Raw genomic sequence first — 57671 nt, 5'->3', positions numbered from 1 at the left:
CGGGCGGTTCACTTCTCTGCGATGGTCTGCTTCGGGGGCGGCGTGGGCCGCCCCCGAAGTAGACCACGGCCCCGCGCCGCCGGGCGCGCTCACCGCATCCCGTGACCCGTCAGAACGGGAACTGCGAGCGGCCGTGCTGGACCGAGATCCACTTCTGGCTGGTGAAGGCCTCGACCATCGACTCGCCGTTCAGCCGGCCCAGGCCGGAGCTCTTCTCGCCGCCGAACGGGACGATGGGCTCGTCGTGGACCGTGCCGTCGTTGATGTGGATCATGCCGGTGTGGATCCGCCTGCCGATCCGCACACCGCGCTCGATGTCGCCCGTGTGCACCGCCCCGCTCAGACCGTACGGGGTGTCGTTGGCGATCCGGACCGCCTCGTCCTCCCCGTCGAACGGCACGAGGAGCGCGACCGGCCCGAAGATCTCCTGGGACAGGACGGGGGAATCGGCGGCCAGACCGGTGAGCACGGACGGGCTGACCAGATTGCCGTCCGCCCTGCCGTGCAGCAGGGCCGTCGCCCCGGCCTCCACCGTCTGGTCGACGAGCGAGGAAATGGCCTCGGCCTGCGAGGAGTTGATCAGCGGGCCGATCACGGTCCGCGGGTCGGCCGGGTCGCCGACCGGCAGCGACGCGACCTTGGCGACGAACTTCTCGGTGAACTCCTTCTCCACCGCCCGGTCGACCAGGATGCGGTTCGCGGCCATGCAGACCTGGCCCTGGTGCACGTAACGGCTGAAGACGGCCGCGTCCACGGCGTAGTCCAGATCGGCGTCGTCGAGGACGATGAGCGCGCTGTTGCCGCCGAGTTCGAGCACGGCACGCTTGAGGTGCGCGGCGCACACCGTGGCGACGTGCCGTCCCACCCTGTCCGAGCCGGTGAAGGAGATGACCTGCGGAACGGGGTGTTCCAGCAGTGCGTCACCGATCTCGGCGATGTCGGTGACCACGACGTTCAGGAGCCCGGCCGGCAGCCCCGCCTCCTCGAACACCTTGGCCACCAGCGTGCCGCCGCAGACCGGGGTGTTCTGGTGCGGCTTGAGCACCACCGCGTTGCCCAGCGCCAGCGCGGGGGCGACGGACTTCAGCGAGAGCAGGAACGGGAAGTTGAAGGGGCTGATGACACCCACGACGCCGACGGGCACCCGGTAGACGCGGTTCTCCTTGCCCTCGGTCGGCGAGGGCAGGATCTGCCCGACGGGCCGCAACGCGAGCTGGATCGACTCCCGGAGGAACTCCTTGACGAGATGCAGCTCGAAGGCGGCCTTCAGCCGGGTGCCGCCGAGTTCCGCGACGATCGCGTCGCCGATCTCGGACTCGCGCTCCTCGACGACGCGCAGCGCCCGCTCCAGCACCAGCCGGCGGGCGTACGGGTTGGTGTCGCCCCAGGCCCGCTGGGCGGCCTCGGCGGACCGGTACGCCTGGTCCACCTCCTCGGCCGTGGCGACCGTGATCGAGGCGAGCTTCTCCCCGTTGTACGGATTGAAGTCGATGATGTCCCAGGATCCCTTGCCCGGCCTCCACTCTCCGTCGATGTACTGGTGAGCCAGTTCAGTGAAGAAGGACATGAGATCCCTTACCGCAGAGAGGCGGACAGCTGATTGCGCTTCATGTTACTTACATTTCAATGGGGTTGAAGCGGATCACCACGGGATCCGCAGGCTGTAATCGGACATCCCCGATGCCCGCGACAGCGCCCGGGAACGACGTCGCCCCTCACGGCGCGAACGGCCGTGAGGGGCGACGGTGGTGCGGGACCGCGGGATCAGCTCCAGCTGGCGTGCAGCGGCTTGCCCTCGGCGTAGCCGGCGGCGCTCTGCACCCCGACGACGGCCTTCTCGGCGAACTCCTCCAGGGAGGCCGCCCCGGCGTAGGTGCAGGAGGAGCGGACGCCCGCGATGATCGAGTCGATCAGGTCCTCGACGCCGGGCCGGGCCGGGTCGAGGAACATCCGCGAGGTGGAGATGCCCTCCTCGAAGAGCGCCTTGCGGGCGCGGTCGTACGCCGACTCGTCCGACGTGCGGTTCTTCACCGCACGCGCGGAGGCCATGCCGAAGGACTCCTTGTAGAAGCGGCCGTCGGCGGACTGCTGGAGGTCGCCCGGCGACTCGTACGTACCGGCGAACCAGGAGCCGATCATCACGTTGGACGCGCCCGCGGCGAGCGCCATCGCGACATCGCGCGGGTGACGGACGCCGCCGTCGGCCCAGACGTGCTTGCCGTACTTCCTCGCCTCGGCGGCGCACTCCAGGACGGCGGAGAACTGGGGACGCCCCACGCCGGTCATCATCCGGGTGGTGCACATGGCACCGGGGCCGACGCCCACCTTGATGATGTCCGCGCCGGCCTCGACGAGGTCGCGCACCCCCTCGGCGGCGACGATGTTCCCCGCGACGATCGGCACCTGCGGGTCGAGCCCCCGGACGGCCCTGACCGCGTTGATCATGGACTCCTGGTGGCCGTGGGCGGTGTCCACGACGAGTGTGTCGACACCCGCGTCGAGCAGTTGCTTGGCCTTGCCCGCGACATCGCCGTTGATCCCCACGGCCGCGGCGATCCGCAGCGCGCCGTCGGCGTCGGTGGCGGGGGTGTACAGAGTGGCGCGCAGTGCGGCCTTACGGGTGAGGATGCCGACGAGCCGGCCGTCCGCGTCGACCGCGGGGGCGAGCTTGCGGTGGGCGCCGTCGAGTTTGTTGAACGCTTCGCGCGGGTCGATGTCCGCCTCGAGGAGCACCAGGTCCCTGGACATGACCTCGGAGAGCTGGGTGAAGCGGTCGACGCCGGTCAGGTCGTGGTCGGTGACGACACCGACGGGGCGCCGGTCCTCGTCGACGACGACGCCCGCGCCGTGTGCGCGCTTGGGCAGCAGGGACAACGCGTCGGCGACCGTCTGGCCCGGGGTCAGCACGATCGGCGTGTCCAGTACCAGGTGGCGCGCCTTCACCCAGGAGACGACGTCGGTGACGACCTCGATCGGGATGTCCTGGGGGATGACGACCAGTCCGCCGCGGCGGGCGACCGTTTCGGCCATCCGGCGGCCCGCGATGGCGGTCATGTTCGCGACGACGAGCGGAATGGTGGTGCCGGTGCCGTCGGGCGAGGAGAGATCGACACCCTGGCGAGAACCGACCGCCGAACGGCCCGGAACCATGAAGACATCGTCGTACGTGAGGTCGTACGGGACCGAGGGGGACTCTGTGTAGCGACCGGTACCGGGCTCAAGAAAACGCATAAGTTCATTTTTTCATACGAAACGGAGCAGGTCGCTTCCACGAAGACACAGCAAACGACCCCCGCGCTCGTATGTTCCTCCAAGGGAACCGCGGGAGTCCCGGGCAAGCGGAACCTGCCTTGCTCACGGACCCTACCCGAACGGCGTGCGAATCATTCGCGATCACCTTCCCTGGACCTGGCGACAAAGGGTCGGGTAGCTTCAAACCCGCAGGTCCCGTGGGTCACCACTGCGCCCCGGAGGAACAGGCGGAGGGGTCACAACTTCCGTCACCCGTACGACCGGAGAGGATCACGACCCACCCGTGGAGAGCGAACTGCCGGACATCTACTGCCCGTTCCCCCAGCGGACGAATCCGCACGTCGGGGACACCCGAGTCCATCTCGACAGCTGGATCCGCAACACCGGTCTGGTGCACCGGGATTCAGCCAGGAAGCGCTTCGAGCAGGCGGACTTCGGCGCGTTCGTCGGCATGGTGTACCCGACCGCCGACGGCAAGAACCTCGACCTCGTCGCCGACTGGTTCGTGTGGCTGTTTCTCGTCGACGACCAGCTCGACGACGGACATCTCGGCCGCAGCCCCGAGCGGGTACGTGATGTGGTCGCGGTGATGTGTTCCGTGATCGAGGGCAAGGGCACGGGCTCCCTGCCGGACGAGGACCTTCCCGCCGCCGTGGTGGCCCTGGTCGATCTGTGGGAACGGACGACCCCGGCCGCGGCCGCGCACTGGCGCACCCGGTTCGGCTGGCACCTGACCACGTACCTCTCCACGACCACCACCTGGGAGGCCGGGAACCGGGCGGCGGGCGTGGTGCCGTCCGAGGAGACCTACATCGCCAAGCGCCGCCACACCGGCGCGATACATGTCTGCATGGACCTGATAGAGATCGTGGCCGGGATCGAGGCTCCCGAGTCGATCCACAACGACTCCCGGTTCATCACCGCGCTCGAAGCGTCGTGCAATGTCGTGTGCTGGGCCAACGACGTGTACTCGTACGAGAAGGAACAGGTGCTCGGCGAGATCCACAATCTCGTCCATCTGGTCCGTCACCACCGTGGACACGGCAAGCAGCAGGCGCTCGAACACGTCTGTGCGGAGATCGCCACGGAGACGGAGCGGTTCCTCACCGCCGAGGCCGAACTGCTGGCCGCGTACCCGCAGCTCTCCTGGATGCTCACGCCGTACCTGGACGGGATGCGGAGCTGGATGCGCGGCAATCTGGACTGGTCGCGGCAGACGCCCCGCTACAACCCGGCCGATGTGAGCCAGTACACGGCACCGGAACAGTATCTGGAGTCGACGGTCCTGGGCTCGGCCCGGGACTGATCCCGGACCGGATGCCCGCCCGGACAGCTCACCGACTGTCCGGGTCGGTCCCGTGGCGTCGACGGGCGGCCCCGGTGCGGTTCGCCGCCCGCCGCCGGCGCCCGCTCAGTCCCCGTCCGGGTCCGCGCGCTCCAGGGCGGGTCGCCGCGGTGCCGCCGACTCGGTCAGCAGGTACTCGGCCGCCGCCGTGTCCGTCACCAGGCTGGTGACCAGACCGGACCGCAGAACCGCCCCGATCGCCGCGGCCTTGCGCTGGCCGCCCGCGATCGCCACCACCTCCGGGATCCGGCGAAGCCGGTCGGCCTCGACCGTGATGCACCGCTCCCCCAGGTCCCGGCCGACCCGCCGCCCGTCCTTGTCGAAGAGGTGCGCGGACATCTCCGCGGCGGCGCCGAGCGAGGCGTAGTGCGCCCGCTCCTCGTCCGTGAGCATGTCGTGGACGGTGGAGATGCCCGGCTCCCAGGAACCGATGGAGACCGCAGCGACCGTCACCTTGTCGAAGTACTCGAAGGCGCGGGCGATGCCGGTCTGATGACGCAGCGCGGCGGCCGTGGCCGGGTCGGGCAGCAGCATCGGCGCATAGATCGGGTGGGCCTCGCCGCCCGCGACCTGGGCGGCCCGCCGGACCGCCTCGACCGAGCCGCGCTCCGCCGTCCCCGCGTCGTACACCCCGGTGAGCTGCACGACCGTGCACGGCGGCAGCCGGTCGAGCGCCGCCGCCATGTGGATGGTGGACCGGCCCCAGGCCAGGCCGAGCACATCGCCCTCGTTCACCAGTTCGCCAAGAAGATCGGCCGCGACCTCCCCCAGATTCTCCGGGTCGGGTGCGTCGTCCTGCTCCTCCGCGGGAGACTCGACGACGACCGCGTGACGCAGCCCGTAGCGGGCTCGCAGAGCGTCGGACCGCTCGGCGTCCAGCTCGGCGGGAACGCGGATCTCGATCCGTACGAGGTCGCGCTCCAGAGCCGTCTCCAGGACCCGGGCCACCTTGAAGCGGCTGACGCCGAACTCCTCGGCGATCTGGATCTTCGACTTTCCTTCGAGGTAGAAGCGGCGGGCCATGGCCGCCGCCTGCACCAGCTCCGCGGGCCCCATCCGCAGGGCGGACCGTCCCGCCGACATTGCAGACACCGCGATCTCCTCACTGCTGTTCACACTCTCGATACGCCGTTCATCCTGTCAGATCCGGCGATCCCTGATCGGTCCCGTCGGACCACGTTCATCTGCCCTTGGCCCGGCCGACCCGCAATCGGGGCCGGGACCGGTCGGGGCGTCAGTGACGGCACGCCCAGGCCGCCGAGGCGGTGGCCCCGTCGGCCTTGGCCCGCAGAGCGCGCACCGCTTCGGCGGGGTCCCCGGCTCCGTATACCGCAGAGCCGGCGACGAACACGTCCGCACCGGCCTCGGCACAACGCTCGACGGTGGACGCGGAGACGCCGCCGTCCACCTGGAGCCACAGTTCGAGGCCGTGCTTGGAGATCAGCTCACGGGTGCGGCGGATCTTCGGCAGCATGATGTCCAGGAACGCCTGACCGCCGAAGCCCGGCTCCACCGTCATGATCAGCAGCATGTCGAGCTCCGGGAGCAGGTCCTCGTACGGCTCGATGGGCGTGGCGGGCTTGAGCGCCATGGAGGCGCGGGCACCCTTGGCCCGGATCTCCCGTGCCAGCCGTACCGGGGCGGCGGCGGCCTCCACATGGAACGTGACGGAACCGGCGCCCGCCTCGACGTACTGAGGCGCCCAGCGGTCCGGGTCCTCGATCATCAGGTGGCAGTCCAGCGGGGTGTCCGTGGCCCGGCTGAGCGATTCCACGATCGGTACGCCGAGGGTCAGATTGGGCACGAAGTGGTTGTCCATCACGTCGACATGGAGCCAGTCGGCACCTTCGACCGCCTTCGCCTCCTCGGCGAGGCGGGCGAAGTCGGCGGACAAGATGCTGGGATTGATCTGGGCCATGTGCCAAGCCTGCCATGTTCCGCGGCACTTCCCCGCCCTGGTGAGGGCCAAAGCCTCACGGGATCATTACAGTTCGCGAAATCCGGGGCGTCCGGCCGGGCGATCCGGGCTTTTCAGCCCGTGAAACGCCCTTCGGCGGCGGTGGGACCCCCTGCGGACCGGCCCCCGCCCCGTCCCCTGTCCGATCAGGCGGTGCGCCGCAGCAGGGCCAGGTACATCGCGTCCGTTCCGTGCAGGTGCGGCCAGAGCTGGACATCGGGACCGTCGCCGAGCGCGGGGACTCCCGGCATCAGCGGGCGGGCGTCGATCCACTCCGCCTCGACCGGCTGCCCGCCGCGCCCCTTGAGCACGTCCTCGACGACGACCCGGGTCTCCGCGAGATGCGGCGAACAGGTCGCATAACCGACGACGCCGCCGACCCGTACCGCCTTCATCGCCTCGCGCAGCAGGCCGCGCTGCAACGGGGCGAAGCCCTCCAGATCCTCCGGGCGCCGGCGCCACCGCGCCTCGGGCCGACGGCGCAGCGCGCCGAGGCCCGAACACGGCACGTCCATCAGGACGCGGTCGAAGGTGCCCGGCTGCCACGGCGGGCGGGTGCCGTCGGCGGTGATCACCTGGTACGGGCCGGGGTTGCCGGCCAGCGCGCGCTCGACGAGACGGGCCCGGTGCGGCTGCTTCTCGGCGGCGAGCAGGGCGGCGCCGCGTTCGGCGGCGAGCGCGGCGAGGAGGGCTGCCTTCCCCCCGGGCCCCGCACACCCGTCGAGCCATCGGGTGTCGCTGCCCTCCACCGGCGCGGCGGCGAGGGCGGTGGCCACCAGCTGGCTGCCTTCGTCCTGGACCCCGGCGCGGCCCTCCCGCACGGCCGTCAGGGCACCGGGCTCGCCGCCCTCCGCCATCCGTACCGCGTAGGGGGACCAGCGGCCCGGCAGGCCGTTCCCGTCGCCGAGAGCGCCGAGCAGCTCGTCGGTGCCGGCACGGCCGGGGCGGGCCACCAGGGTGACCTCCGGCCTTTCGTTGTCCGCTTCGAGAAGGTCCTCGATCCCGGCACGGCCGCCGCCCAGCGCGTCCCAGAGCGCGGACACGACCCACCGCGGATGCGAGTGCACGACGGCGAGGTGGTCCTCGGCGTCCTCGTCGTACGCCGGGGCGACGCGCGCGACCCAGCCGTCGAAGTCGTCCGCGGAGACCTTGCGCAGGACGGCGTTGACGAACTTGGCCCGGCCTTCGCCGAGCACCACGCGGGCCAGTTCCACACTGGCGGAGACCGCGGCATGGGTGGGGATACGGGTACCCAGCAGCTGGTGCACCCCCATGTTGAGCACATCGAGGACCGGCGGGTCGACCTCGCGCAGCGGCCGGTCGATGCAGGCCGCGACGATCGCGTCGTACGTCCCCTGCCGACGCAGCGTCCCGTAGACCAGCTCGGTCGCCAGCGCCGCGTCCCGGTTGTCGAAGTCGCCCTTGGCGCGGGCCTTCTTCAGGAGCGGGGGCAGCACGAGGTTGGCGTACGCGTCACGTTCGTCGACGGCCCTGAGCGCTTCGAAGGCGAGGAACCGGACGGGGTCCTTCTTGGGGCGGCGATGCGGCTTGGCGGGACGGCGACGCTGCTGGTCGTTCACGTGAAAAGTGCTCCGCTGACGATGAGAGGGCGAACCCTCCCAGCCTACGTCGCCGCCCCGTCCCCCGACTCCCCCGGCCACGGCACTAGCTGCCCAGCAGCTCGCCGTGGACGATCCGCACCCCCCGGGCCCAGTCGGCGGCCCGCATCGGCTTCTTGCCCTGCGGCTGGACCCAGAGCAGCTCGACGGCGTGCGACCCGGTGCCCACGTACACGTTGTTCTTGGCGGCGGACAGCTCTCCGGGCGCCAGATCCGCGCGGTCCAGCACGGGCACCGCCTGGATCAGCTTGAGCCGTTCCCCCCGGAACAACGTCCACGCGCCGGGAGCGGGCGTGCAGCCGCGCACCACCCGGTCGACCCGGAGGGCGGGGGTGGCCCACTGCACCTGAGCGTCCTCGACGGTGATCTTCGGCGCGAGGGTGACTCCCTCGGCGGGCTGCGGCACGGCGTGCAGCGTGCCGTCCTCGATGCCGTCCATGGTCGCGACGAGCAGCCCGGCACCGGCGAACGCCAGCCGGGTGAGCAGATCACCGCTGGTGTCGGTGGGCCGTACCTCTTCGGTGAGGACGCCGTACACCGGGCCGGAGTCGAGCCCCTCCTCGATCAGGAAGGTCGACGCACCGGTCACCTCGTCCCCGGCCATGATCGAGTGCTGCACGGGGGCCGCGCCGCGCCAGGCGGGGAGCAGGGAGAAGTGGAGGTTGACCCAGCCGTGGGCGGGCACGTCGAGCGTGGACTTGGGCAGCAGTGCCCCGTAGGCGACGACGGGACAGCAGTCCGGGGCGATCTCCCTGAGCCGCGCCAGGAAGTCCTCGTCGCGCGGCCGGGCGGGCTTGAGCACCTCGATCCCGGCCTCCTCCGCGCGCTCGGCCACGGGGCTGGCGACCAGTCGGCGGCCTCGCCCGGCGGGGGCGTCGGGCCGGGTGACGACGGCGGCCACCTCGTGCCGGTCGGAGGCGATCAGTGCGTCCAGGGCGGGTACGGCTACCTCGGGGGTGCCTGCGAAGACGAGCTTCATGGGTGGCTGACTGCCTCTCAGGCCGAAACGTACGGTGACGAGCAACGCACAAGTCTATGGGCCGGACGACCGGGGGGCGTACGCATCACTGCGCGCCCCTTGGACATCCGCACGCGCCCCTCCAGCGTGACCAGATCCGAGGCTGCCGCGTTGGTCAAGAGAAATTGACCGAAGCGAGCCGCCACGGAGCGGCCCGATCCCTTTCAACGCCGGTTCGAGAGGCTTCTTCATGGCCGACCACGCAACCCACGACGCTCAAGCGCGGGCCAGCCTGCACCTGTTGGTGCGGGACATCGAGCGGGTCCGGCGGCAGGTGGACGCGCTGCGCACGCTCACCGCCCAACTGGGCAACGTCTACCGTCCGCGCCGCTCCGGCCCGTCCACGGGCTTCGTCGTCTACGGCAGGGCCCCGGCCCCCACTGTCAGGCTGGCGCAGGAGCTGCGCGACAGCGTAGAGACCCTGGTCACCGCGGCGGTGGATTTCGACCGCTCGCTGGGCTTCTCCTGGGACGCGGTGGGCTCCGCGCTCGGAGTCACCAAGCAGGCGGTGCACCGCCGCTACGGCGCACGCCGCAACGCCCGTCAGCCGGGGGCGGCCGAGGCCGTCGCGGAGACCGCGGTGCCGCGTCCCCTGCCCGCAGCGCCCGGCCCCACCCACGCATCAGGGCTGCCCGTCGTGCCCGCCGCTCGCACCATGCCCCCGCAGCCGTCGGCGGATCGTCCGTCACTGCGCGAGGACCTGCGCCCCGGGGTCTTCCCCGGCCCACGCAACGGCTGACCGTCCCACTCCTGCCCCGCCGCGCCCGACGCACGGCGGGGCAGCCGCGTCTCCACGCCCGGCCCCGGCGGCCGATCCCGGCCCGGCAGCACCTCGGCGTCACCCGATCTCCGGCGGATCCACCCTGATCCGGACCTGTTCGCCACCGCCCCGGGACAGCCGTGCCGCCTGCGCCGCCTTCAACGCGGCCGCGAGCGCCGCGCCGTTCCCCGGAGGCACTCTGAGCAGCGCCCGCTCCCAGGACTCCCCCGGCGGCGCGTCGCCGGACCGGCGGGGTCTGCCGGGTTCGGCTCCGGGCACCGGTACCGGGCCGAGCACCTCGGTCTCCGGCGGCAGCTCGGCGGTCGTGAGAAACGCGGCGAGCGTGTCCGGCGAGCCCGTCACCGCGGCCATCCGGGACACCGGCGGGAAGCCGAGTTCGGCGCGCTCCGCCAGCTCGCGGCGGGCGTGCCCGACCGGGTCCCAGCGCACCAGGGCCTGCACGGGCCGCAACGTCGGCTCGGCGACGATCACCACCGTGCCGCCCTCCGGCCGGCCCCGTACCAGCGAGGCCGCTGCCGTCCAGCGGCGCAGCGCCTCCTCGCCCGCCCTCAGGTCGGGAAGCCCGACCATCGCCCAGCCGTCCAGCAGCAGCGCCGCCGCGTAGCCGCCCTCGGCGACCGGTTCGGCGCCCGGCGTGCTCACCACCAGCGCCGGCGCCTCCGGCACCGAGTCCAGGATGTGGTCCCGGCCCGACGTCCGGACCGGCACGGCGGGGAACGCGCGGCCCAGCTCCTCGGCGGTCCGGCGGGCGCCGACGATCCGGGCCCGCAGCCGACCGGACCCACAGGCGGCACAGTGCCAGGCGGTCTCGGGCCGCCCGCACCAGGCGCAGTCGAGATCCCGCTGGTCGGGTGCCTCCAGCGGTCCGGCGCAGTGCCGGCACCGAGCGGGTTCCCGGCAGCGCTCACAGGCCAGCCGCGGCGCGTATCCGCGACGCGGCACCTGGATCAGGACGGGACCGCTGCGCAGCCCGTCCCGTACCGTCTGCCAGGCCAGGCTGGGCAGCCGGGCCGCCCGCGCCGCCCCGTCCCGTGCCAGCTCCCCGTCGCCGACCGTCCTCACCAGCGGCGCCGCGATCCGCAGTTGCTCCCGGTCCGCGCGCAGCGGCAGCGCCCAGCCGCTCTCCACCAGCTGGGCCGCCTCCACGGTGCAGCTCGTACCGCCGAGCAGGAATGCGCACCGGCCGTGCGCCGCCCGTAGTTCGAGCACTTCGCGGACGTGCGGGAAGGGGGCGCGGTCGTCGCTGTGGCTGGAGTCCCCGTCGTCCCAGACGGCTACCAGGCCGAGATCGGTGACGGGCGCGAACATCGCGGCCCTCGTCCCGACGACGGCCCGCACGGAGCCTCGCCGCACGGCGAGCCACTCCCGGTACCGCTTCTCCGGTCCGGAGTCGGCGGTCAGCAGTGCGTGATGTCCCTTGCCGAGCAGTCCGGTGAGCGCGGCATCCACCCGCCCGGCCGTCCGGCCGTCCGGCACGACGACCAGCGCGCCGCGCCCGGAGGCGAGCGTCGCGGCCATGGCCCTGGCGATCTCCTCGGGCCAGTGCGGTCCGGGCAGCGCGGTCCATACGGCCCGGGGCGCACCGCCGCCGGCCAGCGCGCGCAGGAACGCCGGCCCCTGCGCGTACCGCTCCCAGCTCCCCGCCGACGGCGCGGGCGGCGGTGGCAGGGGGGCGGGCGAGGGCTTGGACTCGGCTCGTCCGTTCCTCGGCGGCACAGCCAGCTGCAGCACGTCGGCGAGGCTGCCCGCGTAGCGGTCGGCAACGGCCCGTGCGAGGGTGAGCAGCTCCGGTCCCAGCACCGGTTCCGGAGAAACAACGTACGCGAGCGCGGCGAGGGCTCCCGTGTAGTCCGATTCGGCGAGCCGCTCGACGAGGAACCCGTCGATCAGTCCGCCCCCCTCGCGCCGGCCGCCGCGGACATGGCGCGCCCCGGCCCCGAATCGCACCCTCACCCGCACTCCCGGCTGTGCGTCGGCGTCCAGCTCCTCGGGCACGGCGTAGTCGAAGTACTGGTCGAGATGGAGCGCGCCCTTGTTGACCAGCACCCGGGCGACGGGCAGCTCCTTGGCGAGCGCGGCGCCGCGCCAGGTCCGCGGCTTGGCCCGCGGCACCTTCGCCCGCCGTACCGTCTCCCGAATCAGCTCAAGCTGCTCCGGGGCCCCGCGCCCGGGGTCCTCGGATCGCTCGTTCTCGCTGCTCACAGCCAAATTCCTACCAGACACCACTGACATCGGCCGCGGTGTCAGTACCCGTGGGCGGCCGCACGCACCGGGGCCCGGACACCCTGTGCGGCGTCCGGGCCCCGGTGTGGGACGGGGTGCGGCGGACTTACAGCCCGGCCGCCGTGCGCAGCGCGTCCACGCGGTCCGTGCGCTCCCACGTGAAGTCGGGCAGCTCGCGCCCGAAGTGGCCGTACGCCGCGGTCTGGGCGTAGATCGGACGGAGCAGGTCGAGGTCGCGGATGATCGCGGCCGGACGGAGGTCGAAGACCTCGCCGATGGCGTGCTCGATCTTCTCGGTCTCGATCGCGGCGGTGCCGAACGTCTCGACGAACAGACCGACGGGCTCGGCCTTGCCGATCGCGTACGCGACCTGCACCTCGCAACGGGCGGCCAGACCCGCGGCGACGACGTTCTTGGCGACCCAGCGCATGGCGTACGCGGCGGAGCGGTCGACCTTGGACGGGTCCTTGCCCGAGAAGGCGCCACCGCCGTGACGGGCCATGCCGCCGTACGTGTCGATGATGATCTTGCGGCCGGTCAGGCCGGCGTCGCCCATCGGGCCGCCGATCTCGAAACGGCCGGTCGGGTTGACCAGCAGCCGGTAGCCCTCGGTGTCGAGCTTGATGCCGTCCTCGAGGAGCTGCGCGAGCACGTGCTCGACGACGAACTCTCGGATGTCGGGCGCGAGCAGCGAGTCGAGATCGATGTCGCTCGCGTGCTGCGAGGAGACGACGACCGTGTCGAGACGGACGGCCTTGTCGCCGTCGTACTCGATGGTGACCTGCGTCTTGCCGTCCGGGCGCAGGTACGGGATGGTCCCGTTCTTGCGGACCTCGGAGAGCCGGCGCGAGAGCCGGTGCGCGAGGTAGATCGGAAGCGGCATGAGCTCGGGCGTCTCGTCGCAGGCGTACCCGAACATCAGGCCCTGGTCACCGGCGCCCTGCTTGTCGAGCTCGTCGTCTTCCTCGCCCGCGGCGGAACCCTCGACCCGCTTCTCGTACGCGGTGTCGACGCCCTGCGCGATGTCGGGCGACTGCGCGCCGATGGACACCGAGACACCGCAGGAGGCGCCGTCGAAGCCCTTCTTGGAGGAGTCGTAGCCGATTTCGAGAACCTTGTTGCGCACGAGGGTCGGAATGTCGGCGTAGGCCTTGGTCGTGACCTCACCCGCAACGTGCACCAGACCGGTGGTGATCAAGGTCTCGACCGCGACGCGGGACCGGGGGTCCTCACGCAGGAGCGCGTCGAGAATGGTGTCGCTGATCTGGTCAGCGATCTTGTCGGGGTGACCCTCGGTGACGGACTCCGAGGTGAAGAGACGGCGGGACACATCGCTCCCTGGGGTTGCAGCGGCTGCTGGCTGATCATTTGGCGGACCGCCGGGAGCTGCGCCCGACACGGTCCGGGACCAGTTTATCTGTCGCTTTCGTTCAGCGGACAGCATGTCTCGCCCTTTGGGAGTTCTGTGACCTGTGGCACGGTCGGCGACTGTACGGAAATCGCCTGCCGAGAAAGCCATTTACCCCCATATTTCAAGGGTTTCGGCCCGTTCGAAGGCGCGAAACGAGAAATTCACTCCCACCGCGACGACACGAGATCCCAGACCGTGTCGGCCAGCGCCTCCTTGGGGCCGTACGGCACCGGGGTCTCACCTCCGTCGGCCGCGAGCACCACCGCTTCGTTCTCCTCGGAGCCGAAGGTCCTGCGCTCACCGACCTCGTTGACGACGAGGAGGTCGCAGCCCTTGCGGCGGAGCTTCTCACGGCCGTTGGCGAGGACGTTGTCGGTCTCGGCGGCGAAACCGACGACGATCTGGTCCGGCCGGGCGCGTTCACCCGCGACCTCGGCGAGGATGTCGGGGTTCCGGACGAGCGTGATGGGCGCGGGCTCCTGGCCGTCCTTCTTCTTGATCTTCCCGGTCGCGTACTCGGCGGGACGGAAGTCGGCGACCGCCGCCGCCATCACGACCACGTCGGCGTCCGCGGCGGCCTTCAGCACGGCCTCGCGCAGCTGCACGGCGGTCCCGGCGTGCCGGACGTCGGCACCGGCCGGATCGGGCAGGCCGGTGTTGGCCTCGATCAGTGTGACCCGGGCACCGCGGGCGACCGCCGTGCGGGCCAGTGCGTAGCCCTGCTTGCCGGAGGAACGGTTGCCGAGGTAGCGCACCGGGTCGAGGGGCTCCCGCGTACCGCCCGCGCTGATCACGACGTGTCGGCCCGCCAGATCGGGTTCGGCGGGTCCGCGCGTCAGCACCCGGCGGCAGATCTCGAAGATCTCCCCGGGGTCGGGGAGCCTGCCCTTGCCGGTGTCGACACCCGTGAGCCGGCCGACGGCGGGTTCGATGACGACGGCGCCGCGGCGGCGCAGCGTGGCCACGTTCTCCCGGGTGGCCGGGTGGTCCCACATCTCGGTGTGCATGGCGGGTGCGAAGACGACCGGACAGCGAGCGGTGAGGAGCGTGTTGGTGAGCAGGTCGTCGGCGAGACCGTGGGCGGCCTTGGCGAGCATGTCGGCGGTGGCGGGGGCGACGACGACCAGGTCGGCGCCCTGACCGGTCCTGACGTGCGGCACCTCGTGGACGTCGTTCCAGACCTCTGTGGCGACCGGGTGGCCGGAGAGCGCCGACCAGGTGGCCTCCCCCACGAAGTGCAGTGCCGATTCGGTCGGGACGACCCTCACGTCGTGACCGGACTCGGTCAGTCGGCGCAGCAGTTCGCACGCCTTGTACGCGGCGATGCCCCCGCTGACCCCAAGAACGACCTTCGGCTTGTCCACTGCGTCTCCCCGCACTCGGATACGAACACCCCCATGCTGCCTCACCGCCCACGGGCCGGTGCCGTCGCCCCGGACACACCACGGGCCCGGCGGTCGTGGCCGCCGGGCCCGTGGTGAAGGTGGTGCTCCTGCTTACTGCGCGGGGCCCTCGATGGCCTCGGAGGTGAGCAGGCCCGCGTTGATCTCGCGGAGCGCGATCGAGAGCGGCTTCTCGTGCACGTGGGTGTCGACGAGCGGACCGACGTACTCCAGGAGACCTTCGCCGAGCTGCGAGTAGTACGCGTTGATCTGGCGCGCGCGCTTGGCGGCGTAGATCACGAGGCTGTACTTCGAGTCGGTGGCCTCGAGGAGCTCATCAATCGGCGGGTTGATGATGCCCTCGGGCGTGGTGATGGAAGAGGACACTCTCTGCCTTCCGAAGGGGGTAAAGATCAAAGAAACCTTTGACAGTGCGGAACTCCGTGATACCGCCCGTGCCGGCTGCGTCAGTCGCTGCCCGCACGGTGGCCGGACGAATCCAGCATCAAGGCTAGCAGCTCACGCGCCACGTCCTCGACGGAGGTGTTGACCAGTGTCGTATCGAACTCGGACTCGGCGGCCAGTTCGATCCGGGCGGCGGCGAGCCGCCGCTCGATCACCTCGGCGGACTCGGTGCCCCGGCCGGTGAGCCGACGCACCAGTTCCTCCCAGCTCGGCGGGGCCAGGAAGACGAGCCGGGCGTCCGACATCGACTGCCGGACCAGCCGCGCGCCCTGGAGATCGATCTCCAGCAGCACCGGCTCGCCCGCCTCCAGGCGGTCGAGCACCGCGCGGCGCGGCGTGCCGTACCGGTTGCCGGCGAACTCGGCCCACTCCAGCAGTTCGCCGTTGGCGATCAGCTTGTCGAACTCGTCGTTGTCCACGAAGAAGTAGTGGACACCGTTGCGCTCGCCGGGGCGCGGCTTGCGGGTCGTCGCCGACACCGAGAGCCATACCTCGGGGTGGGCCTTGCGCATATGGGCGACGACCGTGCTCTTGCCGACCCCCGAGGGGCCGGAGAGCACGGTCAGCCGCGGACGTACGTCCGGGGGTACGGGGGACGTCCCCCGGGATGTTGCAGCCATGGGGCGATTATCCAGGTTCTCGGGCGTGCCCGGGAACGTCAGGCCGCCTTGCTGCCGAACTCACGCTCCAGGGATGCGATCTGGTTGGAGCCCAGACCCCGCACCCGGCGGCTCTCGGAGATGCCGAGCCGCTCCATGATCTGCTTGGCGCGGACCTTGCCCACGCCGGGCAGGGACTCCAGGAGGGCGGAGACCTTCATCTTTCCGATGACGTCGTTCTCCTGGCCCTGCTTGATGACCTCGTGGAGGGAGGCGCCGGAGTGCTTGAGTCGATTCTTGACCTCGGCCCGCTCCCGGCGAGCCGCGGCGGCCTTTTCGAGCGCGGCTGCGCGCTGTTCAGGGGTAAGGGGCGGAAGAGCCACGCCTACGTCACCTCGGATGTCGATCTGTCGGATACGGACCGGTGAGGAAGCTGGACGCTCCACACCAGGTGAGCGACGGACAACTCGTGTACGTCGGCTCTCGACGGAGACTAGCGGCCAAGGCCGCCCGAGTCAGCGAGAACCAACGAAAAGTCCTGGTCAGCCTTGGCCGACCAGGACATTTCAGGCATAACAACCGAGTTTTTTGGTCAGGATTCGGTCAACACGCTGTGGACGTGGCCCGGTCATCCGCCCGCGACGGCCGTCCGGACCTCGTCCGTGAGGCGATCGGCGGCCGCGCGCAACCCCGCCGCCTCCGGCCCCCGGCTCAGTACGCCGCGGCTCACACTGGGCAGCACGTTGCCCACCGCGTCGCCGAAGACGCCGGGCAGATCCGCGGGCGTCGCGCCCTGCGCACCGATCCCGGGGGCGAGCAGCGGACCGTTGATGGCGAGATTCACACCCGCGTCCCCGAGCGTGGCCCCGACCACCGCGCCTACGGAGCCGAGCGGAGTCGCCCCCTCGTTCTCGGCGGCCATGTGGTCGAGCATCAGCTGGGCCAGCGGCCGGCCGTCGGCGGCGGTGGCACGCTGCACCTCCGCGCCCTCCGGGTTGGAGGTGAGGGCCAGCACGAAGACCCCCGCGCCGGACAGCACCGCCGCGTCGAGCGCCGGGCGCAGGGAGCCGAAGCCCAGGTACGGCGAGACGGTGACCGCGTCCGAGAACAGCGGCGAGTCCTGGTCGAGATAGGTCGCCGCATAGGCCCCCATGGTGGAGCCGATGTCACCGCGCTTGGCGTCCATCAGAACGAGTGCCCCGGCCGCCCGCGCCTCCTCGACGGCCTTCTCCAGAACCGCGATGCCGCGCGAGCCGAACCGCTCGAAGAACGCGGACTGCGGCTTGAGCACGGCGACCCGGTCCGCCAGTGCCTCGACGACCGTGCGCGTGAAGCGCTCCAGCCCCGTCACGTCGTCGTTCAGGCCCCAGGCGGTGAGCAGCGAGGCGTGCGGGTCGATGCCGACGCAGAGCGGCCCGCGGGTGTCCATGGCGCGGCGCAGGCGTGCGCCGAACGGTTCCGGGATCATGCGGTGGCCTTCCTGGTTTCTGCGCCGACGGCTTCGGCGAGGGTGGCGTACGGGGAGGCGGCCAGGCGCGCGGCCAGGCCCTTGTGGATCGCCCTGGCGTAGAACGGTCCCTCGTAGATGAAGGCGCTGTAGCCCTGGACGAGGGTGGCCCCGGCGAGGATGCGCTGCCAGGCGTCCTCGGCGTTCTCGATGCCTCCGACCCCCACCAGGGTGATCCGGTCGCCCACCCGCGCGTACAGACGGCTCAGGACCTCCAGGGACCGGGCCTTGAGCGGCGCACCGGACAGCCCGCCGGCCTCCGCGAGCAGCGAAGGGGAGGACTTCAGGCCGAGTCCGTCCCTGGCGATGGTGGTGTTGGTGGCGATGATGCCGTCCAGGCCCAGTTCGACCGCGAGATCGGCGACCGCGTCGACGTCCTCGTCCGCCAGGTCCGGAGCGATCTTGACGAGCAGGGGGACCCGTCGGCCGGTGACGGTCCGGTCGGCCGCCTCGCGCACCGCGCCGAGCAGTGGCCGGAGCGCCTCGGTGGCCTGGAGATTGCGCAGACCGGGCGTGTTGGGCGAGGAGACGTTCACGACGAGGTAGTCGGCGTGGGCGGCGAGGCGCTCGGTGGACTTCACGTAGTCGTCGGCCGCTTCGGCCTCCGGCACGACCTTGGTCTTGCCGATGTTGACGCCGACCGTGGTCCTGAAGACCGGCCTGCGGGCGCCCAGGCGCTCGGCCACCGCGGCCGAACCCTCGTTGTTGAAGCCCATGCGGTTGATCAGCGCGCGGTCCGCGAGAAGGCGGAAGAGGCGCTTCTTGGGGTTGCCGGGCTGCGGCTCGCCGGTGACCGTGCCGATCTCGACGTGGTCGAAGCCGAGCATCGCCATGCCGTCGATCGCCACGGCGTTCTTGTCGAAGCCGGCGGCGAGGCCGAAGGGGCCGTGCATCCGCAGGCCGAAGGCCTCGGTGCGCAGTTCCTCGTGACGGGGGGCGAGCGCCGCGGCGACGAAGGTGCGCAGTACGGGGATGCGGGCGGCGAGACGGATCCAGCGGAAGGCCAGGTGGTGCGCCCGCTCCGCGTCCATCCGCTTGAAGACCAGCTGGAAGAAGAATGTGTACATCGGGGTGTCCTCGGTGTCCTCACGAAGAGGGGGACACCGTTTCCGGTGTCCCCCTCTCCGGGCTGCTAGTCGCGGGCCGCGATCAGATGCTCGGCGTGTTCCTGGAGGGAGCGGACGCCGACGCCTCCGTGGGTGAGCGCGTCGATGCCCTGGACGGCGGCGGCGAGCGCCTGGACCGTCGTCAGGCACGGCACGGACCGGGCCACGGCCGCGGTACGGATCTCGTAGCCGTCGAGACGGCCACCGGTCCCGTACGGCGTGTTCACGATCAGGTCGACCTCACCGTCGTGGATGAGCTGGACGATGGTCCTCTCGCCCTGCGGGCCCACGCCCTCCGACTGCTTGCGCACGACCGTGGCGTTGATGCCGTTGCGCTTGAGGACCTCGGCGGTGCCGGAGGTGGCGAGCAGCTCGAAACCGTGGGCGACGAGTTCACGCGCCGGGAAGATCATCGAGCGCTTGTCGCGGTTGGCGACCGAGATGAAGGCGCGGCCCTTGGTGGGCAGCGGGCCGTAGGCACCGGCCTGCGACTTGGCGTACGCGGTGCCGAAGACCGAGTCGATGCCCATGACCTCGCCGGTGGAACGCATCTCCGGGCCGAGGACGGTGTCGACGCCGCGGCCGTGGATGTCGCGGAAGCGCGACCACGGCATGACGGCCTCCTTCACCGAGATCGGCGCGTCGAGCGGCAGGGTGCCGCCGTCGCCGTTCGCCGGGAGCAGGCCCTCCGCGCGCAGCTCGGCGATGGTCGCGCCCAGCGAGATCCGGGCGGCGGCCTTGGCGAGCGGGACCGCGGTCGCCTTCGAGGTGAAGGGGACGGTCCGGGAGGCACGCGGATTGGCCTCCAGGACGTACAGGATGTCGCCGGAGAGCGCGAACTGGATGTTGATCAGTCCGCGTACGCCGACACCCTTGGCGATGCCCTCGGTGGAGGCGCGCAGCCGCTTGATGTCGTAGCCGCCGAGCGTGATCGGGGGCAGTGCGCAGGCGGAGTCGCCGGAGTGGATGCCGGCCTCCTCGATGTGTTCCATGACGCCACCGAGGTACAGCTCGGTGCCGTCGTAGAGCGCGTCGACGTCGATCTCGATCGCGTCGTCGAGGAAGCGGTCGACCAGGACCGGCCGGGTGGGGCTGATCTCGGTGGACTCGGCGATGTACGAGGAGAGCCGCGCCTCGTCGTACACGATCTCCATGCCCCGGCCGCCGAGCACGTAGCTGGGACGCACGAGGACCGGGTAGCCGATCTCGTCGGCGATGGCCTTGGCCTCGTCGAAGGTGGTGGCGGTGCCGTGCTTCGGGGCGGGCAGTCCGGCCTCGGCCAGGACGCGGCCGAAGGCGCCGCGGTCCTCGGCGGCGTGGATCGCCTCCGGGGACGTACCGACCACCGGCACACCGTTGTCCTTGAGCGCCTGCGACAGACCCAGCGGGGTCTGGCCGCCGAGCTGGACGACGACCCCGGCCACCGGGCCCGCGAGGGACTCCGCGTGCACGATCTCCAGCACGTCCTCGAGCGTCAGCGGCTCGAAGTACAGGCGGTCGGAGGTGTCGTAGTCGGTGGAGACGGTCTCCGGGTTGCAGTTGACCATCACGGTCTCGTAGCCCGCGTCGCTCAGCGCGAAGGAGGCGTGGACGCAGGAGTAGTCGAACTCGATGCCCTGGCCGATGCGGTTGGGGCCGGAACCGAGGATGATCACCGCGGGCTTGGTGCGGGCCGCGACCTCGGTCTCCTCGTCGTAACTGGAGTAGAAGTACGGCGTCTTCGCGGCGAACTCGGCGGCGCAGGTGTCGACGGTCTTGTAGACCGGGCGGATGCCGAGCGCGTGCCGCACCTCGCGCACGACGTCCTCGCGCAGGCTGCGGATCTCGGCGATCTGGGCGTCGGAGAAGCCGTGTCGCTTGGCCTCGGCGAGCAGTTCGGCGCCGAGCTCGTCGGCGGCGGCCAGCTCGTCGGCGATCTCCTTGATCAGGAAGAGCTGGTCGACGAACCAGGGGTCGATCCTCGTGGCGTCGAAGACCTCCTCCTGGGTGGCACCGGCCCGGATCGCCCGCATGACGGTGTTGATCCGGCCGTCGGTCGGGCGGACCGCCTCGGCCAGCAGCTCGGCCTTGTCGCCGGGCTCACCGGTGAAGGAGAACTGCGAGCCCTTCTTCTCCAGGGAGCGCAGCGCCTTCTGGAGGGCCTCGGTGAAGTTCCGGCCGATCGCCATGGCCTCGCCCACCGACTTCATGGTGGTGGTGAGGGTGGAGTCGGCGGAGGGGAACTTCTCGAAGGCGAACCGCGGGGCCTTGACCACGACGTAGTCGAGGGTCGGCTCGAAGGAGGCGGGGGTCTTCTCGGTGATGTCGTTCGGGATCTCGTCGAGCGTGTAGCCGACGGCCAGCTTGGCGGCGATCTTGGCGATCGGGAAGCCGGTGGCCTTCGAGGCGAGCGCCGAGGAGCGGGAGACGCGCGGGTTCATCTCGATCACGATGACCCGGCCGTCGGTCGGGTCGACGGCGAACTGGATGTTGCAGCCGCCGGTGTCGACGCCGACCTCGCGGATGATCGCGATGCCGATGTCGCGCAGCCGCTGGTACTCGCGGTCGGTGAGCGTCATCGCCGGGGCGACGGTGATCGAGTCACCCGTGTGGACGCCCATCGGGTCGAAGTTCTCGATGGAGCAGACGACCACGACGTTGTCGTTCTTGTCGCGCATCAGCTCCAGCTCGTACTCCTTCCAGCCGAGGATGGACTCCTCCAGGAGCACCTCGGTGGTCGGGGAGAGCGTGAGGCCCTGACCGGCGATGCGGCGCAGCTCCTCCTCGTCGTGGGCGAAGCCGGAGCCGGCGCCGCCCATGGTGAAGGAGGGACGCACGACCACGGGGTAGCCGCCGAGCGTCTCGACGCCCGCCAGGACGTCGTCCATGGAGTGGCAGATGACCGAGCGGGCGGACTCGCCGTGGCCGATCTTGGTGTTGACGGCCTCGACGACTCCCTTGAAGAGGTCGCGGTCCTCACCCTTGTTGATGGCCTCGACGTTGGCACCGATGAGCTCGACGCCGTACTTCTCCAGGACGCCGTTCTCGTGCATCGAGATCGCGGTGTTGAGAGCGGTCTGGCCGCCGAGGGTGGGGAGCAGCGCGTCGGGGCGCTCCTTGGCGATGATCTTCTCGACGAACTCGGGGGTGATCGGCTCGACGTACGTGGCGTCGGCGATCTCCGGGTCGGTCATGATCGTCGCCGGGTTGGAGTTGACCAGGATGACGCGCAGGCCCTCGGCCTTGAGGACGCGGCAGGCCTGGGTGCCGGAGTAGTCGAACTCGGCGGCCTGCCCGATGACGATCGGGCCGGAGCCGATGACCAGGACGGACTGGATATCGGAGCGCTTAGGCACGCTGGCCCTCCATCAGGGATACGAAACGGTCGAAGAGGTACGCGGCGTCGTGCGGGCCCGCGGCTGCTTCGGGGTGGTACTGGACGCTGAAGGCAGGCTGGTCGAGGAGTTGCAGCCCCTCGACGACCTGGTCGTTCAGGCAGACGTGGGAGACCTCGGCGCGGCCGAACTCCGTGTCCGACACCTTGTCCAGCGGGGCGTCGACGGCGAAGCCGTGGTTGTGCGCGGTGACCTCGACCTTGCCGGTCGTGCGGTCCTGCACCGGCTGGTTGATGCCGCGGTGGCCGTACTTCAGCTTGTACGTGCCGAAGCCGAGGGCGCGGCCCAGGATCTGGTTGCCGAAGCAGATGCCGAAGAGCGGGGTCTTCCGCTCCAGGACGCCCTGCATGACGGAGACCGGGTGGTCGGCGGTGGCCGGGTCGCCGGGGCCGTTGGAGAAGAAGACGCCGTCGGGCCGGACCGCGTACACCTCCTCCAGGGTGGCGGTGGCGGGAAGCACGTGCACCTCGATGCCGCGTTCGGCCATCCGGTGCGGGGTCATGCCCTTGATCCCGAGGTCGATCGCGGCGACGGTGAACTTCTTCGTGCCGATCGCGGGGACGACGTACGCCTCCTCGGTGGCGACCTCGGCGGAGAGGTCGGCGCCCACCATCTCGGGGGCCTGCTGGACGCGGGCCAGCAGCGTGGCCTCGTCGGCGACGGCGTCACCGGAGAAGATGCCGACGCGCATGGCACCGCGCTCGCGCAGGTGGCGGGTGAGCGCGCGGGTGTCGATGCCGCTGATGCCGACGACTCCCTGGCTCTCCAGCTCCTCGTCGAGCGAGCGTCGCGAGCGCCAGTTGGACGGCACCCGGGCGGGGTCGCGGACGACGTACCCGGAGACCCAGATCCGTCCGGACTCGGGGTCCTCGTCGTTCACACCGGTGTTGCCGACGTGCGGGGCGGTCATCACGACGACCTGGCGGTGGTACGAGGGGTCGGTCAGCGTCTCCTGGTAGCCGGTCATGCCGGTGGAGAACACCGCCTCGCCGAAGGTCTCCCCCACGGCCCCGTAGGCCCGGCCGCGGAAGGTGCGGCCGTCCTCCAGGACGAGTACGGCGGGAGCTTTGGCGGCTCCCCGGGTGGAGATCGTCATCGTGCGGTGCCTTCCGTAGTGCTGGTGAGATGGTTGATGGCCTCGACCCAGGCCGGGTGCTCGGCCGAGCGGTCGGAGCGGAAGCCGGAGTCGATCAGCTTGTCGCCGTGCGCCCAGGTGATGATCAGCAGGCCGCCCTCGGGGAGGACCTTGCCGGCGATGCCCTTGTCGAGCCGGGCCTCGCGCAGGGCGGCGGCCGGTACGAAGAAGTCGGCCGCCCCGGGTCGTACGACGTCGAGGCCCTGGTCGGTCAGGGTGAGCTCGACGCGGCTGCGGGTGCCGAGGCCGTGCGCGACGATGCGGTCGAGCCACTGCCCGGCGGTCGTCGAGGCGTGGTACCGGCCGGTCAGCGTCAGCAGCGGTGCTCCGTCCTCGAACCCCTCGGGGGTGGAGTCGAGTTCCGGCAGATCGGACTGGAGACTCCCCCGCCACTTCCATCCCTGGCGCATCAGCCAGTAGACGAAGGCGATGAGGACGAGCAGTCCGACGACCCAGCTGATGCGAGCGGACCAGTCGGTCACTTCGGCCGACTTCTGCTCGGCGGCGAGCTGGAGGTACAGGGGGGTGAGTGATGTCACGCGAGCTTCCCGTCGACGACCGTGGCACGGCCCCGCAGGAAGGTGTGGGTGACTCGGCCCGGCAGCTCGCGACCCTCGTACGGAGTGTTGCGGCTGCGGGAGGCGAAGCCTGCGGGGTCCACGACACCACGGTATGCCGGATCGACCAGGGTGAGGTTGGCCGGTTCACCCGCCGAGACGGGCCGGCCGTGTCCGTCGAGACGGCCGATCGCGGCCGGGCGGAACGACATCCGGTCGGCGACGCCCGCCCAGTCGATGAGGCCGGTGTCGACCATCGTCTGCTGGACGACGGAGAGCGCGGTCTCCAGCCCCACCATGCCCATGGCGGCGGCGGCCCACTCGCAGTCCTTGTCCTCGTGCGGGTGCGGGGCGTGGTCGGTGGCGACGCAGTCGATGGTGCCGTCCGCGAGCGCCTCGCGCAGGGCCATCACGTCGGCCTCGGTGCGCAGCGGCGGGTTCACCTTGTAGACGGGGTTGTAGGACCGTACGAGCTCGTCGGTGAGGAGCAGGTGGTGCGGGGTGACCTCGGCGGTGACGTTCCAGCCCTTGGACTTGGCCCAGCGGACGATCTCGACGGAGCCGGCGGTCGACAGGTGGCAGATGTGCACCCGGGAACCGACGTGGGCGGCCAGCAGGACGTCGCGGGCGATGATCGACTCCTCGGCGACCGCGGGCCAGCCGCCGAGACCGAGTTCCGCGGAGACGACGCCCTCGTTCATCTGGGCGCCCTCGGTGAGACGGGGCTCCTGGGCGTGCTGGGCGACCACGCCGTCGAACGCCTTCACGTACTCCAGCGCCCGGCGCATGATCACCGCGTCGTCGACGCACTTGCCGTCGTCGGAGAAGACCTTCACTCCGGCGGCCGAATCGTGCATGGCGCCGAGTTCGGCGAGCTTCTTGCCCTCCAGACCGACGGTGACGGCGCCGATCGGCTGCACGTCGCAGTAGCCGGACTCCTTGCCGAGCCGCCAGACCTGCTCGACGACACCGGCGGTGTCGGCGACCGGGAAGGTGTTGGCCATGGCGTGCACGGCGGTGAAACCGCCGACGGCTGCGGCCTTGGTCCCGGTGAGGACGGTCTCGGAGTCCTCGCGGCCGGGCTCGCGCAGGTGGGTGTGGAGGTCGACGAGGCCGGGCAGCAGGATCTGGCCCGCGGCCTCGACGACGGTCGCGTCGCCGGCGTCCAGTCCGGTGCCGACCGCCGCGATGGTCTCGCCGTCGATCAGGACGTCCTGGGCCTCGCCGCCGAGGACCTTCGCGCCGCGGATAAGGATCTTGCTCATGATTACTTGTTCTCCTCGGTACGGGAGGCGGGCGACGGGTGGGCCGGGGCGGTGGACTCGTAGCCGCCGAGCAGCAGGTACAGGACGGCCATGCGGATCGAGACGCCGTTGGCCACCTGCTCGACGGCCGTGCACCGGTCGGAGTCCGCGACCTCGGCGGTGATCTCCATGCCGCGGACCATCGGCCCGGGGTGCATGACGATCGCGTTCCCGGGCATCTTCGCCATGCGGTCGCCGTCCAGGCCGTAGCGGCGGGAGTACTCGCGCTCGGTCGGGAAGTACGCGGCGTTCATCCGTTCGCGCTGCACACGGAGCATCATCACCGCGTCGGACTTCGGCAGCACCTCGTCGAGGCCGTAGCTCACCTCGCACGGCCACTGCTCGACGCCGACCGGGACGAGGGTCGGCGGGGCCACCAGAGTGACGTGGGCGCCGAGCGTGGTCAGCAGATGGACGTTGGAGCGGGCCACCCGGCTGTGCAGGATGTCGCCGACGATGGTGATCCGGCGGCCTTCGAGGTCCCGGCCGAGACCGGCGTCGGCCCCGACCAGGCGGCGGCGCATGGTGAAGGCGTCCAGGAGGGCCTGGGTGGGGTGCTCGTGGGTGCCGTCACCGGCGTTGACGACGGCACCGTCGATCCAGCCGGAGGTGGCCAGGCGGTACGGGGCGCCGGATGCGCCGTGCCGGATGACGACGGCGTCGGCGCCCATCGCCTCCAGGGTCAGCGCGGTGTCCTTGAGCGACTCGCCCTTGGAGACGGACGAGCCCTTCGCGGAGAAGTTGATGACATCGGCGGAGAGGCGCTTGGCGGCGGCCTCGAAGGAGATGCGGGTACGCGTCGAGTCCTCGAAGAAGAGGTTGACGACGGTACGGCCGCGCAGGGTCGGGAGCTTCTTGATCGGCCGGTCCGCGACCCGTGCCATCTCCTCGGCAGTGTCGAGGATCAGGACGGCGTCGTCGCGGGTGAGGTCGGCGGCCGAGATGAGGTGACGCTTCATCTGGGTGTTCTCCGGGGGCAGGAGGATTCAGGCATGCGGGCGTGCGGAAACCGCCCTACGGGCTCGGCGTCGCCCGTACGGGTGTGCTGCGGCTACTGCTCGCCCGCCGGGACGGCGGGCTGGACACCGAGCAGCACGGCGTCGCGGCCGTCCTCCTCGGCGAGCTGGACCTTGACCGTCTCCCGCAGCGACGTCGGGAGGTTCTTGCCGACGTAGTCGGCACGGATCGGGAGTTCGCGGTGACCGCGGTCGACGAGGACCGCGAGCTGCACCGCGCGGGGGCGGCCGATGTCGCCCAGCGCGTCGAGCGCGGCGCGGATCGTCCGGCCCGAGAAGAGGACGTCGTCGACGAGTACGACCAGACGGCCCTCGATGCCCTCACCGGGGATCTCGGTGCGGGCCAGGGCGCGCGCCGGGCGCAGCCGCAGGTCGTCGCGGTACATGGTGATGTCGAGGGAGCCGACCGGCATCTTCCGGCCGGTGATCTCCTGAAGCTTTTCGGCCAGTCGGCGGGCGAGGAAGACGCCTCGCGTCGGAATGCCGAGGAGCACCACGTCGTCGGCGCCCTTGGCGCGTTCGACGATCTCGTGGGCGATCCGGGTCACTACCCGGGCGATGTCGGGAGCCTCCAGAACGGGGCGTGCCGCGTTGCCGGTGGCTTCGTGCTGTGCGTCCATAAGAAACGGACCTCCTTCTCCGCCTCACTGGACGGACCTTAAAGGACGTCGAAATTGCGTCATCAACGTTACCAGGGCTTGCGCCGGGCCCAGGTCACACCCCGGAAGGTGCCGGTCCGGACCATTCGGCTTGACGCACCAGGTAACGCTGCGTAACCTCACAGTGAGTTACCAGCCACGCGGCGGAGCCGCGCAATGTTCCAGCGTCCGGGGAGCCTTATGTCCAGCGAATACGCAAAGCAGCTCGGGGCCAAACTCCGTGCCATCCGCACCCAGCAGGGCCTCTCCCTCCACGGCGTGGAGGAGAAGTCCCAGGGCCGCTGGAAGGCCGTCGTGGTCGGTTCGTACGAGCGCGGCGACCGTGCCGTGACCGTGCAGCGCCTCGCCGAGCTCGCGGATTTCTACGGGGTCCCGGTGCAGGAGCTCCTGCCCGGTACGACGCCCGGCGGCGCCGCCGAGCCGCCGCCGAAGCTCGTCCTGGACCTGGAGCGCCTCGCCCACGTCCCGCCGGAGAAGGCCGGACCGCTGCAGCGCTATGCCGCGACGATCCAGAGCCAGCGCGGTGACTACAACGGCAAGGTGCTCTCGATCCGCCAGGACGACCTGCGCACGCTGGCCGTGATCTACGACCAGTCGCCGTCCGTGCTCACGGAACAGCTGATCAGCTGGGGTGTGCTGGACGCGGACGCGCGTCGTGCCGTCGCCCACGAAGAGGGCTGATCGACCCTCTGGAGAAACGTACCGCCGTGCCGGTGCGGGTCGCCCGTCCGGGCGTCCGCACCGGCACGGCTTTTCTGTACGCGGCGGTCGGACGCCTCACGACGAAGGGCCCACGGTCGGGTGACCGTGGGCCCTTCGTCGGCTGAACGCCACCGGCGGCTACTGCTCCCGGCGGAGATTCGGCTTGAGGTCCTTGAACCGGGCCAGCAGCCCGTTCACAAAGGACGGGGAGTCGTCGGTGGAGAACTCCTTGGCGAGCTGGACCGCCTCGTCGATCACCACCGCGTCCGGGGTTCCGTCCACCCAGATCAGCTCGTACGCACCGAGCCGCAGGATGTTCCGGTCGACGACCGGCATGCGGTCGATCTCCCAGTCCACGGCGTACGTCACGATGAGGTCGTCGATCCGGTCCGCGTACTGCGCGTACCCCTCGACGAGCTCCATCGTGTACTCGGTGACCGGCGGCTGACGGCTGTCGGTCCGCGAGTGCCGCACCCAGTCCGCGAGGACCGTCTGCACGGACTCACCGCGCTGGTCGGCCTCGAAGAGGATCTGGAAGGCGCGCTTGCGGGCCGTGTTCCGAGCAGCCACGGTTAGCTGTTCACCCGGCCGAGGTAGTCGCCCGTGCGGGTGTCGACCTTGATCTTCTCACCCGTGGTGATGAAGAGCGGGACGCCGATCTCGTAGCCGGTCTCCAGCGTGGCGGGCTTGGTGCCGCCGGTGGAGCGGTCGCCCTGGACGCCCGGGTCCGTGTGCTGGACGGTCAGCTCGACGGCGGCGGGCAGCTCGACGTAGAGCACCTCGCCCTCGTACTGGGCGACGGAGGCGGTGAAGCCCTCGATCAGGAAGTTGGCGGCGTCGCCGACAGCCTTCCGGTCGACCATGAGCTGGTCGTACGTGTCCATGTCCATGAAGACGAAGTACTCGCCGTCCATGTACGAGAACTGCATGTCGCGACGGTCGATGGTGGCCGTTTCGACCTTCACGCCGGCGTTGAACGTCTTGTCGACGACCTTGCCGGAGAGCACGTTCTTGAGCTTGGTGCGCACGAAGGCCGGGCCCTTGCCGGGCTTGACGTGCTGGAACTCGACGACGGACCAGAGCTGGCCTCCGTCGAGCTTGAGCACCAGGCCGTTCTTGAGGTCGTTCGTGGAAGCCACGGTTGCGGAATCTCCTGGACTGAAGCTGGTGGAACGACCGAGGATGCGCGCTAGAGCGCGAGCAGCTCCTTGGTCGTAATGGTGAGTAGCTCGGGTCCGCCGTCCGCCTCGGGGCGCACGACGAGCGTGTCATCGATCCGGACCCCGCCCCGGCCCGGGAGGTGGACCCCCGGTTCGACGGTGACCGGCACACAAGCGTCCAGTTTACCCATGGCCGCAGGTGCCAGCTGCGGGTCCTCGTCGATTTCGAGCCCCACCCCGTGCCCGGTCCAGGGCGCGAGACCCCCGCCGTGACCCGCCGAGTCCAGGAGGTGGCGGGCGGCGCGGTCCACATCGCGGTACGCGGCGCCGGGCACGAGGGCCTCGCGTCCGGCCCGCTGAGCGGCGAAAACCAGGTCGTAGAGCTCGATCTGCCAGTCGGCGGGCGTCGTCCCGATGACGAACGTACGGCCGATCTCGCAGCGGTAGCCGCGATAGTTCGCACCGAGGCAGACGGAGAGGAAATCCCCTTCCTCCACCCGCCGGTCCGAGGGCCGGTGACGGCCCTGGCCGGAGTTCGGCCCGGTGGCCACCGAGGTGGCGAAGGCGGGGCCGTCGGCGCCGTGGTCCACCAGGCGCCTCTCCAGCTCCAGGGCGAGATGCCGTTCCGTGCGGCCCACCAGGATGGATTCGAGGAGTTCACCCAGGGCCTGGTCGGTGATCTCCGCGGCGATCCGCAGGCAGGCGATCTCCTCCTCGTCCTTGACGACCCTCAACTGTTCGACCGTGGCTCCGAGATCGGCCAGCCGGAGCCGGGGGGCGACCGAGCCCATGGCCCGGTGGCGGGCGACCGTCAGATGGTGTTCCTCGACGGCCAGGGTCTCCGCGCCCGAGGCGCCGGCCAGATCGGCGGCCGCGACCGCCGGATCGCCGTCGGTGGCGGGCAGCGAGGACACCCGCAGCTGATCGTCGGTACGTCCTTCGGCGGGGTCGCCGGTCGGCTCGCCCGGGCAGAGCAGGACGTCCTCGTCGGGGCCGAGCAGCAGCACGGCACCGGGGGGCGCCCCGCCTGCGAGGTAGCGGACGTTGGCGGGGCGGGAGACCAGAGCGGCCGCGGATCCGACGGCGGCGCACCGGTCGCGGAGCAGCCCGCGGCGGACGGCGTACACGTCTGACATGTCACGAGCCTACGAGCGCTTGCGCGGGCCTGCTCGGTCAGCGCATCCGACCGGGGGCCTCGGACGGACCCGTCACCGGAGCGGGTCCACCCTCGGTCCGGGGCTCACCAGGCCGGTGGGCTCGCCAGGGAACGGGCGAGTATGTCGTCCAGGACGCGGGCGGTGGTCTCCACGTCGTAAGTCGAGTTGTCGATGATCGGCAGTCCGGAGCCGTACCAGCCGGCCATCCGGCCGTGGATCCTGGCGACCTCCTCGTCGGAGAGGCGGCGGTTGCCGCTGCGGGCGGCATTGCGCTCCAGCACGATCTCCAGGCCGGGCAGCAGCACGACGGGCAGCAGCCCGGGGCCGACATGGCGCTTCCACCCGCCGAGGCCGACGACCGGCCGGTCCGGGAAGACGGCGTCGTCCAGGATGCAGGAGATGCCGTTGGCCAGGAAGTTGCGGGCGGCGAAGCCGCAGGTGCGGCGGGCGAGGCGGTACTGGGCCTCGGAGTGGTCGTTCCATCCGGCCTGCGGGTCGGCGAAGCCGGAGCAGACCCATTCACGGACGTCGTCGAGGCTGACGTGGGCCGTGGGAACCCGGCGACGACTCGCCCAGAGTTTGGCCACGGTGGTCTTGCCTGCGCCCGCGGGGCCGATCAGGAGGACGGCGAGGGTCGCGCTGCCGGTGCCGGGCTCTGCGGGCGGCGCGGGCAGCGGAACAGGGCCGCCGGGCGGCAGCTGGACGTGTCCGGTGGTCTCCCTGGAGGGAGACGGGGCGTGCTGCGGGGCGGGTCCGCTCCAGCCCTGGGGCGTGGGAGGGGTGGTGGGCGGCGGCCCCGGCGGTCCGGGGTGCTGGGCCTGGTGCGTCCAGCCGACAGGTCCGCTTGCGGGGCCTTGGGGCGGCGGCAGCGGGGCCCCCACTGCGTGCTGCATCCGGTGCCACTCCGTCTCGTACAGGCAACTAGGGGCTGGCGCTGGTGGAAGGCAACCGTACCGTCCCCGGCCGCCACAGAGGCAACGGTCGGGGACGGCGCACAGTGCCCGGTCGGCCGCTCGGCCTTCCGGTGTGCCGGTCCGTCAGTCGGCCAGCTCGTCGGCGAGAGCACGCAGGGCGAGACGGTAGGAACCGATGCCGAATCCGGCCACGGTACCCGTGGCGACCGGCGCCACCACGGAGTTGTGGCGGAATTCCTCCCGGGCGTACGGGTTCGAGATGTGCACCTCGATCAGCGGGGCGGTGCGCTGGGCCGCCGCGTCCCGCATTCCGTACGAATAGTGGGTGAACGCCCCCGGGTTGAGAACGACCGGAACTGAACCGTCCGCTGCCTCGTGGAGCCAGCGGATCAGTTCTCCCTCGTCGTTGGTCTCCCGGACGTCGACGTCGAAGCCGAGCTCCTCGCCGAGGGCCTGACACGTTTCGACGAGTCCGGCGTACGACGTGGCACCGTACACGTCGGGCTCGCGGGAGCCGAGCCGGCCGAGGTTCGGCCCGTTGAGGACGAGAACCCGACGGGTCACGCCGACACCTCCCCGTAGGCGGCGAGCAGCACGGCCGGGTCGGGGCCCTCCAGCACGGTGGGCTTGCCGAGCCCGTCGAGCACGATGAAGCGCAGCAGGTCGCCACGGGACTTCTTGTCGACCTTCATGTTCTCCAGCAGCTTGGGCCACTGGTCGCCGCGGTAGGTGAGCGGCAGTCCGACGGACTCCAGGACCGCGCGGTGCCGGTCGGCGGTGGCGTCGTCGAGGCGCCCGGCCAGACGGCCCAGTTCGGCGGCGAAGACCATGCCCACGGACACGGCCGCACCGTGCCGCCACTTGTAGCGCTCGTTCTTCTCGATGGCGTGGGCCAGGGTGTGGCCGTAGTTGAGGATCTCGCGCAGCCCGGATTCCTTGAGGTCGCTGGAGACGACCTCGGCCTTGACCCGGATGGCGCGTTCGATCAGCTCGGCGGTGTGCGGTCCGGTGGGGGTACGGGCACCCTCCGGGTCGGCCTCGATGAGGTCCAGGATCACCGGGTCGGCGATGAAGCCGGCCTTGATGATCTCGGCCATGCCGCTGACGTAGTCGTGGACGGGCAGCGAATCCAGGGCGGCGAGGTCGCAGAGGACCCCGGCGGGCGGGTGGAAGGCGCCGACGAGGTTCTTGCCCTCGGCGGTGTTGATGCCGGTCTTCCCGCCGACGGCCGCGTCGACCATGGCGAGGACGGTGGTGGGTACGGCGATCCAGCGCACCCCGCGCAGCCAGCTCGCCGCGACGAATCCGGCCACGTCGGTGGTGGCTCCGCCGCCGACGCCGACGATGACGTCGGTGCGGGTGAAGCCGGTCTGCCCGAGCGCCTTCCAGCAGTACGCCGCGACCTCGACGGTCTTGGCCTCCTCGGCGTTCGGCAGCTGGATCGCGATGGCCTCGTAGCCCTGCGCGGCAAGGTCCTGGCGGACCGCCTCACCGGTCTCGGCGAGCGCCTCCGGGTGCAGGACGGCGACCCTCTTGGCGCGGTCGCCGATGAGCACCGGCAGCTCGCCCAGCAGCTGCCGGCCGATCAGCACCTCGTACGGGTCGGTGCCCGCGCTGCCGGCGATCCGGATACGGGTGGGGTCCTGCTCGGTCATGTGTTCTCCCGGCCGGGAATGACGGGGTGGTCCGTGCGTTCCGGCAGTTCCAGTGCGTCGAGGACCGCCTGGGCGACCTCTTCGGGGGTGCGCTCGTCGGTGGCGACGGTCGCGCGGGCCACCTCCGTGTACAGGTGGCGGCGCGCGTCCATCAGTTCGCGCCACTGGCGGCGCGGGTTGACGGCGAGCAGCGGGCGGGCGGTGTTCAGACCGACCCGCTTGACGGCCTCCTCCACGTCCATCGAGAGATAGACGACGGGGTGGTCGGCGAGCAGTTCTCGGGTCGTGCCGTCCAGCACGGCACCGCCGCCGAGGGAGAGGACACCGGTGTGCTCGGCGACGGCGGCGTGCACGGCCTGTCGCTCCAGTTCCCGGAAGTGTTCCTCGCCCTCGTCGTAGAAGATCTCCGGGATCGGCTTGCCGGCCGCGGCGACGACGTCCGCGTCGGTGTCCCGGTAGGTGGTGCCGAGCCGGTCGGCGAGCAGTTCACCGACGGTGGACTTGCCCACGCCCATAGGGCCGACGAGGACGATCAGGGGGCCGCTCATCGGATCTGGAGGTGGTCGAGGTACGACCGCACATTGCGGCGGGTCTCGGGGACGCTGTCCCCGCCGAACTTCTCGGCGACGGCGTCGGCCAGGACCAGCGCGACCATCGCCTCGGCGACGATGCCCGCGGCCGGAACGGCACAGACATCGGAGCGCTGATGGTGAGCCTTGGCGGGTTCGCCGGTGACGACGTCGACGGTGGCGAGCGCGCGGGGCACGGTCGCGATGGGCTTCATCGCGGCGCGGACGCGCAGCAGCTCGCCGGTGGTCAGGCCCCCCTCGGTGCCGCCGGAGCGGCCGGAGGCGCGCTTGATGCCGTCCTCGGTGACCAGGATCTCGTCGTGCGCCTTGGAGCCGGGGATCCGGGCCAGGTCGAAGCCGTCGCCGACCTCGACCCCCTTGATGGCCTGGATGCCCATCAGGGCCGCGGCGAGCCGGGCGTCGAGACGGCGGTCCCAGTGCACGTGCGAGCCGAGGCCCACGGGCACCCCGTACGCCAGCACCTCGACCACACCGCCGAGGGTGTCGCCGTCCTTGTGGGCCTGGTCGATCTCGGCGACCATCGCCTTGCTCGCGTCGGCGTCCAGGCAGCGCACCGGGTCGGCGTCGAGCCGCTCGACGTCGGCGGGCGTCGGGAGGACGCCGTACGGCGCCTTGGCCGCGGCCAGCTCGACGACATGGCTGACGATCTCGATGCCCGCGGTCTCCTTGAGGTACGACCGCGCGACCGCGCCGAGCGCGACCCGGGCCGCCGTCTCACGGGCACTGGCGCGCTCCAGGATCGGCCGGGCCTCGTCGAAGCCGTACTTCTGCATGCCCGCGAGGTCGGCGTGACCGGGCCGCGGGCGGGTCAGCGGGGCGTTGCGGGCCAGCGAGGCCAGTTCCTCGGGGTCGACCGGGTCGGCCGCCATGACCTGTTCCCACTTGGGCCACTCGGTGTTGCCCACCATCACGGCGACCGGGGAGCCCATGGTGAGACCGTGGCGGACCCCGCCGAGGAAGGTGACCTCGTCCCTCTCGAACTTCATCCGCGCACCGCGGCCGTATCCGAGCCGCCGCCGGGCGAGTGCGTCCGCCACCATCTCCGTGGTGATCGGGACGCCGGCGGGAAGACCCTCCAGCGTCGCCACGAGTGCGGGGCCGTGCGACTCCCCCGCGGTCAGCCAGCGCAACCTGCTCAACGGTGCTCCTCATGCTCGCGCCTGGAACTGCGACGGCGCGACCGGGTGCGCGACCCTGGCCCGCCGCCTTCGATCCTCCCACGCCCACGGGCGTGAACCGGCCGCCGGTCCAGCAGACGGACGCGGGATGCGTCGGGCTGACTCCGTTCACGGTTGCTGTTGCGGTGAGCATTCTCGCAGCCGCCCACCGCAACAGCTTTTCCATCACCTACTGAACTGACCAGTTGAGTCAGCCACACCAGCCATAAGGGCTGGTGTGGCTGTCCCAGAATACGCCATTGTCGACGTACTGGGCGCCCCCCGAATACCTCACGCAAGTTTTTACTGCTTTAACATAAACAGGGCCCGCATAGTACTGATAATTCCCGCGGTCCTTTTTCCATGAACCGCCCTGAACTTGAATGCCCGCCTCAAGCAGCTCAGTGCCGTTCCCGTACCACCCAGGGCTCCGCATTGTCACCACGCAATTGTTCCCGGTGGCCGAGCTGTAGAGCAGGTAGGTGCGCGCCGAGAATGCCTGGTTCTGGCTGCTCCACCCCAAACCCACCGACTGAAGTCTGGAGTATCCCGCCCCACATGCAGCCTCAGGCGTTGCCGCAGCGGCTGCAGCCGGCTCCGCTGCAACAATTCCGAACCCCAGCATCGAAATACACGACGCCAAGGTAATCGCTACCCGTCGCTTCTTCACGACCCCTCCCATTTTCTCGTGGCTGCCAAACTTAACATCCACCAAGACCGGGGGCAATTGATCTACGAGAATCAACTAGCCGTTGATCTCATCTTTTGACGAATGCGCCATTTCCAACGCTTTTGAGCCGGCATCCCTCAACGTTGCAATCGAAATATCAGAATATCCGGTGAATTGACTGATTTGAAGCAACGCCTGGTGCACCAACAGATCCAGGCCACCCACGACATCAGCGTGGCGCCTCGACCACGCCGCCGCCAAAGGAGTCGGCCATGGGTCGTACAGCACATCGAAGAGCGTGCCCGGCCGATCCGGCACGGCGTCGATCAGCGCGTCCGTGGTCCCGGCCGGAGTGGTGGCGATGACCAACGGGGCCTGCAGCGCCTGCCCGGCGTCCGCCCAGTCGGAGATCCGGACGTCGACGCCGAGGCGTTCGCCCCAGCCGCGCATCTCCTCGCCCCGTTCCTTGCTGCGGACGTACGCGGTGACCGGTCCCGTACAGATCTCGGCCAGCGCGGCGAGCGCCGAGGAAGCGGTCGCTCCGGCGCCGAGGACGGCGGCGGAGTCGGTCTTCTCCACACCGCGTTCGCGCAGGGCGGCGATCATGCCGGGGATGTCGGTGTTGTCGCCGATCCGGCGGCCGTCCTCCGTGAAGACGACCGTGTTGACGGCCTCCACCGACGACGCCGTCTCACTGATGGAGTCCAGCAGCGGGATGATCGCACGTTTGAGCGGCATGGTCAGCGAGAGCCCGGCCCAGGCGGAGTCGAGCCCCTCGATGAAGGCAGGCAGGCCCGCCTCGTCGACCTCGAACCGGTCGTACGTCCAGTGGGTGAGGCCGAGTTCGGCGTACGCCGCCCGGTGCAGGACCGGGGAGAGCGAGTGGGCGATGGGCGAGCCGAGAACGGCCGCCCGTCGGATGGTGCTCACTGGCCCGACTTCTCCTGTTCGTATTTCCTGCGATTCCGCTCGTGCTCCGCATTGGTCACCGAGAACACCGTTTTGTCCGCGGTCACGGACACGAAGTAGTACCAGGGGCCGGGAGTGGGCTTGATAGCCGACTGCAGCGCGGCATCACCGGGGTTGTTGATCGGGCCCGGCGGCAAACCGTGGATGTAATACGTGTTGTACGGGTGCTTGAACTCCCGTAGGTCCGACACCGCGCCTATGTCGAGTGTGCTCTGCTTCTTCGCGTAATTGACGGTGGAGTCGAAGTCGAGCAGACCATTGGTCTCGACGTTGTTGGGCTTGAGCCGGTTGTAGACGACGCGCGAGACCTTGTCGAAGTCGTGCTTGTACTTGCCCTCGGCCTGGACGAGGCTGGCGACCGTGATCAACTGCCAAGGGCTCTTGAGACCCAGCTTTTGGGCGTTGCCGTCCAGGTCGGCCTTGTCGTACTCCTCGTTGGCACGGGAGACCATCTTCTTCAGGACGGCCTCCGGCTTCATGCCCTTGGTGACCGGGTAGGCCGCCGGGTAGAGGAACCCTTCCAGAGGATCGAGGACGTTCGGGTGGTCGTCGGCCCAGTCCGGCAGCCCCAGGCTGCCCGACTGTTTCTTCGCGACCCCGCTGGTCGTCCCGCTCTTGACGCCCAGCCTCTTGTCGATCGAGGCGTAGACGACGCGGTTGGGGGTGCCCTCGGGAATGACCAGCAGATTCTGGCTCTTCGGGTCGAGCATCAGCTTCAGGGCCTCGGCCCCGGACATCTGCTCGTGGAGCAGATAGACGCCGGCCTGGATGGACTTGCCCTTGGGGTTCTCGTTCTGCGCGGCGACGAACGCGTCGACGCTCTTGACGACACCCTTCTGCTTCAGGATGTTGCCGATGTCGTAGCCGAGGGCGCCCTTCGTGATCTCGACCTCGACCTCGCCGGTGCCCGTTCCGGTGTAGTCGGGCGCCGGGCCGAACTTGTCCTGCCAGTAGGTGTACCCGAGGTAGCCCACTCCCCCGAGGCCGCCGGCCAGGACCAGCGAGACGACCAGGCACGCACAGCCGCTGCGGCTCTTCTTCTTGCCCTTGCCGCCCCGGCGCTCGTTGCCACCCCGGCCGCCGCGGCGCTTCTCACGCGGATCGTCGTCGTACTCGTCGTCGTACGCGTCGTCGTCCTTGTCGCCGTCGGCGCCCGTGAAGAAGGGGTGGGTCTCCTCCGGCTGGACCTCCGGGTTCCAGTCGGGACTCTGCGCGGGAGCCTGCTCAGGGGCGGCCTCCCGGCGGCCGGGAGCCTGATCGGGCGCGCCCTCCCGGCGGCCCGGGGGCTGCGGCGGCGGGTATGCCTCCGACGTGCCGTAGTGGTCGTGCGTCTCGCCGTAACCGGCCTGCCCACCGCCGTAGGGGTCGGCAGGCGCCTGGGGGGCGTACGGCATCCCGGCGGACTGCTGCCCGGTGTCCCAGCCGCCGTTGTCGTACTGCGGCTGCTGGGGTTGCTGGGGTTGCTGCTGCGCATACGGATCCTGCGGGACCCCGTACGCCGGCTGCTGCGGCTGGTAAGGCTGCTGCTCGGCGTACGGGCCCGGGACATGCTGTTGCTGCTGCGCGTACGGATCCTGCTGCTGTGCGTACGGATCCTGCTGCTGCGGGTGCGGCTGCTGCGCGTACGGGTCCTGCTGCTGCGGGTGCGGCTGCTGCGCGTACGGGTCCTGAGGGTAGGGCTGCTGCCCGCCGCCGTACTGGTTCTGGCCGTGGGCGGACTGCTGCCCTCCCCATCCCTGGTCCCCGTACAGGGGATCCTCGGGATGCCACGGTTCGGAGCCGGGGCCCCGGCCATACTCAGTCATCGATCCCCTAGAGCCGCGAGACGACGTTCCGTCTCTTTGCTGTGCGGTGTTTGTTCGAACACCGCCGCATCGCGCGGAACGTTACCGTATCGCGATCAGCCAACTGTTTCGACGCCTTCGCCCGGGGCTTTACCTGACGCCCGTTCGGACTCCAGAGCGTTCTGGAGGATCACCACAGCGGCAGCCTGATCGATGACGGAACGGCCTTTTCTGGACTTCACGCCCGAGGCGCGCAGTTCTTGACTCGCCGTCACTGTGGTCATCCTCTCGTCCACCAACCGCACCGGAACGGGTGCGACCGAGCGGGCCACCTCCTGGGCGAAGACCCGGATCTTGGCGGCGGCGGGTCCCTCACCGCCGCCGAGGGACCGCGGCAGGCCGATGATGATCTCGATCGGCTCGTACTCCTCGACGATCTGCCCGAGCCGCCGGTGGGCCGCCGGGACATCGCGTCCCGGAACGGTCTCCACCGGCGTGGCGAGGATCCCGTCGGGGTCGCACGAGGCGACCCCGATCCGGGCGTCCCCGACATCGATCGCGAGACGACGACCTCGACGCATCGGAGTCATCCCCGCCGTCACGCCGTCTCGGTGACGAGGCGTTCGACCGCGGCCACGGCCGCGCCGATGGCCTCGGGGTCCTGGCCGCCGCCCTGGGCGACGTCCGGCTTGCCGCCGCCACCGCCGCCGAGGGTCTTGGCGGCCGTGCGGACCAGGTCACCGGCCTTGAGTCCGCGTTCACGGGCGGCCTCGTTGGTGGCGATCACGGTCAGGGGACGGCCGTTGGCGGTCGTGAACAGGGCCACGACGGCCGGGCGGCCGCCCTGGATACGTCCTCGGACGTCCAGGACGAGCTTGCGCAGGTCATCGGCCGAGGTGCCGTCCGGCACCTGGCCCGTGACCAGGGCGACGCCGCGTACGTCCTTGGCGGAATCGACCAGCCCGGCGGCGGCCTGGAGAACCTTCTCCGCGCGGAACTTCTCGATCTCCTTCTCGGCGTCCTTCAGCTTGCCGAGCATTCCGGCGATCTTCTCCGGCAGCTCCTCGGGACGGCCCTTGACCAGCTCCTGAAGCTGGGCGACGACCGTGTGCTCCCTGGCGAGGAAGTTGTACGCGTCGACGCCGACGAGGGCCTCGATGCGGCGCACGCCGGAACCGATGGACGATTCGCCGAGCAGCTTCACCAGGCCCAGCTGGGCGGTGTTGTGCACGTGTGTGCCGCCACAGAGCTCCTTGGAGAAGTCGCCGATGGTGACGACCCGGACCCGCTCGCCGTACTTCTCGCCGAACTCGGCGATGGCGCCCTGCTTCTTGGCCTCGTCGATCGGCATGACCTCGGCCTGGACGTCGAGTTCGCGGGCGAGGACCTCGTTGATCTTCTGCTCGACATCGGTGAGCACCGTGCCGGGTACGGCGGCGGGCGAACCGAAGTCGAAGCGGAAGCGGCCCGGCGAGTTCTCCGAACCGGCCTGGGCGGCCGTCGGTCCCAGCGCGTCGCGCAGCGCCTGGTGCGTGAGGTGCGTGGCGCTGTGGGCGCGGGCGATGGCACGACGGCGGGTGTTGTCGATGGCGGCATAGGCACTGGCGCCGACCGTCACCTCGCCGACCTGCACGGAACCCTTGTGGACGGAGACTCCGGGGACGGGCTGCTGGACGTCGCGGACCTGGATGACGGCGCCGCTGTCGAGCCGGATACGCCCCTGGTCGGCGAGCTGGCCGCCGCCCTCGGCGTAGAACGGGGTGCGGTCCAGGACGACTTCGACCTCGTCGCCCTCGGAGGCGGCGGGCGAGGGCACGCCGTCGACGAGCAGACCGACGATCGTCGACTCGCCCTCGGTGGCGGTGTAGCCGGTGAACTCGGTGATGCCGGAGTTGTCGGCGACCTCGCGGTAGGCGGAGAGGTCGGCATGGCCGGTCTTCTTGGCCTTGGCGTCGGCCTTGGCGCGCTCCCGCTGCTCCCTCATCAGACGGCGGAAGCCGTCCTCGTCCACCGAGAGGCCCTGTTCGGCGGCCATCTCCAGGGTGAGGTCGATCGGGAAGCCCCAGGTGTCGTGGAGCAGGAACGCCTTGTCGCCGGCGAGGACCTTGCCACCGGCGGCCTTGGTCTCCGTGACGGCGGTGTCGAGGATGTTGGTGCCGCCCTTGAGGGCCTTGAGGAACGCGGCCTCCTCGGCGAGGGCGACGGTCTCGATGCGCTTGCGATCGGTGATCAGCTCCGGGTACTGCTGTCCCATCGTGTCGATCACTACGTCGGCCAGATCCTTGACCACCGGTCCGGTGGCACCCAGCAGCCGCATGTTGCGGATGGCACGGCGCATGATGCGGCGCAGCACGTAGCCGCGGCCCTCGTTGCCGGGAGTGACGCCGTCACCGATGAGCATCACGGAGGTGCGGATGTGGTCGGCGACCACGCGCAGCGAGACGTCCGAACCGTGGTCGGCGCCGTACCGCACACCGGTCAGTTCGGTGGCCTTGTCCATGACGACGCGCAGGGTGTCGGTCTCGTACATGTTCTGCACGCCCTGCAGAATCATGGCGAGGCGTTCCAGACCCAGGCCCGTGTCGATGTTCTTCGACGGCAGGTCGCCGAGGATCGGGAAGTCCTCCTTGCCGTCACCGGCACCCCGCTCGTACTGCATGAAGACCAGGTTCCAGATCTCCACGTACCGCTCGTCGTTGACGGCCGGGCCGCCCTCGATGCCGAACTCGGGGCCGCGGTCGTAGTTGATCTCGGAGCAGGGGCCGCAGGGACCGGGGACACCCATGGACCAGAAGTTGTCCTTCTTGCCCAGGCGCTGGATACGCTCGGCCGGTACGCCGATCTTGTCCCGCCAGATCTGCTCGGCCTCGTCGTCGTCCAGATAGACGGTGATCCACAGCCGCTCGGGGTCGAGACCGAAGCCGCCTTCCGCCACGGAGGTCGTCAGGGCCTCCCAGGCGTAGCTGATGGCGCCTTCCTTGAAGTAGTCCCCGAAGGAGAAGTTGCCGCACATCTGGAAGAACGTGCCGTGCCGGGTGGTCTTGCCGACTTCCTCGATGTCCGGCGTACGGACACACTTCTGCACGCTGGTGACCCGCGGCGCGGGCGGCTTGACCTCGCCGAGGAAGTACGGCTTGAAGGGGACCATGCCCGCGGGGACCAGCAGCAGAGTCGGGTCGTCCGCGATGAGCGACGCCGAAGGGACGACGGTGTGACCGCGCTCCTCGAAGAAGCTCAGCCAGCGGCGACGAATTTCAGCCGACTCCATCAGTGGTCCTCATTCCGGTTGTACGAGTTGTAGGGGAGCTTGCGGTGGTTGCCGACTTCGAGGGGTCTGTCCGGTCCGACGGGTTCGGCCGCCTCGACGGCGAAATGACGCCGTACGGGGAGGTCCGGGTCGACCGGCGCCTCCAGGCCCAGTGCCTCGCCCAGTTCGGCCTCTCGCCGGGCCATCGACTCACGGACGTCCAGAGCGAAGTCCTTGAGCTTGTGGCCGGTCTCGATCGCCTTGTCCGCGGCCTGCGCCGCGAGACTCTCCGGGGTCAGCTGCCTGAGCTTCCGGTTGACCTTGGTGGTGGCCCAGACACCGGCGGCGGCGCCGGCGGTGAACCAGAACGTACGGCGGAACATCGCTGCGTCAGTCCTTAGATCCGCGGGAGTTTCTGCCGCTGCGCTTCCTGCCGCGCGCGGACGGCACCGTGCGGCCGACGATCACCGTGCGACGGGCGGGCCGACGGGCAGGTTCGGGTTCCGGGCCGGCCTTGCGGCCGATGGCCTGCCGTACCCCGTAACCGAACGCGGCGACCTTGACGAGCGGTCCGCCGAAGGTCGAGGCGACGGTGGTGGAGAGCGCCGAGGCGTTCGAGGTGACTTCCTGGACGTCCGTCGCGATCGCGTCGACCTTGTCGAGCTGGGTCTGCGCGGAGCGCACCGTGGCGGAGGCGTCGGCAAGCAGCGGGACCGCCTGCTCGGTCACGTCCGCCACGAGCTTGGTGGTCGCCCTGAGCGTCTGGGCCAGCCTCACCAGCACGACGGCGAGGAACGAAACCAGGATCGCCCAGAAGACGGCCACCAGGATCCCGGCCACCTCTCCACCGGACACAGTGCACCGCTCTCTAGCTTGTCGCTGTCTCTGTACTGTCTGTCTCTGCTCTGTCCGGCGACCGCTGTCACAGCAGCCAGTCGTCGTCTCCCGAGCCTATCGCGCCGGTGGTCGCGCCCCGTACCGCATTACCGGCAAGAAGGCCCGAGTTGCCATAAGGAGATTGTACGGAGAGCTTCCGAACCAGTACTCTGCGTGTTTCATGCGACGCCCCCAGCGCTCCCGCCCGTCCCCTCATGATCCGAGCGCCCCCGTCGGCGCCCTCGGCAATCTCCCGGCGGAACTCAACAGATTCGTGGGGCGAAAGGACGAACTGGCCGCCCTCGGTCGGCTGCTGAACGAGTCGAGGCTCGTCACCGTGGTCGGGGTCGGCGGGGTGGGCAAGACCCGCTGCGCCGCCGAGATCGCGAAGCTTCTGGAGAAACGGTACTGCGACGGAGTCTGGATGGCGGAACTGTCCGCCATCCACGATCCGGAGCTGCTGGACCACGCACTGGTCGACGCCCTCGGGCTCACCGATCACACCGGCAGACCCCCGCGCACAACACTCCTCGAACATCTCACCGGTCGCCAACTGCTCCTGGTCATCGACGGCTTCGAGCACTTCGTGGACGCCTGCGCCGAGCTGGTACGTGAGCTGCTGCGCCGGTCGCCACGACTGCGGGTGCTGGCCGCCGGCCGACTTCCGCTGGAGCTGGACGGCGAGGTCGCCTTCCCGCTCGCGCCGATGACCGACGAGGACGCGATGCTCCTCTTCGAGGAGCGGGCCGCCGCGGTACGGCCGGAGTTCCGGCTGACCGACCGCAACCGAGCGACCGCCCGCGAGCTGTGCCACCGGCTGGACGGAATCCCGCTCGCGCTGGAACTGGCCGCCGGACGGCTGCGCGCGCTCTCCACCGAGCAGGTGCTGCAGCGCCTGGACGACCGCTTCCGGCTGCTCACCGGCTCCAGCCGCAGCGCGCTGGCGCGCCACCAGACACTCCGCACGGCCATCGGCTGGAGCCACGAACTCTGTGCTCCGGAGCAGCGGCTGCTGTGGGCTCGGCTCTCGGTGTTCGCCGGGCAGTTCGATCTGGAGGCCGTCGAGTACGTCTGCAGCGGCGCCGATCTGCCGGCCGAATCGGTGCTCGACGTGCTCTCCGGGCTGCTGACGCAGTCCGTCGTCCTGCGTGAGGACTCGGCGGCCGGAACCCGCTACCGGATGCTGGACACGGTGCGCGAGTACGGCGCCGAGTGGCTGGCGGCCACGGGTGGGACGGACCGGTTGAGACGCCGCCACCGGGACTGGTTCCTGGGACTGGCGACCATGTGCGAGCTCGACTGGTTCAGCCCGCGGCAGGGCGAGGTGGCCGCCCGGGTGGAGAGCGAACTGTCGAATCTGCGGCGGGCGATGGAGTATGCGCTGGGCAGCGCGGGCGAGGCGCATCTCGCGCAGTACCTGGCGGGCACCCTCTGGTTCCTCTGGGTGGGGTGCGGACGCCTCTCGGAGGGCCGGCACTGGCTGGACCATGTGCTGGAGGAGGAGTCACCGTACGACTCCGCGCGGCTCAAGGCGTTGTGGGTGCTCGGACATGTGGCCGTGCTGCAGGGCGACCCGGTCGGCGCGGTCTCCGCGCTGCAGGAGTGCCGGGACGAGGCGGACCGGGCGGGCGACTCGACGGCGCTCGCGTACGCGGTGCACCGGATGGGGTGCCTGGCGCTCCTCACGGACGACATGGTCCGGGCGCAGGAGCTGCTGGGCGACGCGCTCGGCCGCTACCGGGAACTCGGTGAGCTGAACAGCAATGTACTGATGGCCCGGATCGAACTGGCGATGGCGGTCGGATTCCACGGGGACCTGGACGGGGCGGCCGCGATCTGCGAGGAGGTCAGGGAGGTCTGCGAGGACCACGGGGAACGGTGGGCCCTCTCGTACGCGCTTTACGTGCTGGCCTTCGCCGCACTGCAACGGGGCGGGCCGGAGCGGGCCCGGGAGCTGCTCGGCGAGTGTCTGTCGATCGGTCACGCCTTCCACGATCTGCTGGGCTCGGTACTCGCGCTGGAGCTGCTGGCACTGGTCACGGCGGTGGAGGGGGACGCGGCGGAGGCGGCGGTGCTGCAGGGCGCCGCCGACCGGATCTGGCCGTCGGTGGGGCTGCCGCTGTTCGGTTCGGCGTACTACAGGCAGCCCCGGGTCAGGTGCGAGGAGCTGGCCCGCCGGGAGCTGGGCGACGGCCCCTACGAGTCGGGGCTGCGCGCGGGCGGGCAGCTGGATCTGGACGCGGCGGTGGCCAGGGCGCTCGGGAGCGGGCCCGCGAACCCGGCGCAGCCGTCGGGCCAGCTGCCCGGCCCCCTGCCCGGTCCCGGGAAGACGCGGAGGCCCGCCGCCTCCCGTACATCGGGGAGGGGCGGGCCGGAACGCTGCTGAATGCGGCTGTGCCTGGATCAGCGGGCGTAGTACTCGACGACGAGCTGCTCGTCGCAGATCACGGGGATTTCCTTGCGGTTCGGGTCCCGGTCGAGGCGGAAGGCCAGGGCCTGCAGGTTCACCTGCAGGTAGCGCGGGGTCTCACCGTCGGGGGCGTAGCCACCGGCGCGGGCAACCTGGAAGGGGTGCTTGTCGTGGCTGCGCTCGCGGACCATCACGATGTTGTCGGGACGGACGCGGAAGGACGGCTTGTCGACCTTGCGGCCGTCGACCTCGATGTGACCGTGGACGACCATCTGGCGGGCCTGGTAGATCGTCCTGGCGATGCCCGAACGAAGCACCAGGGCGTCGAGACGACGCTCCAGCTCGACGACGAGCGCCTCGCCCGTCTTGCCCTCGGCCTTCTTGGCGCGGTCGTAGGCACGCGCCATCTGGCGCTCGCTGATGTCGTACTGGGCGCGCAGGCGCTGCTTCTCCAGCAGACGGACCTTGTAGTCCGAGTTCTGCTTGCGACCACGGCCGTGCTCGCCCGGCGGGTAGGGGCGGGCCTCGAAGTACTTGACGGCCTTCGGCGTCAGCGCGATGCCGAGCGCGCGGCTCTTCTTGACCTTGGGACGCGACTGGTTAGGCACGTTCTCCAGACCTCCGTTGTAGGTTAGGTTAGGCTCACCTTACTTGAGGAGATCGCATGTCTCGCCCGGGGAACACCACACACATCACGGACAGCACTGACAGCGTCGACACCCCTCAGGATGCCGATACGACGGAGGACCGATCAGATCGTGGTCAGCCGCGTCCCGGCGGGCTTGAAAACACTCGGATGCCGTCAGCAGCCGAGCGCACACGAACTCTCGTACAGAGTACCTGTTCGGCGGTACTGCTCGTCCCCGGGCCGAACGCCGCGGGCCCGGACCGGCTGATGCCGCTGACCAGGAACGTGGGCCCCGACGGGGACCTGTTCCTGGAACTCCCCACGGATTCCCCGGCCGTACGGGCGGCGACGCATGCCGAGGACGACGAGCTGACGGCTGTGCTGGAGATCACGGACGTCGCCCCGGTCTCCGTACCCCGTCGCATCCGCGGCCGCGCGTGGGTCTCCGGGTGGCTCAGCACCGTCCCGGGCATGTCCGGGCCGGGGCGGACGACGCTGCGGCTGGAGACGGGCGAGGCGTACATCGACGATCTGTGGGGTGCCGAGGAGGTCGAACCCGACGCGTTCCGGGACGCGGCTCCCGACCCGCTCGTCGGACACGAGGCGGAACTGCTCCAGCATCTGCACACGGCGCACGGCGAACAGCTGGACGCGCTCCACGGGCTGCTCGGCGAGCGTCCGGCACGGTCCCGCACGGCCCACCGCCCCGCCGTCGTGCCGCTCGCGCTGGACCGGTACGGGCTGCGGGTGCGCCTGTGCGAGGACCGCGACCGCTGCTTCGACGCGCGCTTCGAATTCCCCGGGCCGGTGCGCGACGTCGGCGAGCTGCGCCACGCCATGCACACGCTCTTCGAAGCCGCGGTGGGCTGAACCGGCAGACCCCGCGTGCGCTCATTGCGCTCGCCGGGCTCTGCGCGTCTTCAGCCGCCCCGCGCGCCCGGTCTTCGCCGTGCTCAGCCGGCGGACGGGCTCGCGCCGCCGTCGGAGCCCGTGCGACCGAGCCGCTCGCGGACCCGCTCCACGACATCCGCGTAGCGCGCCTCCGCGCCGTAGCGCGTGGGCTGGTAGTACCGCTGGTCGCGGACGGCGTCCGGGGCGTACTGCTGGGCGGCGATGCCTCCGGGGACATCGTGCGGATACACATAGCCCACGGCATGGCCCAGCTTGGCGGCGCCCTTGTAGTGGCCGTCGCGCAGATGCGCCGGAACGGGGCCCGCGAGCCCCTTCCGCACATCCTCCTGGGCGGCGAAGATCGCCAGGGTCGCCGCATTGGACTTGGGGGCGAGTGCCAGGGCGATCGTCGCTTGGCTCAGGACGAGCGCCGCCTCCGGGAATCCGATCATGGCAACCGCCTGGGCGGCCGCGACGGCGGTGGGCAGCGCCGTGGGGTCGGCGAGACCGATGTCCTCGCTCGCCGAGATCATCAGCCGCCGGGCGATGAACCTGGGGTCCTCCCCCGCCTCGATCATCCGGGCCAGGTAATGCAGCGCGGCATCCACGTCGGAGCCGCGGATCGATTTGATGAGCGCACTCGTCACGTCGTAGTGCTGGTCGCCGTCCCGGTCGTACTTGACGGCGGCGCGGTCGACGGTCTCCTCCAGGGTCAGGAGGGTGATCTCCTTCTCCTGCTTGGACAGCGCCGCACCGGCCGCAGCCTCCAGCGCCGTGAGTGCCCGGCGGGCGTCGCCACCCGCGATGCGCAGCAGGTGCGACTCGGCGTCCTTCGGCAGCGCCACCGTCCCACCGAGTCCGCGTTCGTCGGCCAGGGCGCGCCGCAGCAGGCCGCGCAGATCGTCGTCGGTGAGGGATTCCAGGGTGAGCAGCAGCGAGCGCGACAGCAGCGGCGAGATGATCGAGAAGTACGGATTCTCGGTGGTCGCGGCGATCAGGGTCACCCAGCGGTTCTCCACGGCCGGGAGCAGGGAGTCCTGCTGCGCCTTGGAGAAGCGGTGGATCTCGTCGAGAAAGAGGACCGTCTCCTTGCCGTAGCCCCCGGTGGCACGGCGGGCGCCCTCGATGACGGCCCGCACCTCCTTGACGCCCGCGGTGATCGCGGAGAGCTCGACGAAGCGCTTGTTGGTGGCCTTGCTGACCACGTACGCGAGAGTCGTCTTCCCGATGCCGGGCGGGCCCCAGAGGATCACGGACGACGGACCCGCCGGCCCGCCGTTCCCCTCGCCGACGAGACGGCGCAGCGGCGAGCCCGGCTTGAGCAGATGCTGCTGGCCGACGACCTCGTCGAGGGTGCGCGGGCGCATCCGGACAGCCAGGGGGCTGCTGGACGGGTCCTTGTCCTGGCGGTCTTCGGCGGCTGCGGTAAAGAGGTCGGGCTCCACGTTTTGAACCCTATGTCACGGCACTGACATCCCTGCCGGGCCGGTCGCCCGGCAGGAGCCGGGCGGCGGGGCCGGTCAGCTGGTCCAGAAGTCCCACCAGCGGGTCAGGATCAGCATGCCGATGATGCCGATCCACAGGACCGGTGGCACCCAGTGGAACTCCGTCAGTCCGTTGCGCAGCCAGTTCGGCGCCGGGAGGATCCGGTGCTTGATGTTGTGCGTGGTGACGTAGCAGAACATGAAGATCGTGGCGACCCAGGCCAGGCAGCACCAGAGGCAGAGCGAATTGATGTTGTAGAGCGACTGGTACTGGAGCCAGGTGCAGAAGCCGACGCCGAACAGCGTTCCGGCGTTCATTCCGAGCCAGTACCAGCTACGGAAGCGGGCGCCCGCGAGCAGTGCGAGGCCGATGCCGATGATCACGGAGTAGGTGACCAGACCGAGCATCGGGTTCGGGAACCCGAAGGCGGCGGCCTGCTCGCTCTTCATGATGTTGCCGCAGGCGACGACCGGGTTGAGACTGCAGCCCGGCGTGAAGCTGGGGTCCTCCAGCAACTTGAACTTGTCGATCGTGATGACCCAGGCGGCGAGGAGTCCGGCGGCGCCCGTGATCACCAGCAGCAGTGCGAACGCCCGACTGCCGCCGATGGTCCTGTTCACGCCGTCCTCGTCCTGGTCGGAGGAGGGATGGTCAACCGCTGCAGTCGTCATATCGCCGTTCCATCAGTGAGTGGCCTGCTGGGCACGGTCATTGTGCCGCACCACGCCGCTGAGCTTCTGTTCGATGGACATAAAGGTGTACGTGAAGCCCGATGCGCGACCGGACCGGAACACTCGGGTCCGAGTACGGCCCCGGACCCGGACCTCGCCCGGGACGACAGTGGTGTCCCGCGCGGGAGCGGCGGCGAACCGGCCGCGATCGACGGCTCGGACCTGGGGATCCGTCGCGGCGTGTGGCGGGGAGCGCTCGGACCGGGCAGCGCGGGGAGAAGCGCCGCGGGGGCGTCGTGTCCCGGCTCGGAGAGCGGCTCGGCGCTCGGCGTGGACCCGGCGATCGCCGACCCTCCGTCGGGGTACCGGGCAGGAACCGTCAGGCAGGGTGAATCCACTGCCTCCGAGTTGACGCCGTGCGAGGCGCTGAAACGCATCACCCACCGCCTCTCCGGACCGCGCGGGCACGAGGACGGCAGCACGGCGGCGACGGGTCCGGTGCCCGGACCTCCGGTCCCGGGCCGTGCCGGCCGCCGGTCCGCCGGAAGGACCGGCACGGCGGCCACGGAGCGGGGCGACACCGGCGGGCCCTGCGCGGGGCTCACCGGACGAGCCGCTGTTGCGGCCCCGTCCGGCGAGCCACGCGCCACTCGCTTCGGCCCGGCCCGGTCCGAACGAGAGGACCTAGGCCAGTCGCTCGCGGATCACCCCGGTCACGTCCGCCAGCGGCACCGCCGTCTGCTCGCCGGACTCCATGTCCTTGAGCTGGACGAGCCCCTCGGCCAGATCCCGCTCGCCCGCCACGATCGTCAGCCGCGCTCCCGACCGGTTCGCGCTCTTCATCGCACCCTTGAGGCCACGACTTCCGAACGCGAAGTCCGCTGCCACGCCCTCGCGGCGCAGTTGCGTGACGACCCCGAAGAGCACCCGCCGGGCCTCCTCACCCAGTGGCACGGCGAAGACGCTGGTGGTCGCGGGCAGTTCGAGCTCGATGCCCTCCGCCTCCAGCGCGAGCACCGTACGGTCCACGCCGAGCGCCCAGCCGACCGACGGGAGCGCCGGGCCGCCGATCATCTCGGACAGGCCGTCGTAGCGTCCGCCGCCGCCCACCGCGGACTGCGAGCCGAGCCCGTCGTGGACGAACTCGAAGGTGGTGCGGGTGTAGTAGTCGAGACCGCGGACGAGCTTCTCGTCGTCCTCGTACACCACACCGGCCGCGGAGAGCAGGTCGCGCACCTCCTCGTGGTACGCCTTGCAGGCGTCGCACAGGTAGTCGCGCAGCACCGGGGCGCCGGCCAGCTGCTTCTGCACCTCGGGCCGCTTGTCGTCGAGGACCCGGAGCGGGTTGATCTCGATGCGGCGACGCGTCTCCTCGTCCAGGTCGAGTTCGCGCAGGAAGCCCTGGAGCGCGTCCCGGTAGACGGGGCGGCACTCCTTGTCGCCCAGCGAGTTGAGCAGGATGCGGAAGTTCCGCAGGCCCAGCGCGCGGTACGCCTGGTCGGCCAGGATGATCAGCTCGGCGTCCAGCACCGGGTCCTCGGCGCCGATCGCCTCGGCACCGACCTGCGAGAAGTGCCGGTAGCGGCCCTTCTGCGGGCGCTCGTACCGGTAGTACGAGCCGGAGTACCAGAGCTTCACGGGCAGGTTGCCGAGCTTGTGGAGGTTGGCCTCCAGAGCCGCGCGCAGCACGGACGCGGTGCCCTCGGGACGCAGCGCCAGCTCGGAGCCGCCCTTGGTGGTGAGGGTGTACATCTCCTTGGTCACGATGTCGGTGGACTCGCCGACACCGCGCGAGAAGAGGGCGACGTCCTCGAACCCGGGCGTCTCGATATAGCCGTAGCCGGAGTTCTTCAGGGGTGCGGCGATCGCCTCGCGCACCGCGAGGTACTTCGCGGAATCGGGCGGGGTCAGGTCGTACGTGCCCTTGGGGGCCTTGAAGGTGCTCACGGGTTTTTCTCTCGTCACATTCCTCGTCGGGGCGCGTCCATACCGTGCAGATACGGATTCGAGGCGCGCTCGCGGCCGATGGTCGTCTGGGGGCCGTGGCCGGACAGCACCACGGTCGAGTCGTCGAGCGGCAGGCACACACGGGCCAGCGACTCGAGGAGCTCGGCGTGGTCGCCGCCGGGCAGGTCGGTGCGTCCGACGGAGCCGGCGAAGAGCAGGTCGCCCGAGAAGAGGATCTGCGGAACATCCGCTGCCTCGGGCATCCTGAACGTCACCGACCCCTTGGTATGGCCGGGCGCGTGCGCGACACCGAACTCCAGACCGGCCAGCTTCAGCAGGGCCCCGTCGCTCAGTTCCCGGACATCGTCCGGCTCCCCCACCGTCAGCTCACCCATGAGCGGCATCCCGATGGAGCGGCCGAGGGCCTTCTCCGGGTCGCTCATCATGAACCGGTCCTCCGGATGGATCCAGGCGGGGACGTCGTGCGCGCCGCACACCGGGACGACCGAGGCGACGTGGTCGATGTGGCCGTGGGTCAGTACGACGGCGACGGGCTTCAGCCGATGCTTCTTCAGTGCTTCCTCGACTCCTGACGCGGCCTGATGGCCGGGGTCGATGATCACGCACTCCTCGCCTGCGGCCGGGGCGACCAGGTAACAGTTGGTCCCCCAGGCCCCGGCGGGGAACCCGGCAATGAGCACGATCGTCCTTAATGGTCGTCCGACGGCGAATCGCGACTGAGGAGGTCGCAGCACTTCAGAGCCTACCGGCGCTCCTCATTCCACAGCTAACCCATATACGGTACGGGCAGCCCAGGCCCCAATCACACGACCCACAAGGAGATCACCCGGTGGTCAGCAGCGATCAGCGGCGGCGGCAGCTCGCCAGGGAGAAGTTCGAGCGGCAGCAGCAGCGCCGGGAGGAGGCCCGCCGCAGGACGCGGCGGCTGACCGTCGTCATCGCTTCCGCGGTGGCCGTGGTGGCGGTCGTCGGGGTCGGCGCGTATCTCGCCATCGACGGTGACGGCAAAAAGGACAAGAGCGACGCGGCCCCGAGCCCCTCGGCGAGCAAGAGCAGCACGCCCGAGCCCGCGATGAAGATCGACAAGAAGGCGAAGTACACGATGTCGCTCAAGACGAGCCAGGGCGACCTCGCGTTCACGATGGACGGGGCGAAGACCCCGCACACCACGAACTCCTTCAAGTCGCTGGCCGACAAGGGCTTCTTCGACGGTACGAAGTGCCACCGGCTGACCACGCAGGGCATTTTCGTCCTGCAGTGCGGTGACCCCAAGGGCGACGGCACGGGTGGCCCCGGTTACACGATCCCGGACGAGAACCTGACGGCGCTGGGCAAGGCGGGCAAGGACGGCACGGTCACGTATCCGGCGGGCACGGTGGCGATGGCGAACACCGGCCAGGCGCACACCGGCGGCAGCCAGTTCTTCCTCGTGTACAAGGACAGCAAACTGCCGCCCACCTACACGCCGTTCGGCACCATGGACGACGCCTCGCTGAAGGCCGTCAAGGGCATCGGTGCGGCGGGGGTGGCCGGCGGAGCGGCCGACGGTGCGCCGAAGAAGGCCGTCGACATCTCGAAGGTCGCCGTCGACAAGTCGTGACGGGACCGGGCCGGCCGGTGACGACGAGGCGGGTCGGATTATTTTCGGCCGCGCTGAGTGCGGACAGCCGGGCGGCCGGTCGCCTAGATTGGCGTTGTGCAGGGCGGGCGCTGCCCGCCCCAGGAAACTGTGGACGATGCCAGGGGGGCGAACCCCTCGCGGGCATCAGGTGGAGGAGGCGCTGTGAGCAGCGACCCGTGGGGCCGCGTCGATGAGACGGGCACCGTGTACGTGCGTACAGCCGATGGCGAACAGGTCGTCGGATCGTGGCAGGCGGGTTCCCCCGAGGAGGCTCTGGCCTACTTCGAGCGCAAGTACGAGGGCATTGTGGTCGAGATCGGCCTCCTCGAACGGCGGGTGAAGACCACCGATCTGTCGGCGAAGGACGCCACGACCGCCATCGAGCATCTGCGGCTTCAGGTGGACGAGCATCACGCCGTCGGAGACCTCGACGCGCTGCGCAAGCGACTCGACGCGCTGGTCGCGACGGTCGACTCGCGGCGCGAGGAGCGCAAGGCACAGAAGGCGAAGCAGACCGACGAGGCGAAGCACGCCAAGGAGGCGCTGGTCGCCGAGGCCGAGGAGCTGGCGCAGAGCGAGCAGTGGCGCTCCGCGGGTGAGCGGCTCCGTGCGCTCGTCGACACGTGGAAGGGCCTGCCGCGGCTCGACCGCAAGTCCGACGACGAGCTGTGGCACCGCTTCTCGCACGCCCGCTCGGCGTTCTCCAAGCGCCGCAAGGCCCACTTCGCCTCGCTGGACGCCCAGCGCGAGGAGGCCCGCAAGGCCAAGGAGAAGCTGGTCGCCGAGGCCGAGGCGCTCTCCGGCTCCACGGACTGGGGAGCGACGGCCGCCCGCTATCGCGACCTGATGACGGAGTGGAAGGCGGCGGGCCGCGCCCAGCGCGAGGCCGAGGACGACCTGTGGAACCGTTTCCGCGGTGCTCAGGACGTCTTCTTCGCCGCCCGCGGCGAGGTATTCGCCGAGCGGGACGCGGAGCAGGGCGAGAACCTCAAGCTCAAGGAGGAACTCGCGGTCGAGGCCGAGAAGCTGGTGCCGGTGAAGGACCTGAAGGCGGCCAGGGCCGCGTTCCGGGCCATCAACGAGCGCTGGGAGGCCATCGGCCATGTGCCGCGTGACGCCCGCCCGAAGGTCGAGGGGCGGATGCACGCGGTGGAGCGGGCACTCCAGGAGGCCGAGGAGTCGGAGTGGCGCCGGACGAACCCGGAGGCGCGTGCGCGTGCCGCCGGACTGACCGGTCAGCTGCAGGCGGCCGTGGACAAGCTGCGTACGCAGATCGACACGGCCCGCGCCTCGGGCAACAACGCCCGTGCCGACAAGCTGGCCAAGGAGCTCGAAGGCCGGCAGGCACTGCTGGACCAGGCGCTCAAGGGCCTGGAGGAGTTCGGCGGCTGAGCGGGCAGCACCCGCCGCCGACCGGCCTCATCCGTTGACCGGCCTGCGGCAGGGCCCCTTGTGCACGTCCCGGGACGTGCACAAGGGGCCCTTTCGTCTTCGTGTGCGAGGGCACGGCCCGGTCCCCGGTCGCAGGACGGCAGCAGCCCGGCACGTGCTCCTCTCCTCGCGGTCGAGGAGCAGGAAGGAACGTCCCGCGCACCTGACCGAGGTCCGCCGGGAACCGGCTCCACGCCGAGCCCGTAGAACCTGTGCGGCCCTCCCCCGGCGGCTCCTGCCCGCGAGCCTTCCGGCGGGAGGAGTCCGAGGGAGTCGGGCAGAGCGGCGAAGCGCCCCCTACGGCCTGCGCGCCGAGGTCACCCGGTAGACGTCGTAGACGCCCTCCACGCCTCGTACCGCCTTCAGTACGTGCCCGAGGTGTTTCGGGTCCCCCATCTCGAAGGTGAAGCGCGAGGTGGCGACCCGGTCCCGGGAGGTCTGCACGGCCGCCGACAGGATGTTGACGTGCTGGTCGGACAGGACGCGGGTGACGTCGGAGAGCAGCCGCGACCGGTCGAGGGCCTCGACCTGGATGGCGACCAGGAAGACCGAGGACTGGGTCGGCGCCCACTCGACGTCCAGGATCCGCTCCGGCTGCTGCGACAGGGAGTCGACGTTGACGCAGTCGGCACGGTGCACGGAGACGCCGCTGCCGCGGGTGACGAAGCCGATGATCGGGTCGCCGGGCACGGGCGTGCAGCAGCGGGCGAGCTTGACCCAGACGTCCTCGACGCCCTTGACGACGACACCCGGATCGGCGTTGGAGCGGCGCTTGCTGCGGCCGCGCGAGGGCGGCGAGCTCTCTGCGATGTCCTCGTTGGCGGCGTCCTCGCCGCCGAGCGCCTGCACCAGCTTCTGCACGACACCGGCGGCGGCCACGTGACCCTCGCCGATCGCCGCGTACAGGGAGGAGATGTCGGGATAGCGCATCTCATGGGCGAGGGTGACCAGGGAGTCGCCGGTCAGGATGCGCTGGATCGGCAGGTTCTGCTTGCGCATGGCACGCGCGATGGCGTCCTTGCCCTGCTCGATCGCCTCGTCACGGCGCTCCTTGGAGAACCAGGCACGGATCTTGTTGCGGGCGCGGGGCGACTTGACGAAGCCCAGCCAGTCGCGGGAGGGCCCGGCACCGGCCGCCTTGGAGGTGAAGACCTCCACCAGGTCGCCGTTGTCGAGTGTCGATTCGAGCGGTACGAGCCGACCGTTGACCCGCGCCCCGATGGTCCGGTGGCCGACCTCCGTGTGCACGGCGTACGCGAAGTCGACCGGTGTCGCACCTGCGGGGAGCGCTATGACGTCGCCCTTGGGTGTGAAGACGAAGACCTCGTTGCGGGAGAGGTCGAAGCGCAGGGACTCCAGGAACTCGCTGGGGTCCTCGGTCTCCTTCTGCCAGTCCAGGAGCTGGCGCAGCCACGCCATGTCGTTGACGGTGTCCTGGCCGCGTCCGGTGTTCTTGGGGACGTCGGTGCGCACCTTGGAGGCGCCCGCGACGGCCTCCTGCTTGTACTTCCAGTGCGCGGCGATGCCGTACTCGGCGCGGCGGTGCATGTCGAACGTGCGGATCTGCAGCTCGACGGGCTTGCCGCTGGGACCGATCACCGTGGTGTGCAGCGACTGGTACATGTTGAACTTGGGCATCGCGATGTAGTCCTTGAACCGGCCGGGGACCGGATTCCATCGCGCGTGGACGGTGCCGAGGGCCGCGTAGCAGTCGCGGACGGTGTCGACGAGGACCCGGATGCCCACCAGGTCGTAGATCTCGGCGAAGTCCCGGCCCCGCACGATCATCTTCTGGTAGACGCTGTAGTAGTGCTTCGGGCGGCCCGTGACGGTGGCCTTGATCCGGGCGGCGCGCAGGTCGGCCTGGACCTCGTCGGTCACTATGGCGAGGTACTCGTCGCGCTTGGGGGCCCGCTCGGCGACGAGGCGGACGATCTCGTCGTACATCTTGGGGTAGAGGATCGCGAAGGCGAGGTCCTCCAGCTCCCACTTGATGGTGTTCATGCCCAGGCGGTGTGCCAGGGGGGCATAGATCTCAAGCGTCTCGCGGGCCTTCTTCTCCTGCTTCTCCCGCTTGAGGTAGCGCATGGTGCGCATGTTGTGCAGCCGGTCGGCGAGCTTGATGACGAGGACCCTGGGGTCCTTGGCCATGGCGACGACCATCTTGCGCACGGTCTCGGCCTGTGCCGCCTCGCCGAACTTGACCTTGTCCAGCTTGGTGACGCCGTCGACGAGCAGGGCGACCTGGTCGCCGAAGTCGCGGCGCAGGGTGTCCAGGCCGTACTCGGTGTCCTCGACGGTGTCGTGGAGCAGCCCGGCCATGAGCGTCGCCGGGTCCATGCCGAGTTCGGCGAGGATCGTGGTGACGGCGAGCGGATGCGTGATGTACGGGTCGCCGCTCTTGCGTTTCTGCCCACGGTGCCAGCGCTCGGCGACCTGGTAGGCGCGCTCGATCTGGCGCAGCGTGGCGGTCTCGATCTTGGCGTCGTTGCTGCGGACGATGCGCAGCAACGGTTCCAGGACCGGGTTGTACGGGCTGGAGCGCTGCACGCCCAGGCGGGCGAGCCTGGCCCTGACCCGGTTGGAGGAGCCGCCCGAGCGGGTCGCCGGAGCGGCCGGGGTCACCGGCTTCGCCGGGGGCTTCGGGGCGGACGCGGCCGGGGAGGCCGGGGCGACCGGCTGGGCGGGGGCAGCGGGCGCCGGGCGCAGCGTCGCACCGGCCCGCTCCGGGCCCGTGCCGGGCTCGGGGGCCGGGGGCTTCGGCTTCTGTGCGGGCTGCTTCTTCCCAGGCGTGGCTGGGGCCGCCGCGGGCTTGTCGGGCTGCGGGGCGGCGACTGGCTGGGCCTCGTCTGGCAAGAGCGCTCCTCATGCGGATCCGGATACCCGGAAAGGCCATCGTATCGATCCTGTGGCCGGACCTCCCCCGGGGACCGTGGGACCCCTGAGAACGCGGGACGGGCACCCGGTTGTTCCCGGGTGCCCGTCCTCGGTGCCCGCGAGTGTGCCGAGCCGGTCACAGCCGAGGCCTTCCTGCCCTTGGCGTTGAAGTGAGCGCGCCGTCGTCGAGCGTGCTCCGCTTCCCCGGGGTCGACCCGGCGTTCTTCCAGCCGGAGCGGACACCCTTCGCACCTGGGGTGGACGGGGCGGGCGCTGCCCGGCTCGCGTTCGCGGGAGCAGCGCCCGCGGCGATTGCCGCAAGAGAAGAGAAACCGCCCCCGTGGCGATCTCGCGCGAAGTCCTCGTACGGTTCCTCCGTCGAGATGCCTGGTCGGTGACACCGGGAAGATCCGATCAAGCAGTCATGCTGTGCGGAAGTGCATGTGAGCCGTCACCGGGCTTCTCGCCGGTTCTGATACGCACATGCGAATCGGGTGTCCAGAAGAAATCCTGAACACCCGATTCATGTACGCCACACTCACACGTGGATGAGAGCCTCCAGCGGAGCGCCCGCCAGGGCTTGCTCCATGCGGGCACGTCCCTGCAGGAAGCCGAGCTCCATGAGGACCGCGACGCCTGCGACCTCGGCGCCGGCCCGCCGGATCAGCTCCAGCGATGCCTCGGCGGTGCCACCGGTGGCGAGGATGTCGTCGATGACCATGATCCTGTCGTCGGCGGACAGGTCCTCGGCGTGGATCTCGATCTCGGCCGTGCCGTACTCCAGCTCGTATGCCTGGCTGAGCGTGGCTCCGGGCAGCTTCCCCGCCTTGCGGACGGGTACGAACCCGAGGCCGGCCCGCACCGCGACCGGGGCGGCCAGGATGAAGCCGCGTGCCTCGAGGCCGACGATCTTCGTGGCGCCGTGCCGTACGCACATCTCCGCGAGCGTGTCGGTGAGGGCCGCGAATGCCTCCGGGTCCGCGAGCAGCGGGGTGATGTCCTTGAACATCACGCCCGGCTTCGGGTAGTCCGGCACGTCACGGATCCGGCTGAGCAGGAGCTCACGGATGCTCTCGGTGGCGGTGGTGCTGCTGGTCATCAGCGCTTCCCCGGGGTCCGGCCGCGGCCCCTGGGGGGCTGCTGGCGCTGGCCGACGACCGCGGCAGCGGGTGCCGCGCCCGCCGGGAGGCCGTCCTCCGGCCGCTCGTCCTCGGCGGACTCGCCCTTGGCTGCGGCTGCCGCACGCTTGGCGAGCACCCGCTTCTTCAGCGCCTTCATCTGCGGGTCGCGTCCCTTGAGGTCGGCGACGAGCGGGGTGGCGATGAAGATCGAGGAGTACGCACCGGCCGCGAGGCCGACGAACAGCGACAGCGAGATGTCGTTCAGCATGCCGGCGCCGAGGACGCCGCCGCCGATGAAGAGCAGACCGGCGACGGGGAGCAGGGCCACGACCGTGGTGTTGATGGAGCGGACCAGGGTGCCGTTGATCGAACGGTTGGCGATCTCGCCGTACGTCCACCGGGTCTGCTTGGTGATGCCGTCCGTGCTCTCCCTGAGGCTGTCGAACACGACGACCGTGTCGTAGAGGGAGTAACCGAGGATGGTCAGCAGACCGATCACGGTGCCCGGGGTGACCTCGAAGCCGACCAGGGCGTAGACCCCGACCGTGATGGTGATGTCGTGGATCAGTGCGACCAGGGCCGCGATGGCCATCCGCCATTCGAAGGCGATGGCCAGGTAGATCACGACGAGAACCATGAAGACGCCGAGGCCGGTCCAGGCCTTGTTGGCGATCTGCTCACCCCAGCTGGGGCCGACCAGGTCGGCGGCGATCTTCTCGGTCGGGACATCGAGGTCCTTGGAGAGCTGCGTCTTGATCTCGTCGGACTTCGCGGTGTCGACTTCGGTGATCTGGATGCGCAGACCGCCGTTGCCGAGCTTCTGGACGATCGCCTGATGGCCGGACGCCTCGGTCGCGATGTTCTCCGCTTCGTCGACGCCCACGCTCGTCTTCGGGGTGGTGAAGACGGCACCGCCCTTGAATTCGATGCCCATGTTCAGGCCACTGACCGCCAGGCCGACGATGGCCGTGATGGTG

49 protein-coding genes (1 of these 49 running past the window's edge) are annotated in these 57671 nt (G+C 70.3%); 7 read left to right on the top strand and 42 right to left on the bottom strand.

The features are described from left to right. Positions 1-109 precede the first annotated feature (109 nt). Both ACIRP2_RS26650 and ACIRP2_RS26645 read right to left on the bottom strand, forming a co-directional pair. Positions 110-1567 carry an aldehyde dehydrogenase family protein gene (locus ACIRP2_RS26650; protein WP_404254388.1) on the bottom strand — a complete coding sequence of 486 codons (1458 nt, stop codon included), beginning with the start codon at positions 1565-1567 and terminating at the stop codon, positions 110-112. Between the two features lie 197 nt (positions 1568-1764). After that, complete coding sequence (locus ACIRP2_RS26645) at positions 1765-3231, bottom strand: GuaB1 family IMP dehydrogenase-related protein (RefSeq protein WP_404254386.1); 1467 nt, start codon at positions 3229-3231, stop codon at positions 1765-1767. 304 nt (positions 3232-3535) lie between these two features. Between ACIRP2_RS26645 and ACIRP2_RS26640 the strand changes: the two genes are divergently transcribed. Next, positions 3536-4558, top strand: coding sequence for a terpene cyclase (locus tag ACIRP2_RS26640; RefSeq protein ID WP_404254384.1), 1023 nt, complete (start codon positions 3536-3538; stop codon positions 4556-4558). A gap of 105 nt (positions 4559-4663) precedes the next feature. On the opposite strand, the gene ACIRP2_RS26635 is transcribed toward ACIRP2_RS26640, so the two are convergent. The 4 genes from ACIRP2_RS26635 to fmt form a co-directional block, all read right to left on the bottom strand. Then, entirely contained in the window at positions 4664-5680 is a 1017-nt protein-coding gene (locus ACIRP2_RS26635; protein ID WP_404254462.1) for a sugar-binding transcriptional regulator, read from the bottom strand. 151 nt (positions 5681-5831) lie between these two features. Further along, positions 5832-6515 carry a ribulose-phosphate 3-epimerase gene (gene rpe / locus ACIRP2_RS26630; protein WP_404254382.1) on the bottom strand — a complete coding sequence of 228 codons (684 nt, stop codon included), beginning with the start codon at positions 6513-6515 and terminating at the stop codon, positions 5832-5834. Positions 6516-6700: 185 nt separating this feature from the next. Continuing rightward, positions 6701-8134, bottom strand: coding sequence for an RsmB/NOP family class I SAM-dependent RNA methyltransferase (locus tag ACIRP2_RS26625; protein ID WP_404254380.1), 1434 nt, complete (start codon positions 8132-8134; stop codon positions 6701-6703). A gap of 85 nt (positions 8135-8219) precedes the next feature. Next, entirely contained in the window at positions 8220-9152 is a 933-nt protein-coding gene (fmt, locus tag ACIRP2_RS26620; protein ID WP_404254460.1) for a methionyl-tRNA formyltransferase, read from the bottom strand. Between the two features lie 229 nt (positions 9153-9381). Here fmt and ACIRP2_RS26615 point away from each other — a divergent pair, with 229 nt between their 5' ends. Next, on the top strand, positions 9382-9930 hold the full coding sequence (locus tag ACIRP2_RS26615) for a hypothetical protein (RefSeq protein WP_404254378.1): 549 nt from the start codon (positions 9382-9384) through the stop codon (positions 9928-9930). A 99-nt stretch (positions 9931-10029) separates the two neighbouring features. On the opposite strand, the gene ACIRP2_RS26610 is transcribed toward ACIRP2_RS26615, so the two are convergent. From ACIRP2_RS26610 to pyrR, 14 genes are all read right to left on the bottom strand, one after another. Beyond that, positions 10030-12174 carry a primosomal protein N' gene (locus tag ACIRP2_RS26610; RefSeq protein WP_404254376.1) on the bottom strand — a complete coding sequence of 715 codons (2145 nt, stop codon included), beginning with the start codon at positions 12172-12174 and terminating at the stop codon, positions 10030-10032. Between the two features lie 127 nt (positions 12175-12301). Beyond that, the gene (gene metK, locus ACIRP2_RS26605; RefSeq protein WP_404254374.1) at positions 12302-13525 is read right to left on the bottom strand and encodes a methionine adenosyltransferase; all 1224 of its coding nucleotides are present in this window, start codon (positions 13523-13525) and stop codon (positions 12302-12304) included. Between the two features lie 242 nt (positions 13526-13767). Further along, complete coding sequence (gene coaBC / locus ACIRP2_RS26600; RefSeq protein ID WP_404254372.1) at positions 13768-14970, bottom strand: bifunctional phosphopantothenoylcysteine decarboxylase/phosphopantothenate--cysteine ligase CoaBC; 1203 nt, start codon at positions 14968-14970, stop codon at positions 13768-13770. Positions 14971-15102: 132 nt separating this feature from the next. Beyond that, complete coding sequence (gene rpoZ, locus ACIRP2_RS26595; RefSeq protein ID WP_003970369.1) at positions 15103-15375, bottom strand: DNA-directed RNA polymerase subunit omega; 273 nt, start codon at positions 15373-15375, stop codon at positions 15103-15105. A gap of 80 nt (positions 15376-15455) precedes the next feature. Further along, positions 15456-16073 (bottom strand): guanylate kinase, encoded by a 618-nt coding sequence (gene gmk / locus ACIRP2_RS26590; RefSeq protein ID WP_391740140.1) that lies wholly within the window; start codon positions 16071-16073, stop codon positions 15456-15458. A gap of 38 nt (positions 16074-16111) precedes the next feature. After that, complete coding sequence (locus tag ACIRP2_RS26585; protein WP_099197641.1) at positions 16112-16435, bottom strand: integration host factor; 324 nt, start codon at positions 16433-16435, stop codon at positions 16112-16114. 245 nt (positions 16436-16680) lie between these two features. After that, positions 16681-17520, bottom strand: coding sequence for an orotidine-5'-phosphate decarboxylase (pyrF, locus tag ACIRP2_RS26580; RefSeq protein WP_404254369.1), 840 nt, complete (start codon positions 17518-17520; stop codon positions 16681-16683). Next, positions 17517-18626, bottom strand: coding sequence for a quinone-dependent dihydroorotate dehydrogenase (locus ACIRP2_RS26575; RefSeq protein ID WP_404254367.1), 1110 nt, complete (start codon positions 18624-18626; stop codon positions 17517-17519). The genes pyrF and ACIRP2_RS26575 overlap by 4 nt, the downstream gene beginning before the upstream one ends. A gap of 65 nt (positions 18627-18691) precedes the next feature. Beyond that, positions 18692-22000: a carbamoyl-phosphate synthase large subunit gene (gene carB / locus ACIRP2_RS26570; protein WP_404254365.1), complete on the bottom strand. Its 3309-nt coding sequence runs from the start codon at positions 21998-22000 to the stop codon at positions 18692-18694. Next, the gene (gene carA / locus ACIRP2_RS26565) at positions 21993-23135 is read right to left on the bottom strand and encodes a glutamine-hydrolyzing carbamoyl-phosphate synthase small subunit (protein WP_404254363.1); all 1143 of its coding nucleotides are present in this window, start codon (positions 23133-23135) and stop codon (positions 21993-21995) included. The genes carB and carA overlap by 8 nt, the downstream gene beginning before the upstream one ends. Then, positions 23132-23713 (bottom strand): hypothetical protein, encoded by a 582-nt coding sequence (locus ACIRP2_RS26560; protein WP_404254361.1) that lies wholly within the window; start codon positions 23711-23713, stop codon positions 23132-23134. The genes carA and ACIRP2_RS26560 overlap by 4 nt, the downstream gene beginning before the upstream one ends. After that, positions 23710-24996, bottom strand: coding sequence for a dihydroorotase (locus ACIRP2_RS26555; RefSeq protein WP_404254359.1), 1287 nt, complete (start codon positions 24994-24996; stop codon positions 23710-23712). The genes ACIRP2_RS26560 and ACIRP2_RS26555 overlap by 4 nt, the downstream gene beginning before the upstream one ends. A 2-nt stretch (positions 24997-24998) precedes the next feature. Next, on the bottom strand, positions 24999-25994 hold the full coding sequence (locus ACIRP2_RS26550) for an aspartate carbamoyltransferase catalytic subunit (protein ID WP_404254357.1): 996 nt from the start codon (positions 25992-25994) through the stop codon (positions 24999-25001). A 92-nt stretch (positions 25995-26086) separates the two neighbouring features. Then, positions 26087-26671 (bottom strand): bifunctional pyr operon transcriptional regulator/uracil phosphoribosyltransferase PyrR, encoded by a 585-nt coding sequence (gene pyrR, locus ACIRP2_RS26545; protein WP_404254355.1) that lies wholly within the window; start codon positions 26669-26671, stop codon positions 26087-26089. 219 nt (positions 26672-26890) lie between these two features. On the opposite strand from pyrR, the gene bldD reads away from it, so the two are divergent. Further along, the gene (bldD, locus tag ACIRP2_RS26540) at positions 26891-27391 is read left to right on the top strand and encodes a transcriptional regulator BldD (RefSeq protein WP_014044812.1); all 501 of its coding nucleotides are present in this window, start codon (positions 26891-26893) and stop codon (positions 27389-27391) included. A gap of 159 nt (positions 27392-27550) precedes the next feature. On the opposite strand, the gene nusB is transcribed toward bldD, so the two are convergent. The 14 genes from nusB to ACIRP2_RS26470 form a co-directional block, all read right to left on the bottom strand. Continuing rightward, the gene (gene nusB / locus ACIRP2_RS26535) at positions 27551-27982 is read right to left on the bottom strand and encodes a transcription antitermination factor NusB (protein ID WP_326764531.1); all 432 of its coding nucleotides are present in this window, start codon (positions 27980-27982) and stop codon (positions 27551-27553) included. A 2-nt stretch (positions 27983-27984) separates the two neighbouring features. Then, entirely contained in the window at positions 27985-28551 is a 567-nt protein-coding gene (gene efp, locus ACIRP2_RS26530) for an elongation factor P (RefSeq protein WP_361443928.1), read from the bottom strand. Positions 28552-28601: 50 nt separating this feature from the next. After that, the gene (locus ACIRP2_RS26525; protein ID WP_404254352.1) at positions 28602-29708 is read right to left on the bottom strand and encodes an aminopeptidase P family protein; all 1107 of its coding nucleotides are present in this window, start codon (positions 29706-29708) and stop codon (positions 28602-28604) included. A 104-nt stretch (positions 29709-29812) separates the two neighbouring features. Further along, complete coding sequence (locus tag ACIRP2_RS26520) at positions 29813-30622, bottom strand: Pro-rich N-terminal domain-containing protein (RefSeq protein ID WP_404254350.1); 810 nt, start codon at positions 30620-30622, stop codon at positions 29813-29815. Positions 30623-30766: 144 nt separating this feature from the next. Beyond that, on the bottom strand, positions 30767-31207 hold the full coding sequence (gene aroQ, locus ACIRP2_RS26515) for a type II 3-dehydroquinate dehydratase (RefSeq protein WP_404254348.1): 441 nt from the start codon (positions 31205-31207) through the stop codon (positions 30767-30769). Then, positions 31204-32298 carry a 3-dehydroquinate synthase gene (gene aroB / locus ACIRP2_RS26510; RefSeq protein WP_404254346.1) on the bottom strand — a complete coding sequence of 365 codons (1095 nt, stop codon included), beginning with the start codon at positions 32296-32298 and terminating at the stop codon, positions 31204-31206. Before aroB ends, aroQ begins: the two co-directional genes overlap by 4 nt. Beyond that, positions 32295-32846, bottom strand: coding sequence for a shikimate kinase (locus ACIRP2_RS26505; protein WP_404254344.1), 552 nt, complete (start codon positions 32844-32846; stop codon positions 32295-32297). Before ACIRP2_RS26505 ends, aroB begins: the two co-directional genes overlap by 4 nt. Further along, positions 32843-34027 carry a chorismate synthase gene (gene aroC / locus ACIRP2_RS26500; RefSeq protein WP_404254343.1) on the bottom strand — a complete coding sequence of 395 codons (1185 nt, stop codon included), beginning with the start codon at positions 34025-34027 and terminating at the stop codon, positions 32843-32845. Before aroC ends, ACIRP2_RS26505 begins: the two co-directional genes overlap by 4 nt. Positions 34028-34790: 763 nt before the next feature. After that, positions 34791-35645 carry a shikimate dehydrogenase gene (locus ACIRP2_RS26495; RefSeq protein ID WP_404254341.1) on the bottom strand — a complete coding sequence of 285 codons (855 nt, stop codon included), beginning with the start codon at positions 35643-35645 and terminating at the stop codon, positions 34791-34793. Further along, positions 35642-37489 (bottom strand): endolytic transglycosylase MltG, encoded by a 1848-nt coding sequence (mltG, locus tag ACIRP2_RS26490; RefSeq protein ID WP_404254339.1) that lies wholly within the window; start codon positions 37487-37489, stop codon positions 35642-35644. The genes ACIRP2_RS26495 and mltG overlap by 4 nt, the downstream gene beginning before the upstream one ends. Before the next feature lie 95 nt (positions 37490-37584). Beyond that, positions 37585-38058, bottom strand: a complete 474-nt coding sequence (ruvX, locus tag ACIRP2_RS26485; protein WP_404254337.1) for a Holliday junction resolvase RuvX — start codon at positions 38056-38058, stop codon at positions 37585-37587. Between the two features lie 8 nt (positions 38059-38066). After that, entirely contained in the window at positions 38067-40736 is a 2670-nt protein-coding gene (alaS, locus tag ACIRP2_RS26480; RefSeq protein ID WP_404254335.1) for an alanine--tRNA ligase, read from the bottom strand. Beyond that, a complete protein-coding gene (locus tag ACIRP2_RS26475; RefSeq protein WP_404254333.1) occupies positions 40736-41098 on the bottom strand; it encodes a DUF6167 family protein in 363 nt (120 codons plus the stop codon). Before ACIRP2_RS26475 ends, alaS begins: the two co-directional genes overlap by 1 nt. Positions 41099-41105: 7 nt before the next feature. Beyond that, complete coding sequence (locus tag ACIRP2_RS26470; RefSeq protein ID WP_404254458.1) at positions 41106-41555, bottom strand: DUF948 domain-containing protein; 450 nt, start codon at positions 41553-41555, stop codon at positions 41106-41108. Between the two features lie 217 nt (positions 41556-41772). Between ACIRP2_RS26470 and ACIRP2_RS26465 the strand changes: the two genes are divergently transcribed. Further along, positions 41773-43977, top strand: coding sequence for an ATP-binding protein (locus ACIRP2_RS26465; protein WP_404254331.1), 2205 nt, complete (start codon positions 41773-41775; stop codon positions 43975-43977). A 17-nt stretch (positions 43978-43994) separates the two neighbouring features. Here the strand turns inward: ACIRP2_RS26465 and rpsD are convergent, their stop codons facing one another. Next, positions 43995-44609: a 30S ribosomal protein S4 gene (gene rpsD, locus ACIRP2_RS26460; protein ID WP_404254329.1), complete on the bottom strand. Its 615-nt coding sequence runs from the start codon at positions 44607-44609 to the stop codon at positions 43995-43997. Positions 44610-44797: 188 nt separating this feature from the next. Here rpsD and ACIRP2_RS26455 point away from each other — a divergent pair, with 188 nt between their 5' ends. Then, a complete protein-coding gene (locus tag ACIRP2_RS26455) occupies positions 44798-45499 on the top strand; it encodes a DUF2470 domain-containing protein (RefSeq protein ID WP_404254327.1) in 702 nt (233 codons plus the stop codon). An 83-nt stretch (positions 45500-45582) separates the two neighbouring features. Here the strand turns inward: ACIRP2_RS26455 and ACIRP2_RS26450 are convergent, their stop codons facing one another. The 4 genes from ACIRP2_RS26450 to ACIRP2_RS26435 form a co-directional block, all read right to left on the bottom strand. Further along, a complete protein-coding gene (locus tag ACIRP2_RS26450) occupies positions 45583-46965 on the bottom strand; it encodes a replication-associated recombination protein A (RefSeq protein ID WP_404254325.1) in 1383 nt (460 codons plus the stop codon). Between the two features lie 75 nt (positions 46966-47040). Next, positions 47041-47676, bottom strand: coding sequence for a vitamin K epoxide reductase family protein (locus ACIRP2_RS26445; RefSeq protein ID WP_404254323.1), 636 nt, complete (start codon positions 47674-47676; stop codon positions 47041-47043). A 684-nt stretch (positions 47677-48360) separates the two neighbouring features. After that, positions 48361-49623: a histidine--tRNA ligase gene (gene hisS / locus ACIRP2_RS26440; protein WP_404254321.1), complete on the bottom strand. Its 1263-nt coding sequence runs from the start codon at positions 49621-49623 to the stop codon at positions 48361-48363. A 14-nt stretch (positions 49624-49637) separates the two neighbouring features. Continuing rightward, positions 49638-50324 carry an MBL fold metallo-hydrolase gene (locus ACIRP2_RS26435; RefSeq protein WP_351074311.1) on the bottom strand — a complete coding sequence of 229 codons (687 nt, stop codon included), beginning with the start codon at positions 50322-50324 and terminating at the stop codon, positions 49638-49640. A 149-nt stretch (positions 50325-50473) separates the two neighbouring features. On the opposite strand from ACIRP2_RS26435, the gene ACIRP2_RS26430 reads away from it, so the two are divergent. Both ACIRP2_RS26430 and ACIRP2_RS26425 read left to right on the top strand, forming a co-directional pair. Then, positions 50474-51244 carry a peptidylprolyl isomerase gene (locus ACIRP2_RS26430; RefSeq protein ID WP_404254319.1) on the top strand — a complete coding sequence of 257 codons (771 nt, stop codon included), beginning with the start codon at positions 50474-50476 and terminating at the stop codon, positions 51242-51244. A gap of 183 nt (positions 51245-51427) precedes the next feature. After that, on the top strand, positions 51428-52657 hold the full coding sequence (locus tag ACIRP2_RS26425) for a DUF349 domain-containing protein (protein WP_404254317.1): 1230 nt from the start codon (positions 51428-51430) through the stop codon (positions 52655-52657). 336 nt (positions 52658-52993) lie between these two features. On the opposite strand, the gene ACIRP2_RS26420 is transcribed toward ACIRP2_RS26425, so the two are convergent. The 3 genes from ACIRP2_RS26420 to secF form a co-directional block, all read right to left on the bottom strand. Beyond that, the gene (locus tag ACIRP2_RS26420) at positions 52994-55552 is read right to left on the bottom strand and encodes a RelA/SpoT family protein (RefSeq protein ID WP_404254315.1); all 2559 of its coding nucleotides are present in this window, start codon (positions 55550-55552) and stop codon (positions 52994-52996) included. A 559-nt stretch (positions 55553-56111) separates the two neighbouring features. Then, positions 56112-56672 (bottom strand): adenine phosphoribosyltransferase, encoded by a 561-nt coding sequence (locus ACIRP2_RS26415; protein ID WP_404254313.1) that lies wholly within the window; start codon positions 56670-56672, stop codon positions 56112-56114. Continuing rightward, on the bottom strand, positions 56672-57671 hold the 3' portion of the coding sequence (gene secF / locus ACIRP2_RS26410; RefSeq protein ID WP_404254311.1) for a protein translocase subunit SecF. Its footprint extends 101 nt past the window's final position; the window shows 1000 of its 1101 coding nt (coding positions 102-1101); its start codon lies beyond the right edge, outside the window — the gene reads right to left on this strand; it ends in the stop codon at positions 56672-56674. The genes ACIRP2_RS26415 and secF overlap by 1 nt, the downstream gene beginning before the upstream one ends.

It is taken from the genome of Streptomyces sp. NPDC101194, from assembly GCF_044767885.1.
GTDB lineage: Bacteria > Actinomycetota > Actinomycetes > Streptomycetales > Streptomycetaceae > Streptomyces.
This window is presented reverse-complemented; position numbering and strand designations above follow the sequence as displayed.

Bases quoted from the DNA above. Each gene is read 5' to 3' on its own strand.
- ACIRP2_RS26650 (WP_404254388.1), bottom strand. From the start codon at position 1,567: ATGTCCTTCTTCACTGAACTGGCTCACCAGTACATCGACGGAGAGTGG.
- ACIRP2_RS26645 (WP_404254386.1), bottom strand. From the start codon at position 3,231: ATGCGTTTTCTTGAGCCCGGTACCGGTCGCTACACAGAGTCCCCCTCG.
- ACIRP2_RS26635 (WP_404254462.1), bottom strand. From the start codon at position 5,680: ATGTCGGCGGGACGGTCCGCCCTGCGGATGGGGCCCGCGGAGCTGGTG.
- rpe (WP_404254382.1), bottom strand. From the start codon at position 6,515: ATGGCCCAGATCAATCCCAGCATCTTGTCCGCCGACTTCGCCCGCCTC.
- fmt (WP_404254460.1), bottom strand. From the start codon at position 9,152: ATGAAGCTCGTCTTCGCAGGCACCCCCGAGGTAGCCGTACCCGCCCTG.
- ACIRP2_RS26615 (WP_404254378.1), top strand. From the start codon at position 9,382: ATGGCCGACCACGCAACCCACGACGCTCAAGCGCGGGCCAGCCTGCAC.
- gmk (WP_391740140.1), bottom strand. From the start codon at position 16,073: ATGGCTGCAACATCCCGGGGGACGTCCCCCGTACCCCCGGACGTACGT.
- pyrF (WP_404254369.1), bottom strand. From the start codon at position 17,520: ATGATCCCGGAACCGTTCGGCGCACGCCTGCGCCGCGCCATGGACACC.
- ACIRP2_RS26575 (WP_404254367.1), bottom strand. From the start codon at position 18,626: ATGTACACATTCTTCTTCCAGCTGGTCTTCAAGCGGATGGACGCGGAG.
- carA (WP_404254363.1), bottom strand. From the start codon at position 23,135: ATGACGATCTCCACCCGGGGAGCCGCCAAAGCTCCCGCCGTACTCGTC.
- ACIRP2_RS26555 (WP_404254359.1), bottom strand. From the start codon at position 24,996: ATGAGCAAGATCCTTATCCGCGGCGCGAAGGTCCTCGGCGGCGAGGCC.
- ACIRP2_RS26550 (WP_404254357.1), bottom strand. From the start codon at position 25,994: ATGAAGCGTCACCTCATCTCGGCCGCCGACCTCACCCGCGACGACGCC.
- pyrR (WP_404254355.1), bottom strand. From the start codon at position 26,671: ATGGACGCACAGCACGAAGCCACCGGCAACGCGGCACGCCCCGTTCTG.
- bldD (WP_014044812.1), top strand. From the start codon at position 26,891: ATGTCCAGCGAATACGCAAAGCAGCTCGGGGCCAAACTCCGTGCCATC.
- ACIRP2_RS26525 (WP_404254352.1), bottom strand. From the start codon at position 29,708: ATGTCAGACGTGTACGCCGTCCGCCGCGGGCTGCTCCGCGACCGGTGC.
- ACIRP2_RS26520 (WP_404254350.1), bottom strand. From the start codon at position 30,622: ATGCAGCACGCAGTGGGGGCCCCGCTGCCGCCGCCCCAAGGCCCCGCA.
- aroB (WP_404254346.1), bottom strand. From the start codon at position 32,298: ATGACCGAGCAGGACCCCACCCGTATCCGGATCGCCGGCAGCGCGGGC.
- ACIRP2_RS26505 (WP_404254344.1), bottom strand. From the start codon at position 32,846: ATGAGCGGCCCCCTGATCGTCCTCGTCGGCCCTATGGGCGTGGGCAAG.
- mltG (WP_404254339.1), bottom strand. From the start codon at position 37,489: ATGACTGAGTATGGCCGGGGCCCCGGCTCCGAACCGTGGCATCCCGAG.
- ruvX (WP_404254337.1), bottom strand. From the start codon at position 38,058: ATGACTCCGATGCGTCGAGGTCGTCGTCTCGCGATCGATGTCGGGGAC.
- alaS (WP_404254335.1), bottom strand. From the start codon at position 40,736: ATGGAGTCGGCTGAAATTCGTCGCCGCTGGCTGAGCTTCTTCGAGGAG.
- ACIRP2_RS26475 (WP_404254333.1), bottom strand. From the start codon at position 41,098: ATGTTCCGCCGTACGTTCTGGTTCACCGCCGGCGCCGCCGCCGGTGTC.
- ACIRP2_RS26465 (WP_404254331.1), top strand. From the start codon at position 41,773: ATGCGACGCCCCCAGCGCTCCCGCCCGTCCCCTCATGATCCGAGCGCC.
- ACIRP2_RS26455 (WP_404254327.1), top strand. From the start codon at position 44,798: ATGCCGTCAGCAGCCGAGCGCACACGAACTCTCGTACAGAGTACCTGT.
- ACIRP2_RS26445 (WP_404254323.1), bottom strand. From the start codon at position 47,676: ATGACGACTGCAGCGGTTGACCATCCCTCCTCCGACCAGGACGAGGAC.
- ACIRP2_RS26415 (WP_404254313.1), bottom strand. From the start codon at position 56,672: ATGACCAGCAGCACCACCGCCACCGAGAGCATCCGTGAGCTCCTGCTC.